We start from the raw sequence: 53,182 nt of genomic DNA, 5'->3' as shown, positions 1-53,182 counted from the left end.
CCAGCCCATGCAGGGAGGGGCGCCTGGTGCCAACCACCGCGATGGCTTGACGGCGGCGCAGCAGGGGCCACAACCAACCTTTGCCGCGCCAGTGAAGACGCAGGGGCGGCCGCTCCAGCGCCAGCAGCTCGGGAGGGAAGGCCGGATCGGCGGGCAGCAGCACCCGCCTCCCGCCCTGGAGCTGTCGAGCCACCTCTGGCAAGGGATCTGGCCCCCAATGGGCCCGATACCGCTCCAATTGCCGGCAGCCCGGCGATCCCATACCCGCCAGGCCAGCAAAGGCCTCGGCAGGAGAGGCCCAGGCCGCCCCCCAGCCACAGAAGTTGTCCCGAATAGCCACCAGGCGGCTGGGGCCCACCCCGGGGCATCCAGACCAAAGCAGCCACCAGAGCCTTTGCTCCAGACTCCAGCCAGCGGCATCGGCGGCCCGCAGCAGGGGACGACGCTGCTTGGCCGGTGAATTGGCTGGTGACTTGGCTGAGGGCGAGGAGGATCGAGGGAGCGCGGCAGCTGGGGCCATGCCATTTCAGTACAGGTGTACTGAAATTAGACCGATCCAGCCACCAGGATTGCCACCGCGGCCTCAAGGTCGGCTGGCAGCTTGCGCATCAGCCGCTGGCGCCCCGGCTCCCCAACCCCATCGACCAACACCAGCTCCACCATGGCCTCGGCTGCCACCACCCCATCCGCGCCTAAAAACAGGCTGCGCCAAGGGATTTTGAGGCCACGCCGGGGCATCACTTCGCTCCAGATCCGAACGGCATCGCCATGCAGCAGGGCCCGGCGGTAATCGATGGCCAGGCTGACCACCGGCAGTTCCAGGCCCCTGGCCGAGAGTTCGCTGTAGGCAACACCGGCCTTTGCCAGGGCTTCAACCCGGGCCTCCTCCAGCCATGCCACATAGGCGCCATGCCACATCACACCGGCATGGTCTGCGTGCTGGGGCAGCACCCTTCGCTCCAGAATCCAACCCCCATCCGTAGGCTGCAGGGAAGACCGTTTCATCGTTTCACTCCCGTGTTTCGCAACGTACTGATCGCCGATTCCGGCAAGGGCCACGTTGAGGAGATGGTGCGCATGCTGCGCGACATCCCCACCGTTCGCCAAGCCCGCTTCAACCTGCTGCACGTAGTGCCCGAGCAGGTTGGCGAAAGCTTCACTGAGCACTCCCAGAAGGCAGCCGGCATCGCCGCTGAAGCGGTGCTGCGCCTGGGCCTAAACCCCGGGGAGGTGAACACAATCATCCGCCAGGGCGATGCCAAGCAGACGGTGCTCAAGGTGGCCGATGAACTCAACAGCGACCTCATCGTGATGGGCTCCCGCGGCATGAACCGCCTCCAGGCCATTCTCAGCAACAGTGCCAGCCAGTACGTTTTCCAGCTCTCCACCAGGCCGATGCTGCTGGTGCGTGAAGACCTCTATATCCGCCGTATCAACCGGGTGATGGTCACCATCGACGGCACAGGCGTGGGGGACAACGCGCTCAAACTGGCCTGCGAACTGGTGCGGGACATCCCCGGGGGCACCCTCACCGGCGTGCATGTGAGCCGTCAGGAAATCACCCCATCAAGGGGAGGGAAATCACCAGCCGAAGAGGTTCTCGGCAAGGCGACCCAACGGGCCCGTGCCTTCGGCGTGGAGCTGACCACCGTTCAGCGCAGCGGCGATGTGGCCCGCATGGTCTGCGCAGCCGCCGAAGAGCTCAAGGCCGACTTGCTGGTGATCGCCTCCCAGGACAGACGCCCGGTAGTGGCGCGGGGGCTGGTGGACATCGACCGCCTACTGGGCAGCTCGGTGAGCGACTACATCCGGGTGCATGCCCCAGCCCCAGTCCTGCTGGTGCGCGAGCCGGAAGGCAGGAGTTAGCCGCCCTGACGGCTGTTGGTTTGGATGTAAAGAATTATCAGGAAGACCGCAGGAACCAAAACGAATAGAAGGCTGGCAACAAAGCCGAGATCGTTGGTTTCCATATCTTGAGAGGGAAGTGCTGGGAGGGTATCACCGCCGAATGGGCGGTTTTCAGGAGGCTTCATCGCTCGTTGCGGTTGGCTCCTCCAGGGCGCACTCCTGCTCGGGGGCAGCGGGCCAGGCCGTGGGGCCGGGCGGCAGGGCGTGGGCCCTGGCTGCGGCTAGCAGGGCCTCCTGATCGGGCAAGCCCACCTGGGGACGGGTGAGCACCAGCACCGACTGCTGAACCAGGGCCTGACAGGCCAGTCGCCAGGTCTGGGGGCGGCGGCGCAGTTTCTGGTCCTCCACGACAGTGCGTTCGCTCAGCGCCTGGCTAGCGCCACCCTCCGGAACGGCCACAAAACAGGTGATGCATTGGCCGCAGCCGCCGCAGTTGCCCAGAGTTCCCTTGAGCCCGTAGAGCTGGATACCTTCCCGCAGGGCCACCTCCCGCAGGTTCTCTCCCGGGAAGCACTCCACCTCTCTGCCCTCGCGCACAAATCGGATCACGGGCATGGGGTAGCTCCTGATGGGGGCTTCATTGTGGGTCCCATTGTGGGTCAGGCCGTTGCGGTCCGTTACCTAGGCCGCGCAGTGGCCAGGGCTCCCCTTACGATCGCGAAACCTACCCAGAACTACCCCCATGGGATTGCCCTGGTATCGGGTGCACACGGTCGTGATTAACGACCCGGGCCGTCTGCTTGCCGTGCACCTCATGCACACCGCCCTAGTTGCCGGCTGGGCCGGCTCTATGGCGCTCTACGAGCTCGCCATCTTCGATCCATCCGACCAGGTGCTCAACCCCATGTGGCGCCAGGGCATGTTCGTCATGCCCTTCATGGCCCGCCTGGGGGTTACGGGCAGCTGGGGCGGTTGGAGCATCACCGGTGAGACCGGCGTTGATCCAGGCTTCTGGAGTTTTGAAGGCGTGGCAGCTGCCCACATCATTTTTAGCGGCCTGCTCTTCCTAGCCGCCATCTGGCACTGGACCTACTGGGATCTGGAGATCTGGCAGGACCCCCGCACCGGTGAACCAGCCCTCGATCTGCCCAAGATCTTCGGCATCCACCTGCTGCTCGCAGGCCTTGGCTGCTTTGGCTTTGGCGCCTTCCACCTCACCGGGGTCTTCGGGCCGGGGATGTGGGTCAGTGACCCCTACGGATTAACAGGTCACCTGGAGGCTGTTCAACCCTCCTGGGGCCCGGAGGGCTTCAACCCCTTCAATCCCGGCGGGATCGTGGCCCACCACATCGCAGCTGGAATCGTCGGCATCATCGCCGGCATCTTCCACATCACCACCCGCCCGCCCGAACGGCTCTACAAGGCCCTGCGGATGGGCAACATCGAAACCGTATTGGCTTCGGCTATCGCGGCGGTGTTTTTTGCGGCCTTCATTGTGGCCGGCACCATGTGGTACGGCGCTGCGGCGACACCAGTTGAGCTGTTTGGCCCCACCCGCTACCAGTGGGATCAGGGCTATTTCAAGGCGGAGATCAACCGCCGGGTGCAGACGGCCCTCGACAACGGCGCCAGCAAGGAACAGGCCTATGCCTCAATTCCAGAGAAGCTGGCCTTCTATGACTACGTCGGTAATAGTCCTGCCAAAGGAGGCCTATTCCGGGTGGGCCCGATGGTCAACGGTGACGGTCTGCCCACCGGCTGGCTGGGCCACATCAGCTTCACAGACAAAGAAGGTAGGGATCTGGAAGTGCGGCGCCTGCCAAACTTCTTCGAAAACTTCCCCGTAATTCTCCAGGACCAGGAAGGCATTGTGCGCGCCGACATCCCATTCCGGCGGGCTGAAGCCAAGTATTCCTTCGAGCAGACCGGCGTAACCGCATCCGTTTACGGCGGCGCCCTCAATGGTCAAGTCTTTACGGATCCGGCAGATGTCAAGCGCCTGGCCCGCAAGGCCCAGCTTGGGGAAGCATTCGAATTCGACCGGGAGACCTATCACTCCGATGGTGTCTTCCGTAGCTCGCCCCGCGGCTGGTTCACCTTTGGCCACGCCACCTTCGCCCTGCTGTTCTTCTTCGGCCACATCTGGCACGGTGCCCGCACCCTCTACCGAGATGTGTTCGCAGGTATTGATCCAGATCTGGGTGAACAGGTGGAATTCGGTCTTTTCCAGAAACTGGGCGACCGCTCCACCCGCCGCCTGCCGGAGGGCTACGTGCCCCCAGCTGGTTCGCCCCTCAGCTGACCGCCAGACCCCTAGAGGAAATTCATGGAAAGCTTCGCGTACATCCTGATCCTGGCTCTGGCCATCTCTACCCTCTTCTTTGCCATCGCTTTCCGCGATCCCCCGAAGATCGGCAAATAACAGGCCAGCCCCCTTGGCCATGCCCCTGCTTAAGCAGGGGCTTTTTTCATGGCAAATGGGTAATCAATGGAGCCCTTTCCAAATGAAAGTGGCGTGTCTAAACTTAAGAACCAAGCCCGGATGTTCGGGGATGCAATGCCCCTCTTGCCAACACACCGACAGCCGGGTGCTCGAATCTCGAGCGGCCGACAGTGGGCGCAGCGTGCGGCGGCGGCGCGAATGCCTCAACTGTGAATTTCGTTTCACCACCTATGAAAGGGTGGAAACGGTGCCCATCACTGTGGTGAAGCGCAACGGCACCCGGGAAACCTTCAACCGCGCGAAACTGCTCCATGGCCTGTTGCGCGCCTGCGAAAAAACCGGCCTAGAACCTGCCCGGCTTGAAGCTGTGGTGGATGAAATCGAACTTGAGCTGCAGCAGCGCAGCGGCCGCGAAGTAACAAGCAGCGAAATCGGTGAACTTGTGCTGCGCCACCTCAGTGAGATGAGTGAGGTGGCCTACGTGCGCTTTGCCTCAGTTTATCGCCAATTCCAGGGCATCAGTGACTTCGTGGCCACCCTCGAGGGCCTCGACAAGCGCAACGGCGGCAGATGGGGCAAGCCAAGCCTGGCCGCAATCGGCTGAAGGCTGCCCAAGGGCCAACGGGAGCAAGGCATGCCGCGTTGGTAGAGTGTTGGATCTGACTGGGTCTGCTGGCGGGCAGATCGGTCACTCCCTTCGCACTGCCCCCGGCAGGCCGCCTTCTCCCATGACAGTGACCCCTTCCGAAGCCACCACTGAGACCGATCTAGACCTTGTAGCCGTCGAAACGGCCGAGGATCTCGACCTGGCCATTCCGGAAGAGGTGCCTACCGCCGATGACCCCAGCAGCCGGGCCAAATCGCGCAATGACGCCGATGGGGTGGGTTTCACCCTCGACGAGTTCGCGTCACTGCTTAGCAAGTACGACTACAACTTCAAGCCCGGTGACGTTGTCAACGGCACCGTATTTGCCCTCGAATCAAAGGGGGCCATGATTGACATTGGCGCCAAAACAGCTGCCTTCATGCCCCTCCAGGAGGTGTCGATCAACCGGGTGGAGGGCCTGAGCGACGTGCTCCAGCCCGGCGAGATCCGGGAATTCTTCATCATGAGTGAGGAGAACGAAGACGGCCAGCTCTCGCTTTCTATCCGCCGCATCGAATACCAGCGGGCCTGGGAGCGGGTGCGTCAGCTGCAAAAAGAAGACGCCACCATCTACAGCGAGGTATTTGCCACCAACCGCGGCGGCGCCCTGGTGCGGGTTGAAGGCCTGCGCGGCTTCATTCCAGGCAGCCACATCAGCACCCGCAAGGCCAAGGAAGAACTGGTGGCCGACTTCCTGCCGCTCAAGTTTCTGGAGGTGGATGAGGAGCGCAACCGCCTGGTGCTAAGCCATCGCCGCGCCCTTGTGGAACGCAAGATGAATCGCCTCGAGGTGGGCGAAGTGGTACTCGGCACCGTTCGCGGTATCAAGCCCTACGGCGCCTTCATCGACATCGGCGGCGTCAGCGGCCTGCTGCACATCTCTGAAATCAGCCACGAGCACATCGAGACACCTCACACGGTGCTCAATGTGAACGACCAAATGAAGGTGATGATCATCGACCTCGACGCCGAGCGGGGCCGGATCTCCCTCTCGACCAAGGCCCTCGAGCCTGAGCCCGGCGACATGCTCACAGATCCCCAGAAGGTGTTCGAGAAGGCCGAGGAGATGGCTGCCCGCTACAAGCAGATGCTGCTCGAGCAGGCCGAAGACAATGAGCCCATGGGGGTCACCCTGGACTGAGGGCAAGCAATCGCCGCAGTTCCCAATGGCACAGCTGCTCCTGCGGGGCCAGACCCTGGCAGACGACAAGGGCATCCCCCACCAGATCGAAGCGGTGCTGTTCGACAAGGACGGCACCCTTTCAATCAGCGAGCCCATGCTCCATGCCCTGGCCTCGGCCAGGATTTCAGTTGCCAGCCAGCTGTTGGCCCAGGGCCATCCCGAGCTTGCCGCCGCCAGAGGGGATGAACTTGTCGAGCTCCTCGGCCGAGCCTATGGATTGGGGGAGCAGGCGATCGATCCGGCGGGAGCCACGGCCGTGGGCTCCCGCCAGCACAACCTGATCTCCACCGCCACGGCCCTGGCCCAGGTGGGGCTGGGCTGGCCCGAAGCCCTGGCGTTGGGCGAAAGCGTGTTCACCGCCACCGATGGCCTGCATGGCCAGGGCAGCCAGCGACGGCCGATCGCCACCCCCGGCCTCCATCAACTGGTGGAGGCCCTTGGCAGAGCAGCGGTGGCCTGTGCCGTGATCAGCAACGACGATGGGGCTGGCATCGCAGCATTTCTGGCCAGCGCAAACCTCACCTGTCAGTTTCAGGCCCACTGGAGCGCCGATCACACCCCCCACAAGCCCGACCCCGCAGCCGTGCACGCCCTTTGCGCCAGCCTGGAGGTACCGCCCGACCGCTGTGCCCTGATCGGAGATGCCAACAGCGATCTGAGGATGGCAAAGCAGGCCGGAGTGCCAGTGGTCATCGGCTTCACCGCCGGCTGGAGCTCGCCCCCTCCCCTCGATCCCTGTTTCCCCTGTCTGAGCCACTGGAGTGAGCTTGAAGTGAGAGTCTGCGGCGCATAAGCTGGGTCGACATTTGGCCAAGGCCGCATGAGCCGCTACGTCTTCACTTCCGAGTCGGTAACCGAAGGTCACCCCGACAAAATCTGTGACCAGGTGAGCGATGCGGTGCTCGATGCCCTGCTGGCCCAGGATCCGGCCTCCCGGGTGGCCTGCGAAACCGTGGTGAATACTGGCCTCTGCCTGATCACCGGCGAAGTCACCACCACGGCCAGGGTCGACTTCAACACCCTGGTGCGGGGAGTGATCAACCAGATCGGCTATGCCGGTGCCCGCGCCGGCGGCTTCGACGCCCACAGCTGTGCCGTGCTGGTGGCCCTGGATCAACAGTCGCCTGACATTGCCCAGGGGGTGAATGAGGCCGACGACCACGAAGGCGACCCCCTGGATCTGATCGGTGCGGGAGATCAGGGGATCATGTTTGGCTACGCCTGCAATGAGACCCCCGAGCTGATGCCCTTGCCGATCAGCCTGGCCCACCGCCTGGCTCGGCGCCTGGCGGAGGTGCGCCACAACGGCAGCCTGGGTTACCTGCTGCCGGACGGCAAGACCCAGGTGAGCGTCGTCTACGAAGACGATCGCCCGGTGGCGATCGACACGATCCTGATCTCCACCCAACACACCGCAGAGATTGATGGAATTTCTGAAGAGAAGGCGATACGCGAGCGCATCGCTACCGACCTATGGACACATGTGGTGGAGCCCGCCACCGCCGATCTGGCCCTCAAGCCCTCCCAGGCAGACACCCGCTTCCTGGTGAACCCCACCGGCAAGTTTGTGGTGGGCGGCCCCCAGGGTGATGCCGGCCTGACGGGCCGCAAGATCATCGTCGACACCTACGGCGGCTACGCCCGCCATGGTGGCGGCGCCTTCTCCGGCAAGGATCCCACCAAGGTGGATCGCTCTGCTGCCTACGCCGCCCGCTATGTGGCCAAGGCCCTAGTGGCCGCAGAGCTGGCCAGCAAAGTGGAAGTGCAACTGAGCTACGCCATCGGCGTGGCCAGGCCCGTGAGCATTCTGGTGGAGAGCTTCGGTACGGGCGCCCTCAGCAACGCCGATCTCACTGCCCTGGTGCATGAGCACTTCGACCTGCGTCCAGGCGCCATCATCGAAACCTTCGGCCTGCGCACCCTCCCCCAGCAGAGGGGGGGCCGCTTCTACCAGGACGTCGCCGCCTACGGCCACTTCGGCCGCAGCGACCTCGACCTGCCCTGGGAGGACGTGACCACCATCGCCGCCACGCTCAAACAGGCCACCTCAGCCCAGGTAGCCGCCTGATTTCCCAGCCCCAGCCCCAGCCCGGCGGGTGAAAACACCACTCGCTCTGGGGGTGGATCTGGGCAGCAGCGGCCTGCGAATTGCCCTGGTGCCTGCCCATGGGCCCCAACTGCTTACGGAAGCCAGCCCGTACCCCAACGGGCTGGAAGATCCCCTTGGCTGGGCCAGCGGATTTGAGGCCCTCTGCGCCAGGCTGCCCGCCGCAAGCCGAATCCGCATCGGCGCCGTCGCCGTAGCCGGCACCTCCGGCACCCTGCTGCTCTGCCGCCCCACAGGGGAGCCGGGCCCCGGCAGCCTGGGGCGGGCCCTTCCCTATCACCGGGCCTGCGGCGATCAGGCCGAGGCTGCTGCCGCCCTGGCAGGATCCGGGCCAGCCACCAGTGCCAGCGGCAGCCTGGCCCGGGCCCTGAACCTTCTCGCCCAGGCCGATCTGGCCGGCGAAGCTGGGCCCTGGTTATGGCGCCATCAGGCCGACTGGCTGATGGGTTGGCTGCTGGGCGACTGGCGCTGGGGGGAAGAGGGCAACAACCTGCGCCTGGGCTGGAACCTCCAACGCCAGGCCTGGAGCGGATCGATTGCTCAGCAGCACTGGGCCAAAGCCCTGCCGGAGATATGCGCCAGTGGCGCGGTGCTCGGCAGCATGGCGCCCAAGCTGGCGGAGCGGCTGGGGCTACCCCGCCACTGCCGGGTGGTGGCAGGCACTACGGATGCCAACGCCGGAGTGCTGGCAGCGGCTCCAGCCGCAGGCGAAGGCATCACCGTGCTGGGCACCACCCTGGTGTTGAAGCAGTTCAGCCCGGGGCCGATCCAGGGGCCTGGCATCAGCTGCCATCGGGTGGGGGGGCGCTGGCTGGTGGGGGGGGCCTCCAATGCCGGAGCTGGCATCCTGCGGCGCTTCTTCAGTGATCAGCAGATTGGCGAACTCAGCCGCCAGATTGACCCCAGCCAGCCCACCGGCCTGCGGCTCCGCCCCCTGCCGGCCCGCGGGGAACGCTTTCCCGTGGACGACCCAGCCCTGGAGCCGCTGCTGGAACCTCGACCGATAAGCGATGCCCATTACCTCCAGGCCCTGTTGGAGGGTCTCACGGCCATCGAACAGGAGGGCTGGCAGCGGCTGCGCCAAGCTGGCGCCCCGCCACTGGAGAGGGTGATCAGCCTGGGAGGTGGGGCCCGGAATCCCCAATGGCGTCGCCTACGCCAGCAGAGCCTGGGGGTTCCGGTGCTGAATCGTCCTGGGCTCTGCGCCGCCCTCGGCATGGCCAGACTGGCAGCATCCGCCCTCAGCAGCGATGAATGAACGCCTGCGCTCCGTGATCGCCATGGGGCTCTTCGTAGTGCTGGCCGGCTACGTGGGCTTCAGCGCCATCCGCCTCGGCCTACTGCTCTGGCAGCGGTTCGGGGCTGGTTGAACCAGAATCCAAACCAACCTCCCCAGCTCCGCGCCATGGCCGCCGACCCCCTCAGCTCCGCCGTCAGTGATCGGATCTGTAGGCACATGAACGACGACCATGCCGAAGCGGTGCTGGCCTTCGCCCGCCACTACGGCGGCATCAGCGCCGCTGAGCAGGCCAGCCTGCTCAGCGTCAGGCCCGAGGCGATGGACCTCCAGGTGGATGGCGCCACCGTCACGGTGCCCTTCGACCACAGCCTCAGCGACAGCGAGGATGCCCACCGCACCCTGGTGGCCATGCTGCGGGCCTTACCAGGCTGAGCGGGCCAGTTGTGGGAAGCCTGAAAGGGCTACCCCATCTGGCCATGGCAATCCTCAAACTGCTGCCCCTGCACTGGATCGCCCAGGCCCCCAGCCTGCAGCCCGCACTGGTGGCCGAGTTGCCCCAGGGGGGGCTCAAGGGCTCGGCCCCCCTGACCTGGTGGGCTGCGGGGCTCTACGGGGGCCTGTTACGTCGCCAGCTGCTGCACCTGCGCACCAGTCCCAAACCCCCGCTAGTCGGCGCCCTGATCCAGGAGCTGGTTGCAGGCCTGCGCCGGGAGCCCTGGACCCAGCCCCCCCTGCTGGTGCCGATTCCCAGCTGGAAGCGCCAGGGCAACCCCCTGCCGGATCTGCTGAGCAGGTGCCTTACCTGGCAACTTGACTGGCGCCAGGAGCCCCTGCTGCTGCGGAGCCGGCCCGTGCTCGGCCAGCACCACCTGGGCCGCGAATTGCGCTGGGCCAACCAGGCCGGAGCATTTCGCTGCTCCTCACAGCTGGCGGGCCAACGGCGCCCGGTGCTGCTGATCGACGACATTCTCACCACCGGTGCCACCGCCTGCGCCGCCGCCGCTGCCCTGGGCGAGCGGGGCTGGCTGGTGGCAGGAATGGTCTGCCTGGGGAAAACCCCCAGGCGAGACCGTGATCTAAGATCCACAAACCGCTGAGGCGGCGGGCCGGGATAGCTCAGTTGGTAGAGCAGGCGACTGAAAATCGCCGTGTCCCCAGTTCAAATCTGGGTCCTGGCATTAGGAACTCAAGAATGCTTCCCTAGGCCTGGAGGCTGCCCCTACCCCATGCCCCATGCGCGAGTCTTCAGAGGCGCCCAACAGGGTGTTCAACAACGCCGACAGCTTTGCCCAGGCCTTCGATGAGGCCTGGATCCAGCACGAGAAGCGAGATCCCCACCATGGCCTGGATTCCGCTGCAAAGGTGGAGCTGATGCTCCAACAGCTCGCTGACCATCCCTTCCTTGCCAACGAACCGGAGCTGGCCCGCCAAGTGGCTGGGTTTCGGCTGCGGCTGTTGGGACTGACGCGGTCGAGCCTGTAGCTTCAACTCCCCAGAACTTGGTCGGGCGGGCGTGATGGAGAGCTCCCTGGAGCGATTGGTACGGATGCTGAGCGGCGGCTTCAGCAACCAGGACCAGGCCTTTGAGAATCCGCCCCTCTACGCCCACATCCTGGTCAAGTTCCGCCCCTTACCCCAGCTGGAGCCCGGTTCCCTGCTGCTCGAGCAGAGTTACGCGATCAACCCGGCTGCGCCCTACCGGATCCGGGTGCTGCGGGCGGAGCGCCAGGCCGGCCAATTGATCATTCACAACCAGGCCCTGATAGACGACCAGCGCTTCTGGGGCGCGGTCGACGATCCCGAACGCCGCAGTCAAATTCAGGCCTCCGACCTGCGGCAGCTGCAGGGCTGCGCCTATCTGGTGCAAGAAGAGGGCGAAGGTTTCATTGGCGAAGTGGAGCCAGGCTGCCGCTGCCTGGTGGAACGCAAAGGCGCCACCTCCTATCTGGTCAGCCGGCTGGAACTCAATCCCACAGGCATGCGCACCATTGACCGAGGCCACGACCCCCAAACCCATGAACATCTCTGGGGGTCCCTGGCGGGTCCATTTGAATTCGCCCGCACCGACGACTACAGCAATGAGCTCCCATCCAGCTGGGCAAACCAACTGGGCCGCTGAAGCTGAGCTCAGTCGCTGAGTTCAGGCACTCAGCTCAGGCGCTCAGTTCAGGCACTCAGCTCATCGAGGAAAGGCTGCTCCTGGAAGTCGTCCTGTAGGAACCCGTCCTCTTGGGACCCAACCTCCAGGAAGCTTTCCTGCTGGATCTCTTCTACAGCCAGCCCGGGCCGTAGCTCGCGAACCGCTCGAAACCGATCTGTGCCCATGGGAGAGCCTCCCGGGAGCGAGCCGCCGCTCAGCAAACCCTCCAATCGGGAAAGGCGATCTTCCGTATCCGCCATCCTGAACTCGGTGTCTTCTGCCATCAGGGGCTCCAGCTTCGATTCCTGGGCCAGGAGCCGCTCCTCCAGCTCGAGCAACCTGACGGTCAGGGTTTCGGTGACCTCGGAGAGGGCCCGCAACTGACCGGCCAGCCGCTGGGTGCAATCTGTGACCGACAGCTCAACAGCCATGCTGATTGGCGGTGGGATGGCCGGATGGTATCGGCGCCACCGCCAGGCGCCAAGGGGGAAGCTCGGGCCCAGCCCCCAGGCCCCATGGTTTGTAACGATTCCGAAAACCTTGGGATCCTGACAAAACAGACCCATAGGATCCCGATTGCAGCTTTGGGTTGAGATTTCCCCCCCCGCTGCCCTAGCCCCCAGCCGGCTGCCCCAGCCCAGCCAGCTGGCAACCAGCTCCGCCTTTCTCCCTCGGCCCCACGCCCGTGACTCTCGCCAACGCTGCTTACCTGTGAGTCAGGCGATAAACCAAATTATCGCAAAAATGAAGGTTTGTTAACCGCCACAGACAAACGATAGATTGTTCCTGAGTAAGGGCGTTTTACGGGCAGACCTGGGCAACCAGTACGTCATGGCAATCCCCTAACCATCCCTCATCTATGAAGCTTTCAGCAGGCACCCGAGGCACCAGCTTCAACAACGGCAGACAGGTCACACTCACCGTCACCTCCCTGGCCAACAATGACTATTCCCGCACGGCGGACATGGTCATGAATGTGCCCTACACCCGCATGAACGAAACCATGCGCATGGTGCAGCGCATGGGCGGCAAGATCACCGGAGTGGCCGTCAATGGTGGCGACCTGGATGCAGCCTCGGCATCTGGCCTACATGCGCGCAAGAAAACAGTTTCCAAAGCGGCAAAGGCTCCCGGCTGAAAAAACGGCCACACTGGACAAACCCGCCACACGAGAAACTCTCCAGCGCCAAGGGCACCGACCCAGCGCTGACCCAGCCCTCGCCTCTGCAGGCGGGGGCTTTTGATGGACGCCTCAGGAGCGACGCTAGCGGTGACTGTTTGTTACGCGGATCGTGGCTGGGCTGGCTTCTTGCCGACAATGGTTGCACCAAGTTGACAACAGCCAGCTAGCTGCGCCCTGCCCACATGGGGCAATGCGTAGCTCCTGTGCCCTGGCCAGCCTGGCAACTTATCCACCCTGCCGACTCTTCGTCGCGACTAGGAGCTTCCCAATGTTCGACGCCTTCACCAAGGTTGTAGCCCAGGCCGACGCCCGTGGCGAATTCATCAACGCCGGTCAGATCGACGCGCTTGCCGCGATGGTTGCCGAGAGCAACAAGCGTATGGATGCTGTGAACCGCATCACCTCAAACGCTTCAAAGATCGTTACCAATGCGGCGCGTGATCTTTTTGAGGCTCAGCCGGCGCTTACAGCTCCTGGAGGGAACGCCTACACCAGCCGCCGCATGGCTGCATGCCTGCGGGACATGGACATCATTCTCCGTTACATCACCTACGCCGTTTTCAACGGAGATGCATCCGTACTGGAGGATCGCTGCCTCAACGGCCTTCGGGAAACCTACCTGGCCCTCGGCGTGCCTGGCGCTTCCGTTGCTGAAGGCGTTCGCAAAATGAAGGCCGCCGCCATTGCAATTGCCAACGACCGCAACGGCATCACCCAAGGGGACTGCTCAGCTTTAATCAGCGAAATCGGCACCTACTTCGACCGCGCTGCAGCAGCCGTCGGCTGATCAGCTCACTAAAAAAGTCAATCCAACCTATCCCCCCTTCCCATGAAGACTCCCCTTACCGAAGCCGTCGCCACCGCTGATTCCCAGGGTCGCTTCCTCTCCAATACTGAGATCAACTCTGCTTTTGGTCGCTTTAACCGCGCCAAAAATTCTCTTGCAGCGGCTAAGGGCCTGACAGCGAACGCAGACAACCTAGTAAACGGAGCCGCCCAAGCCGTTTACAATAAATTCCCTTACACCACCCAGATGCAGGGTGCAAACTATGCCGCTGATGCCCGCGGCAAGGCAAAGTGCTCCCGCGACATCGGTTACTACCTCCGCATGGTCACCTACTGCCTCGTAGCTGGTGGGACCGGCCCCATGGATGAGTACCTGATTGCCGGAATTGATGAAATCAATCGCGCTTTTGAGCTCTCCCCCTCTTGGTACGTGGAAGCTCTTAACTATATCAAGGCAAACCATGGCCTTGCCGGCGAAGCAGCGACAGAAGCAAACAATTATCTCGACTACGCAATCAACGCGCTTGTTTGATTAAGCTTCTTGCCAAATTGCAACAAAAGCCTCCCCATTAGCGGGGGGGCTATTTTTATTGATTAAAAACACAAGCGAACAGCCTTAGCCCAAATCCACATCAGAATGCTAGTTACAAAACATTAAGCGCACCCGAGCGCTCGGCAAGATAAATATACAGCCACGGGGCAACCAACCCCATGCAAAAGAAAACCCATCATGCTGCCCAAAGAAATTTTAAGCATAGAAGATTTAATTAAACAAGCCGGCGAGGAGCAGGAGCTTCAGTACGGAACAGGGGAGGCCCGCTTGCGCATAGACCTCAGAATTGACGACATTGACATTTGGAAATCCCATAGCGCCAAGCATCCTGGCTACAGCAATCTTCTGCTTGCATGCGAAAATAATGGCGGTGAACTGTCGGAAACCAATCTGACCTGGGTAGTTGGAGCGGCAATACGTTCTGCCCAGGTTGAAGGAACGGCCCAAGCAAAATATCTGCTCAAAAGCCTCGGTGTGTCAGAACAACTTGTTAATCTCGCATCGGAACACTGCCCAGGCCTAGGTGGAGCAGCCATCTGGGCGTTCCACTTGGAGAGGCATGGCTGGCTTACTGCTACTCCTGTGGGATCGTGAACCTGACTATAGAAGCTCAGCGACAACTAAGAATAAGCGAACTTGCCAAGGCAGCACAAGTATGCGGCATAACAAAGCGCAACAGCCTCCCCGTTGAAGTGAGAGAGTTGATAGCAAATGCGGACACCTCAAAACAGCCTCTAAAGGTCGATGAATTGAAAAAGGTATGCGTGTGTTGCAATACCTCAGAACATGCCGTAAGCCTACTGATTACTGAGACAAACAATGTAACTGATGCGGCAAGGCGAAAATTACTAGACCAACAACCTAATGTGATACTGCCAGGCGGAGAGCTATACCCGGAGAAAAGAGCAGAGGCCTGCTGGCGAGATTGCCAACAGTTTCTACGAATAGTCATCTACGGAGTGGCATGCGATTGCGCAGAGATAACAGACACGACCGGAATGGCTGCATTGCGGTTATTATACAAAGAAATGAAAGTACCAGTTCCAGCGATGATGTACGCTTTAGCCCAAATGCGTAAACTGACTACACTTATCCTTGAAGCTTCTGGCCATCTTCGCGAGATAGACTGCCTAAACAGGGCCTTCGATAACCTAATCAACGCCCTAAAATCAAGCGATTCACTGATGCCAGAAAGCTGAGCAAACTCAACGCCCCATAGCCGAAGCAAGCTAAAAAAAACAGAGTTGCACTAAATTACCAGTAGATAACATCCTGTCTGAAAAATGAATCATAAGCACCAAGCCTGCTTGTTACCCGAAGACCCCAGCCAATGGAGGGCTCCTGAAGATTGCAAACCTGTTTCATCACAGCATCAACCCATAGACGCGCGAGGGGCCAATTGGGTCAACCTTATTCTCCAGCCACTTGATCTACGGGATGCAAACCTTTGTCGTACGGACATAAGAGGCACAGACCTAACTGCCTGCCAACTAGAAGGATGCAATTTAACACTTGCCCGTTATGATAAAAAGACTCGCGTACCCGTTGGTTTTAATCTGGAAAAGTCAGGAGCAGTGGGTCCAGGAGCAGCCCTTAATGGGGCTTTTTTAAATGGTGCAGATCTCCGGGGAATGGACCTTCGAAACACCAACTTTATGGGTGCCTACCTAAGCGGGTGTGACCTAAGTGGTGCAGTATTGGACGGAGCACGTTTTGTAGGTGCCGACTTAAGGTTTGCGAGGATGCAAGGCTGTCGCTGCGTGGGCACACGCTTTACCGGCAGTCAGTTGCAGCAGGCAGACTTTAGGGCTGCTGATTTAACAGAGGCAATCCTGGAAGGGTCGGAAAGTATTCAGGGCGCTGACTTCAGGCAGGCTACGGGTATGGACAAGTTACAGCTAGCAAATCTACTAACTCGCTCGCACATCGAACTGGATTGCTGGAACCCACTCACTAGGCAAGCGACCCGGGCGACACTGGAATCGCTGCTGGAATCGACAATGCAGCCCGGTTAGCGCGCTGGCACTGGCAGAAAAAGCATAGCCATTGAAACAAAAGATTGAGCTTTGTCAAGCTGCCGGGAAAGGGAAATAAAAGACAGGGATAATTGGGGAGTATTGCAGTTTCAGTCATGCCCTTTGGCCCCGCCTCCATCCTGGGTGTGGAAAGCTTCTCGCAAGAATGCGAGGCACCACGAGAGCTAGTTCCGGGAGACGACGACCAATCAAAAGAGGAAATAGTCCGAGCAGTTTATAGACAGGTGCTTGGGAATGCCTACGTAATGGAAAGCGAAAGACAAGTAGTTGCAGAATCGCAATTCAAGCTTGGCGAGATCAGCGTTAGAGAACTGGTACGACGCATCGCCAAAAGCGATCTATACAGCACCCGCTTTTTTGACTCATGCGCGCGCTACCGCTATATCGAACTAGCATTTCGCCACCTACTCGGCCGTGCCCCAGCAGACTTTGAGGAAATGCGTGGCCATGCCGAACGACTAGATACAAGTGGTTACGAAGCAGACATCGACAGCTTCTTAGATTCTGACGAATATCAGAACACCTTTGGTGAGTGGACAGTTCCATATCAGCGTGGTTGGAAAACGGAATCCTGTACAACGCTCCAAGAGTTCACCTGGTCATTCCAGTTGCTGCGTGGAAACAGCAGCAGCAGCTTAAAAGGCAACCTAGCTGGAATCAGGAGCCGTCTTGGCGGTGCTGCTTATCAGGACCGCCCTCTTCCAGTGGTAGCTCCCTCATCACAAGATTCCCAAGGCTGGAGCTTCCGCCCAGCCGCCAACCTGACAGATCCCGTTACACGGATAGGTGTACTCGCAGGCGAAACAGGCAAAGTCTATCGAGTTGAAGTGACAGGCTATAGAGCCAACAATGTGCGCCCCACATCACGCTATAGAAAATCTAACAGAGTATACTTCGTTCCCTTCAACAAGCTATCAGAGCAGTATCAACTTATTCACCGCGAGGGTGGCAAGATCGCAAGCATCACACCCCTGAGTTGATCCATTGCTCCAACCAGCCCTACTCAACCAGTAAGTTACCAAGCCAGCCAGGATCGAAGAGATTAGGTGCCTGAAAAACATCTAGCAACATACCACTCAACAAAGCAAGTCCACTAATCCCGTCTTCCCATGACAGCAAATCAAAGCAAGTCGCTTGACTTCGGAGCCACTCAGCTTCTTGAAGCCCCAGCAAGATTTTCGCGCCAAAGGACTGATGACCCTGAGACTGCCACAAGTGAAGATCTATTTCGCAACCAGCAACTACTAAATACGCCGTCAGCATTCACCGCGAACGACAATGCTGCTTTTACCATCGCAGTAAGAGCTGCATACCGGCAGGTATTCGGCAATGTTCAGCCGATGGAAAGCGAGCGCCTACTCAGTGCAGAATCTAGATTACGCAATGGCGACATAAACGTACGAGAATTCGTACGAAGGTTGGCCCAATCCAGTTTTTATCGCTCACGCTTCTTTGATTCCGTATCTCCGCATCGAGCAGTTGAGCTTAACTTCAAGCATTTGCTGGGACGCCCCCCCCAGAATCAAGCAGAGGTTGCAAGCCATGTAACACTGATCGCCACAAGTGGTTTCACAGGCGAGATCAATAGCTATCTTGATTCCGATGAGTATCTAAAGTCATTTGGCGAGGAAACTGTTCCATACCCAACAAGCTGGAACTCTCCAGTAGGCCAGCCTCAAGCAGCGTTCAACCGGATCGCAGCACTTGAGCAGAACTTCGCAGGTAGCGACACAGCCGTAGGGAACAAAAGCCAGCTGTTAGGGAATCTAGTTAGCGGCTACAGGCTCTCAATAAAGGTGCCTGCCCAGGTGTACCGATCCAGTTCCCTTGGTCAGATGGGTAGAACAACGACTGGTTCGGCTGGAATGCTAGAACCTGTGAAGCGGAACAGTGCAGACGGAGGCGACTCAACACCGATGCGAGGTGATCTCTACGTTGGCTTTGGGCTTGGTCAGCGCCAGCAGGAGGTGTTCGAGCGCTGCAACGGCGATTCAGCAGATCAGATTGCTGCGCTGATCCGGTCGGTGTACCGCCAAGTGTTGGGCAATCCCCATGTGATGGAAAGCGAACGCAACTTAACCGCAGAAAGCCAGTTTGCCGAAGGAAGGCTTAGTACCCGTGAATTTATAAGAGCTGTTGGACTCTCTGCAGACTATCGCCGGCGCTTCTTCGAAACAAATGCTCCCTACCGTTTTGTTGAGCTGAATTTCAAACATATTCTGGGCCGTGCGCCAGCAACTCAGGCTGAGATGAGTGAACATCTACAAAGACTAGCCATACATGGCTATGACGCAGAAATCAACAGCTACGTTGATAGTGAAGAGTATCAGAATACCTTCGGCGAGAATACTGTTCCCTATCTGCGTGTGGCGACTGAGAATGGCCGCGAACAGGTTTCTTTTAATCGCCATATAGCACTAGTTCAAGGCTATGCAGCCAGTGACACCATTCAATGTGCATCAAGTCTGCTGAATTCAGTAGCAACAAGATCTGCGCCTACAAACTGGACAAATACAACAGTACGGATTAACAGGCTTGCTGCGGCCTCTGGATCAGCTGATCCCACATCCAAGCGGTTCCGTATTGTGGTGAATGCCCAGCCTGCAGGCGGCCGCCAACGCAACCCGAACGCCAGTTACGTAGTAAGCGGCAGTGACATTACCAGCCAACTGGGATACATCCATAGACGCGGAGGCCGGATCCTTTCTGTGACCGAAATCACCTAGAAAACACTGCCTTATCTTTTCAGGCCAAAGATACACTTCTTATCTCCCTCTCACAAGCCAACTTAAAAGCCATGGAAATCAAAACTCTTGCCCGTCCCGATTCGGATTTACGCCAGTCGGAAGCCCAAGCCCAGCTGAAGGCAGCCTACCGCCAGGTATTTGGCAATGCACACCTTTTTGATGATGAACGCTCACTCTCGGCCGAGAGTCTGTTCATCAACGGCGATCTCACAGTGCAGGGGCTGGTCAATGCCCTGGCCCTTTCTGATAGCTATCGGCGTCTCTTTTTTGATGCAAATGGTCCCTATCGTTTTGTTGAGCTCAACTTCAAACATCTCTTAGGCCGCGCCCCACGAAATCAGGCTGAACTGAGCGAGCATGTACAAATCCTGGCCACAAATGGATATGAAGCTGAAATCAACAGCTATATATATGGAGCTGAATATCTAGAAATCTTCGGCTTTGATACAGTGCCCTATAATCGAGGAGCAACAAGCATCAGTGGCAACTCGAACATTACTTACAACAGAACTCTTGCATTAGCCTCTGGATTTGCAGGCTTTGATGGTGATAAGCAATCACAGTTACTCTGTAGCATTGCCACCAATTCAACTCCCAGGGCTGCTCAAAGAACTCCAGGGCCAGGAGACCGCAATGGCCAACGTTATACAATTCGATGGACATCATCTAATCCTGTTGGACTAAACCGGCGAGTGGTGCAGACCAGTACTGCGCCATACAGCTCACTCTCATCAGTTATTCAATCAATCCATCGGCGTGGGGGCAGCATTGCCTCAGTGACAGAATCCTAAATAGAGACAAGCTAAAATAGCAGAAGACTTTGGGCGGATATTGCATTCATGTCTCCGCCCAATTGCCGCAATTGACGAACAGTACTCTTGTTATCAATGATCTCAAAAAACACAAACTATCGGCAAGCACCATTGCTTCCAGCCAATCAAAGCACTGATGAGCCCCAGCCTGCGATCAACATGATGATCGATACATGGGTACACATGGTGCAGGGAGGCCGTCTCCCAAGTGGAAGGACCACCTACAGTAGTAAGGCCTGAGCATATTTAATGCAGCTGGAATCCTTTGTAGCTCGTAGCCTGGGCCGCTGGCGATCAATGCGAAGTGGGCATTCTCTTGCTTTTCAGCAATTTGAGGATGTTCGCAGTTCAGTCTTGATAGAGTCAATTGAACCCCAAGATCCATTGGTTCTTAATCTGCTCAAGGATTGCACAATACGCGATGCAAAACCTATTCATCCATTTAGAATGGAATGGAATGCCGAAAGCGACTGGGAACCAGATGACCCCAGCGCAATAACAGCAGGATCATGCATTCTCGTTCCAATACCAACTGATAATCGAAAGGGAATCTTGCTGCGAAGCGTTGGATACGCAGAAGCCGAGCAGGCAGTCTCTAACTACACATTTTTAGAAGATGACACTTTTATACTAAGTACACAATACGGCCAATCCATTGCAGAGGAAAGGATCTGGTTCGTATCTGAGAATGTACGCTGCCGCTCGTCAGTGCTACGAACTTCAGCAGGTTCAGGGATACTGCAAACCTCCTTCGCATCTGAAATCCGACGATTAGATTCCTTCAGCTAACAGTAATCGCCGTGCCAAACAATGCCCTGAGATTTGCAAAAATACTGGCTGGCCATTACAGCAATTCTGCTCAATCTCAACACGACCCAGTAAATTTTGCACATATTAACATCTATTTCCGCCCTCTGCCATGGGGAGTATTTCAAGGCCCTGGCTTTTACTCTGAGCAGAGTTATGGGCACGACCCTTGGCGACCCTACAGGCAAGGCGTACATCGACTGATCTCAACTGAGAAGGTGCAAATTGTTGAAAATTATGGATTCGACGAACCGATTCGATTAGCTGGAGCAGGCTTCACGCCTGAACTTCTCAAGCTCATTAATATTAAACGCCTTAAACAGCGCTGTGGTTGTGCGATGCATTTCCACGAAACGACACCGGGTTGCTTCAGCGGATTGGTAGAGCCTGGTCAAAAATGCCTAGTACCTCGCGATGGGCGGCCTACCTATCTAGTGAGTGAGGTATTAGTTGATCACGAAAACTGGATTAGTAGAGATCAGGGCTTTGATCCAGCCACAGATGCTTTACAATGGGGCTCCGAACATGGAGCGCTTCGATTTAAACGAATAGCTAGCTATGAAAATGAAGTAGCAGCTGAGTGGAGAAATATAACGAATGATCAGGGGGGTCAACCTACGCATATTGGATAGACAAAAGAGCATGCAAGCTGACAGTCCAGCTATCCAGCAATTCCGTAGCTGGATTCGCTCGCAGCACCTAATTTGCCAGGGCCAAGACTTTATTTTTGAAACCATTGACCATAGCCAGCTTGAGCGTTTTGAAGCCTGCCTAAACATGCTTGATGGGCACATGCGATCCGTAAGAGCAATTGGAAACTGGCCCATGGGGCCTCGCCGGACATTCAAGATCCTGAGAGCTGAAGCAGCTGTACCGAGGCCCAAAGGCCTGGAAATTCAACGCTACTGGGCTGAACGTGGTTCCTTTCAGACACGGTTTTCGGAAATTAGCAATTGACGTCTACGATCTACAAAAGGATCAGGATCCTGAACGGATGAATAGTTCTTTAAGAGCAAAAATATTTCATGATTATTCCCAATATCAATTGAACCAAGGCCCATCAATGCAGCATAACGCAGCTCCCAGCTTGCTGTGAGGTCGGAAGACAAAAACTGCTGCACACTTTTACACCATATATCAGGAAAATGTTTATTCAATGTCAGACAAGCAGCCACTTTTGACTTGCTGAATTGCGGTCGCTTGCTGTTCATGGCTTCCAGCAGAAGCGACTCAATGGTGGCGGTGGCAGCGGAAGGCCAGTGGTCCACACTGCCAAGAAGCTGAATGAAGAAATAGTGTGCACCATAATCATTATAAGCATCCTCCTGCCATCGCTTCCAGAAAGTAGGCCAGAGCTCCTCTGCTGGCCTATGCTTCAATGTGGACAATGCTAGGTAGCAACGGCTAAAGTCAGTACCAAAAAATTCCTCAAATAGAAATATCGTGGTGGGTTCAGTGTCGTAACAGTGCGCCAAGACCAAAACTTCTGGCTGATCCCACATAAGCGAATCCAAACAAGTAAGCAGGTCGAGGCCTGCGTGTGCTTTGTCTTGGCCCGGCCAGAGTGTCCGCAGAGCGCGCAACCTGAACACAGGGGACACGGGCGCCTTGAGGATCGAGGGCAATAGATACGTAGCCCGACAGTCAATTAAATCCTGAATTGCCGACTGCCGATCCATTTGGTTCGGCAGGGTCAGGTGGTCTTCCAACTCTTTAAGGCGACTACTATCGCCACTAAGCTGTGCAACCCCGGCTAAAGCAGCCCCTCGAACCCCTGGATTCGCCTCATCTTGCAGCGATTGAAGCACGGGCAAGGCCGTGTGCACTTCTAACCCGGAAAGAGCCTGAATAAGAACCCTGCGGCTCTGGGCTGGATCATTGAGTAGCAGGCACATCTCCTGATGGAGTTCAACATCCTGGCAATTGAGCTGAAGAAGGGCCCAGGCGGCATTTTCAACGAGATAGTGATCATTGCTCCTTAGGCAACGCCCAATGCTGGGGATGGCCCGTTGAACCCCAAGCCGGCCCAAAACTTCGACCGCTTTGCGGCGCGCAAGATTGACCGCCTGTTCGGACGAAGAAGTCTCGATTAGCCTCAATAAAGCCTCCTCCGTTTTATTACCAGGAAAATTTACGAGATGTGCGACCGCCATGTAGTAATCGCTAGCAGAATCGAGAGAGTCAAGAGATTGCTCAAGAATGGCGAGCGCACCGTGGTGGCTGAGGCCTGGATGAATATTGTCATAACTGTTGCTGGAGCTGGCCAAAATACTGTCCTCAGAGGTCAAGGTAGTCGAAGCTGCGGAGCTCAAGCAAGAGCTGATTCCAACTCTGATAGCCGGCGGGGCAACACCGCTGAAAGTTTAAGAGTTATGTGTCTTGATCCAATCCAGCCAGGAAGCGATCAACATGAAGCTGTTTAAGTTAGAGGCACAATGGGTCCCTATCAATGCGGTGCACTTCTGCTTGTTACTAGCATCAAATCCGAAACACCCCAGAGGGCTGTTCAGAAGCTCCGGGTTCCGCCCCATATGCTGAGCCACACTTTGCAGCAACTCCACCAGAACGGGATCCCTGTTACATCAGTGAGCCTGTTTGAGGCGGCCACCTCGGCTTCCGGAGTGGCGGCAGTGGCCATGGAACATGGCGAGCCACCCAAGCCTGGCCAGCAATCAACACGCCGCCGCCGCAAGTAGCCCAGCTCAGCCATGGAGCTCGAACACACCATCAGGAGCACGCCCCTGCTTGAGCAGTTCCCAGTTGATCGACTGAAGGAAAGCGGCAGCGTTCAGAGTCTCCACCACATCGACCCCCCAGTCACTCCTCTGCAGCAAAGCTCCAGAGGCGGCTTGATCGTCCTTGCGTCCACCCAAGGCCAACAGCTGGCACGCATCATCTGCAGCGCCTGCAGAGCAGCGGAGCTGACGCCAGGCCTGGAGTACGGCATTGGCCAGATCGATGGGTAGCAGCTCCGCTTCCACCTGAACCAACCAGTGGGGGTGGCTCAGTGCCTGAACATGGACATCGGTGGGTAGGTGTGCAACAAGGCCAGCCGCCAGATCGGCGGAGTTCAGGCCTTTCAGGTTTTCGGAAACTACCTGAAGGTTGTGGGAGAGCAAAAAACGTGTCATGTCTTGGTCTTGTTAAGCCCACCATAGGAAAGCCATGGCTATCCCTGATAATTTTGCTTGATAGGAGGGTCCCTTGTCTACCGAGTTGTCCACTGCCCCCGCATCTGGGAACCAGCAACTGAGCGTGGAGGAAGCCAACATTCTGGCTGCAGAGCTTCGTTCCCAACTTCGCCAGGGGCTAGTTCCCGCCTCCGATAGCCCAGCAATTGAGCGCATGGTTGCTGGTCTCGGCGATACCAGAGGCTTAATGCGGCTCACCTTTGCCGAAAGCCTTGGAGCAGTGGGTTCAGCAGCAGTGCCAACACTCTGCCGTGCATTGCGGTCTCACGACAACGTCACCGTTCGCCGCGCTGCAGCGAAAACTCTGACCCTGATTGCGGATCCCTCTGCCTTGCCCGTTTTACTCGAAACCCTGCTCTCAGATTCGGATCCCGTGGTGCAGGGATCAGCTGTCGGAGCGATGGCCGCAGTCGGCGACCAGGCTCTCGAGCCACTCCTCTCAGTGCTGGTTCATCCAGAAGCCTCAGCCATGCAGCAAGGGCTGGCCAGCTGGGGGATCGCTTTTATCGGCGCCAGGGCTCCCGAGGCACTTCGCCAAGCAGCCAGCTCACCTGATGCCAGGGTAAGAGCGGCAGCAATAGCAGCTCTCGGCGAGCAGATCCAGGCTTTGGAGGATGACCAGGCGAGACAGCTGCTTCTAACCGCGCTGGATGACCTGGACTCCGAGGTGAGGGCAGAAGCTGCAACATTGATGGGCAAGCTGCAAGAGCCCGAATGGGCATGCCCGCGCCTGCTCCCGCTGCTCACCGACCCGGAAGAACAGGTCCGCAAAAACGCTGCTCTATCGCTGATGAAGCTAGGGGCCAAGGATGCATTGCCTGCCTTAAAAGCAAGTGTGGAGCAGGAAGAACAACCTGGTGTCAGGTTAGTGCTGGAATTAGCAATCAGTCAGCTGAGCAAGTGAAGTTGGCAATTGTCTCGCGTCACCCCGGCTGAGGTTGGCGGGCTTGCAGGTCCCTAATTCGAGCGAGGGCTGATTCAAGCGTCTCGCGCACATAACTGTCTAGCTGTGGTTGGTTCTGCAGATCTCTAAGAGTCCGTTCAATTGCAGGATCATCAATCTGGGCAAGCGCATTGACAGCTGCTACCGCCTGGGCTGGATTATCTCCGCCCACCACTCTCAGCAACAGCGGCACCGCCTGCCCACCCACCTGCCCAAGGGCCATCACCGTAGCTACAGCCACAACCGGTGAGTCGTCGCCAAGTGCCTCCTCGAGGGCCTGCATCGCAGAATCGGGGAAATGTATCCCAGGCTGGTTTGAAGCCACCTGGGCATAGGCCTTCACGCAGCTCGCGCGGATAGTGCTGTCCGTGCTGGCCAGGAGTAGATCAGCTAAGGGCAGCAAGGCAGCCGAGCCAAAGGCGCCAATGCCCCGAACAGACGCCCTGCGTAAAGTTATGTCCGGCTGGGCCAACAAGCCCAGCAGGCGAGGAAGCGCCTGCTGGGGCCAATCCCTAACCATAGCCATAAAGGCCTGGCTTTGAATATAAGGATTAGGGTGGGCAAGGTCCTCAAACAAGATATCCAACGCTTCCATTTCTATCGAGGGGAGGGGGATGAGAAGGCTCATTTACTTAAAAAAAAGGAGGCCCTAAGGCCTCCCTTGTTTGTCCTCAACAATTAATCAGAAACTGATCAGGAGAGGGCGTTGATTGCGTAATCAAGGTACGACTTCAACTCATTGAGAGCCTGGGGGCTCATGTCACGAGGGGAGCAAGCCCGATCGCGGGTGAAAGTGAGCGCTTCCACGTAAGCAGCGGTAGGGAGACGCAGGGTGCGGTACACCTCACGGGCTCCGGCAATGCCCCACTCATCAAGAGGGCCAGTGCCGCCCACCACCAAGCAGTAGTTGATCAGACGCAGATAGTGAGCGATATCGCGGTAGCACTTGTCCACCTTGACCTGGTTCTCACCAGCTTCGCCGGCCTGCTTGAGGTAGGGGTACTTGCTGAAGCAGGCGTCGCCGGCTTCCTTAGTCACTTTGTCCAGACCGGCAGCCAGCTTTTCAGCAGCTTCTAGACGAGCCGTAGCTCGCTGAATGTTGCCCTGAACAGCTTCTAGGTCGTTCTGGGAGGGGAAGCGACCAGCGGCATCAGCGGCGGTCACAACAGTGGTCACAACAGACTTCATCTTGGAGATCCTCGTTTAATAAAGAAGTAATGGTTGAGAAGAAAGCAATCTCTTCGGATGAATCAGCTGAGGCCGCTGATCACACGGTCAAAGTAGGTAGCAGCTTCAGCCACTAGAGCGGAGCAGTCGCCTTGAACGGTTTCCATTTTGCGGAAACGGGTTTCCACAGGGTTGGTGCCGCTGGTGTTTGTCTCGTTAATGTGAGCTGTGGAAGAAGCCTTCATGATGGCCACGGCGCGGGCGGCAGACTGAAGGGGAACGCCCAGAGCGATGTAGGTCTCCTTGAGGCCGTTCAGGCAGCGGTCGTCCAAAACCGAGGCGTCGCCGGCCAGCAGGGCGTAGCTGATGTAGCGAAGCACAATTTCACCGTCGCGCAGGCAGGCAGCCATGCGGCGGTTGGGATAGCAGTTGCCACCAGCCTGGATAAGGCCAGTGTTTTCGCAGATCATGCCGGTGACCGCATCTGAAACGATGCAGGAGGCGTTGCTGGTGATGGCGTTGACAGCGTCAAGACGCTTATTGCCTTCAGCAACATAGTTACGGAGAGCAGCGAGCTCACCGCCTCCAATCGGGGCAGTCTTCGAATCTGCGCTGACGACAGCGCGTGAAAAGGCGTCGAGCATGGGAAGGGGGCCAGGGGTTCTTGTGCTCAGCCAATTGACAGCCAGTGAAGATCGTTAGATCTGTTTAGGTCTGCATGGCTTAGCTGCCTCTCGGGGAAGGCGTAAGGGGAAACTACGGCTATCTCCAGCCTCAGGGCCCCCATCAACGCAATCATGCAAACTTTCGTCACCCATCGCGGACGCGCTTAAAAAGGGCGCGCTGGCAAAGGGTTTTGGCAAGGGGAAGGACACACTCCCACCCAATCGGGGAGCAAAGCGCCGGGAGATTTATCTTTTCTTCCATTTTCACCATGGATGCAGCACTGAGCGGGTATCACCGCAAATCGGGGCTGCGGTTGCTGCCGGCTGGAGGCGCTATGGCCCCGAGTGATGCAACTCCTGGAGACCCTGTGGGAGGCCAGCGACCATCGCTGCGGCAAACGCCTCGCGGCGGTGTTGCCCACGCTTGTGGAGGCTCTTGAGCGCCATGGTCACCTGGAGATTCGACCGGCTCGCTTTGCCCAGGGCGGTCAGGATCGGCGCCGCTGCTTGCGCATCGTCACCAGAGTGCCCATGGTTGGAGCAAATGTGTCCCGCTCCCCAGCCGCGATGACGAACCGCTCATCCCAGCTGATCGGCTGCTGCGATGGGGGGGATGCATGGGCCGCAAGGGCCGCCAACGCATCGAGAAGCTGCAGCAACAATGCGACCCGGCCGCCCTGCTGGGGGCGATCCGCCACAACCAAGCAGCCCTGGTGAACGGCGCAGCTGTTTTGGTGGATCGCAGCGGTCGACTCCGTATGCTGAGCTTCGCGCTATGCAACCCATGTCCGACGGCACCACCGCTCGCGCCGACACGTCTGCAATCAACGCATCCGATCCCAGCCGCCAGGAGTTGGAGGAGTCGATTGATCAGCTCGCGGCCTACCGCGATCGTCTTGTCAAAGACGTAATCGGAATGGGTCAGAGACTGAAGCTTCCTCAGAAGCAAGTGGAATTCACCCTGGCTCAGCATCCCGAATTGCAAAAGATAGAAGCAATTCTGGCTCAGCTTGAGGCCCAGAAGTCCGAACAGATTTAACTTCCCATCCCCCTCTCAATGCCCGTGGCACCCATGGACCCAGCCCGAACTATGGACCAGTTCTTGGCGGCCAGTCGAGGGGCCTGGCTGACGCGACGGGCCGTACACCACCTCGACCACCAAGATGATGAATTCGGCAATTCCAACCTTGTTATCGAGCCCTTCTCCGCGCAGGATCCAGCCATCGAGCAGATATGCCTTACTCTAAAAATTAACCCTGAGCTAGCAGCAGGGGGGGCCCGTTTCTGGTGGGAAAGCAATCTAAAACCCCTGGCTAGAACAGAAGACCAAGCGGCTGTATTAATAGATATACCTCTGGCAGGAGATCCCTCTCAGGGTTTTCTGGTCCGTGACAAGGGATACGTGGAAAAACAGCCCGTCCTCAGTCAATACACCTTTTCCTCCGATGGCGTCATGACTGTGACCACGCGCTATGACAGCAATGTCGGCACGGAGCGCTGCTGGTTCGTCACGGATCAGGTGCGCATGCGGGTGAGCTCGGTGCAGTGCCTCGATGGTGTGACGATGACCACCTACTGCACGGAGCTTCGTTGCCCCTCCGACGCAACTTTGCAGGCGCTTCGGGAAAGCGCCAATTCCCTGGCCGCCGGTTTCAGTTAACCCACCCTGCACCTGAGCGCTCCGAAATGTTTGACCCTTTTTTGCAAGAGCTCAATAGCAAGCTGGAACTGTCGGGAGCGCAGCCCGTTGCCCCACCCGAGGGGCTAGCTGAGTGTCGCTCCCTGAAGAGGCAGAGCGTGATCCAAAGCTGGCTCTGGAATATGCCGGGTTTCCGGCGCTGGAGGGTGACCAGGCTGGACGCAGGGGACAGCCTGCAGGTGTTGAATTCTGTGGCCTATCCCGAATTCAACAACGATCAGCCCCTGATGGGAATCGATCTCCTTTGGTTCGGCACCCGCGGCAAGCTAGTCGCAGTCCTTGATTTTCAGCCACTACTGCAAGATCAAAATTATCTTGACGCCTATTATCAAGGTCTAAAGGATCTTATTTCTCGCCACCCGGATCTTCACGGTGCTGAAGCCATGCGTTCATTTGATCCAAACCAATATTTTTCTCCCTGGCTGCTGTTCTGCCGTGGGGGAGCTGAGGAGGCGCAGGAATCGTTGCCTAGGGCTTTCACTGCCTTTCTCGACTGCTACTGGCAGCTCAGTGCCGAAGCGGGCCAACGCACCTCCATAGTTACAGCAGAAAGGGTTAGGAGCCTGCAAGAGGCATACGATGTCTACAGCGCCGAAAGAGATCCGGCTCACGGCCTGTTTAGCAGCCATTTCGGTAAGGCCTGGTCGGATCGCTTCCTGCACGAGTTCCTCTTCCCCTCAAGCAAGCAGTAATGACAGCACCGCAAAGATGCAGTCTTGATCAGGTCAGAATCGCCAATTGGCGTTGGCAGCCCTTTCTTGATCATGCAGTCGAATTGCTTCAAGCGTTGGAGCCAGCGGCCTACCCCGTGCCGGAGCAGTTTCTGCAAAAAATCGGATCCACAGGTTCGAAGGCGCAGCCGGTAGTTGTGCAAACTGCAACTTGGGCCTGTCAAACCAACAAGCTTCGCCAGGTGAGGGCCGCCTGCGTGGAAGCGGGGCCAGCAGCGTCCGTGCTGAACCTAGTTATCAATCCCCACTGCCGTTTTGATCTGCCTTTCTTCGGAGCCGATTTGGTCACGCTGCCCTCAGGCCATCTGCTAGCCCTTGACCTGCAGCCAGTCGACCGCAGCGATTCCCTCCATACCCAACCTGTCTGGGATCGCTTGCTCCCAATTTTTAACAGCTGGAAACCTCACTTACCCGATGGCGGGCCTATTCCTGCCGAGGCGGAACCTTACTTTTCGCCTGCATTTCTCTGGACCCGCCTGCCTTTGGGAGCAGCCTCCGATGAGCTGATCGCCACCGTTATATTTCAAGCCTTTGCTGAGTACTTAAAACTTTATTTACAACTCGTGCATGAAGCGGCTCCCGTAGCAGATGATCGCTCAGCGATATTGCTCAATGGCCAACGGCGCTACACCAGCTACCGGGCAGAGAAAGACCCGGCAAGAGGGATGCTCAGCCGCTTTCATGGCGCAGAATGGACCGAAACATATATCCATGAGGTGTTGTTTGATCTGGATAGACACTACCCTGAGTAAAAAGGAAATCACAGCAAGCCGAGGGCATGAAGAGGCCCACTGCCCCTGATCAGCTCCACTAGAAAAGCGGAGAGTCCGAGCATAGCTAAGCGGCCATTCCACACTTCGGAGCTGTTGTTCCAGCCCCAAGACCACTTATCTTGGGGGTATAGCTTGACAGTGCTGGGCAGAGCGGCCGCCTGGTCAAGATTCACTTCGGGCCCTTCCAGGGCATGTTGAACGAGTCGCGCAAGCCCCTGGATGAACGCAGGGTTGGTGTCGAGCGCAGGAACACGGCGAAAATTAGTGATGCCCGACTCGAAAGCCAGCTTGCGGTACTCGATGTCAATCTCTTCGAGGGTCTCGATGTGTTCGCTCACAAAACTGATCGGCACAACTACCAGATCCTTCACACCCTGCCGTCCCAGCTCCTCCAATGCCTCGTCGGTGTAGGGCTTAAGCCACTCCACAGGGCCCACCCTGCTCTGGTACGCGAGGGTGAAAGAGTTGCTGTGGCCCAATGTGGCCTCCAGATTCTCGATGATCAGCCGGGCGCAGGTCTCGATCTCCCCTTGGTATGGATCTCCCGCTTCCTCCACGTAGCTCCTAGGCACGCCGTGGGCACTGAAGAACACGTGCGCGCTGGCAGGGTCTGGGCAGGCCTGGATCTCGCGCGCTATCAGCCCGGCCATGGCGCCGATGTAACCCCGGTTATCATAATAGCTGCGGATGCATCGGATCGGCAAAGCTGCAAAAACAGAATCAGACTGGCGAAGACGCTGAAGCTCCCTGAAGCTGGAGCCGCTGGTGCTAATTGAGAATTGGGGGTAAAGAGGCAGCACCACTACCTCATCCACGGCGTCGGCTTTGATGTCTGCCACCGCCGATTCGGTGAAGGGGTGCCAGTAGCGCATTGCCACGTAGGTGGTGGCCTCGATCCCAAGCAGGCGGAGGCTACTCTGCAACTCCCGCGCCTGCTGCCCAGTGATTCGCCGCAGTGGTGAGCCGCCCCCAATGGAGCGATAAGCATCCTGCGACTTACTCGCCCGCAGGCTACTGATCAGCCAGGCCAGTGGTTTCTGCAGGGCCGGGTTGGGTAGCCGGATGATTTCCGGATCCGAGAACAGGTTGTAGAGAAAAGGGCCGACGTCCTGGATGCGCTCCGGACCCCCGAGGTTCAGCAAGAGCACGCCTACCTTGGCCATTGCTTGGCGATCATGGGGCCAAACAACACCTTAGGTCTACAACTGCTGGCAACTGCACTCGCTCGGTTGAATAAGAAACGTTTAGGGCCCTGCCCTCACATCGAAGTGGATCAAGACCCTCCCCGGCCCCGGGGATCTTTCACCACCACCTCGCTGTGGGGTTGGCTGGAGCTCCGCCAGCACCAGCGGGGCGCTGCCTCCGGGCCACCATTAACTTTTCGCTGGGCCCCCTCTGATCACATGAAGTGAACTTCTTCAGCGTGCGGAGTCGTTCGATGCTGGTGGCTAGCGCTTTACCAGGCAGCAGCCGATGGGCCAATGCCTCTGGAAGCCATCGCAACCACACCAATTCGCTGCCAACGAGTTAAGCCTGACCCCGAATGCAAGGTTTCAGATGCTGGAGGTGGTATTCAAGACTGGTCTCGAGCTGGCATCAGTGGCATCAGTGACAAAACCCGCGTGCTGTGCGGGGGAAACGCATCATCAAATCAGCGGTTACCGTCAATCTGCAGCGAATGATTTGTCAAGAATGAATAGATGGTCTGTTTGCAGATAATTTAATCTGCAGCCTGCCGGAAGCTTGCCGAAGTATTCATTTAAGATCCAATTCGACTGCTTACCAGATTATCAAAACTTTGCGCAGCTGGCAGCATGGTTTGACGCTAATCACAACCCCTTGGGCTGGATAGAGCGCCGCCATCAGCCCAGCATGCAGGGATGAGCAAAGCTGAAGCCAAGCTGTTTCAGCTTCGCATTACTAACCCGCGCATTGAGGATTCGATCGCTGGTGTCTCTGGTCAACCACTTGGCTAGTGGCAAGCCAGCGCGCTCACACAGCCGATCTGTGAGCTCCTGGCCGTTGTACTGGGTGTCGTTGACCAGGTTGTACGTGTCATCCAGACCTTGGTCAAAGGCAAAGTTGATGCCCCGAACGATGTCGTCGCGGTGAATCCAGCACGGCACATTCAGGCCATTGCGCTGCACCAGGCCGCCAGCGGCACTGAGCAACATGCCCGGAATATCGCGGCCAGGCCCGTATATGCCACCGAGGCGCAACACGCAGACCTTAATAGACTCTGAACGAACCGAAGCGACCATCTGCTCTGCCCTCACGAGCACGGAATTCACGGGATGATTCGAATCGGTTGGATCGCCCTCACTTGTGAGCGCTCCCTGCCGATTGCCATACACGCCACAGCTGCTGAGGTGCACAAGCTGCAGGGGCGAGCCGACAGGCCGCCTGCTTAGCGTTTCGATCAGCCGTTGCAGGCCGCCAAGAAAGGTCTGCTCGTATTGGCTCAGCTCAACACTGGAACTCTTCGACGGAGCGAAGGACACCAAAATGCCTTCGAGATCTGCTGCGAAATCCAGGCTGCTGAAGGGATCCGTGGAATCAAAAACCAACGGGTTCTCGACTAAGTCGGCCAGCTCTACCAAGCGTTCACGCCGGGTTGTAGTGCCCCAAAGTGCATGCCCCTGCTGCTTCCAGGATTTGGCAACCGCTTCGCCCACGTAGCCGCAACCCAGGATCGCGCGACGCTCACCCGAGGGCAGGATGGGGCGCTCCTGGAGCGACAGCAGCTGGTAGAGGGAGGCCAGGTCTGGGGTAGAAGTCATTTTGCAAAACCCAACCATGAAGTTTTGCAACCTTAGGGCGGCCAGATGGGGGGTTGCGTTGTTGTGGCTACGGATCGGGGGACCCCGGCTTCCCGTTCGGTTCTTATGGGAGCCTGGAATGTCGCCTTAAGCCCATGCCCGTCTATTGCGTCGAAGTGCCTGGGCTACCGCCCCTGCCCGTCAGTTGCGTCGGCTGCAGCGGGGATGCTTTGCAACTGGCACTGCGGGAGCAGGGACTGGCCAACTTCCGTGTGGAGCGGCGGAGCAAGGACGGTCGCCAGTGGTGGTTTCAGGTCAACTTCAAGCCAGGCAGCATCGACCCAGCTACTACAGAAGAGCTCACCAGGCTGGTGAGCGTTGATCTCATCGAGGACTGATAGTTCCGAACCAGGCGCCGCTGATCTTCAGGCCGCCACCACCTCGGTGCTGCCGGCCCGCTGGCGGCGAGTGAGGAAGCCAAAGAGCACCTTGCCGATGGCGGCGATAAGGCTGCCCTCCAGCTCCTGGAACATCTTCATGTTCAGATGGAAGGCGTGGTTGGCCTCCTCCACAATCCGATCGGCCATGGCCTGGTCGAGCGGCAGGGCATCAAGGGTGGCGCGGTAGTTGATCTTGAAGGCCTTCTCGTCGGGGATAGCGTCGAACTCATAAAAACGCAGGCCATCGTGCTCGCCCAGATTCATCGCCTTCTGGGCGATGTTCTTGAGGATCTGACCGCCGCTCAGATCGCCGATATATCGGGTGTAGTGGTGACCCACCAGCAGCTCGGGGGCCTCCTTGGCCAACTGATGCAAGCGAGCCGCATACTCCTGGGCGGCAGGCGTGGCCTTCACTGCACTGCGCCAGCTTTCACCGAAGTAATAGGCGAGATCCTGCTCGAGGGTTTCGCAGCGGTTCAGCTCCGGGAAGCCCACCGGGCCGACCACCGGATGCCCCTCGGCCCGCAGGCGCCCGATCTCCTCTTCCATGGCGGAGTAGACGAAATAAAGGTCGGCCACCAGGGTGCGGTAGCTGGCCTTATCCACCACCCCCTTGAGGAAGCAGCTCACGAAGCCGGTGTTCTCCGCCATCGTGTGGGCTTTTTTGGTGCCTTCACGCAGTTGGGAGGCGAGAGCAACAGCCATAGGTACCAGTCTCAAGAACATGTATGCCGGCAGCAACTTAGTGGGGGCACCCTGAATTGGTTTGCCCCTTTGCGAAGAGTTCACGACTGGCCTGGTAGGGCCGCCATTCGCATTGGTCCTGCGGCTGAGTCGATGCTTTGTAAGTCCCTTTTATGTGATTGCGGTGCCTGCCTGGCTGACTCCCACTCATTGAGAGCCGGGCTTCAGCGGACCTGCCGGAATAATGCCCAAACTGAAATTTCGAACCAGCCCCGGGGCTGGCAACATCACCAGGACTCCGTGTCTCGCGACAGCACCCATGGTCGACGCCGACGCCAGCCCCCCCCAGGCAGGCGAACCCATCAGTGAACAAGAAGCCCTGCGCAGGCTCCGCCAGAGCGAAGACTCCTCCCAGCAGTACTACGGAGCCTGGTGGCTGGGCCGGATGCGCAGCCAGCACCCGGAGGCGGTGCCCCTGTTGCAACAAGCCCTGCGCCAACGCCGGCCTAGGGATAGCGGAGACGGCGTGGAGGAGAACGCGGTAGCCCGCAATGCCGCCCGCGCCCTCGGCAAACTGGCTCCAGCAGCGCAAACGGCCATCCCCGACCTACTCGACACCCTGCAGGATGCCGACGACGGACTACGGGAAGCGGCAGCCCGAGCCCTGGGTCAACTCGCGGCCAGCGAAGCCATTGAGGCTCTCTGCGAGAAGCTAGCCAGCGGCCCCGCCGGGGCCGGCGCCCAGCAGGCCAACAGCCCCCGCCTGGTGGAACCCTGCGAAGCCCTGCTGGAAGCCCTGGGCGACATCGGCGTCAACGAGCCGCGGGTGCTGGCCGTGGTGAAACCCTTCCTCACCCACGAGCGCCCCCTGATCCGCAGCGCTGCGGCGCGGACCCTGCTGCAATTGAGCGGTGAGGCGCGCTGGGGGGAGCTGCTTGTGGACCTACTTGACCATCCCCAGCTGCAGGTGCGGCGGGCAGCCCTGATGGATCTTGGTGCCGCAGGCTGGCGGCCCGGATTTCAAGCCATTGCCGCCACCCTGGCCGAGAACAGTCTGAAATTGATGGCCCTGCGGGGGCTGGTGGAACAGGGCAACGGCGACCCCGGCGACGAGGCCCTGCTGGCCTGCATGGACGCCTTGCTGTGAGCCAGGTATCTCCGGTGGCCGAGCAGATTACCGCCTTGCAGCAGGCCGACAGCGTCCAAGGCCTGCTGCGTGCAACCCAGGAACTGGCCGCTAGCGGCGATCCCGCAGCAGCGCCGGTGCTGGTGGAAGTGTTGGGCTTCAACAACCCCGGTGCGGCAGTTGCCGCCGTGGAAGGGCTGATCAGCCTGGGGACAGCGGCTGTGGATGCCCTATTGCAGCTGGATCCGGAGAACTACGGGGCCAGGGCCTGGGCCGTCCGCGCCCTGGCCGGCATCGGCGACGTGCGCGGCCTGGAACTGCTGCTGGATGCCCTCGGCAGCGACGTGGCAGCCAGCGTGCGCCGGGCAGCGGCCAAGGGGCTGGGCCAGATGCAGCTGGCCGAGCTCCCCCCTGACCAACAGCAGGTCGTCCAGCGCCAGTGCCTAGGAGCCCTACTGGCCGCCACCAGCGACGGCGAGTGGGTGGTGCGCTACGCGGTGGCTGTGGGGCTGGAGTTGCTGGCAGCTGGCCTGCCCGCGGCAGGCCCTGAGAGGAAACAGGCCCTACAGGGCCTGCTCACACTCCAAGAAGCGGCCGCAGACAACGCTCCGGTGGTGCAACGGCGCGCGCACCTGGCGCTCCTGCGTCTGGAGCAGCAATGAAGCGGGTGCTGTTTGTCTGCCTGGGCAATATCTGCCGCTCCCCCGCCGCCGAAGGGGTGTTTTTGCACCTGCTGGAGCAATCTCAGGCTGGTGAGCGCTTTGTGGTGGATTCGGCTGGCACCGGGGGCTGGCATGTGGGCAAGGCTGCCGATGCCCGCATGCGCGCAGCGGCCAGCCGCCGCGGCATCCACCTAGCGAGCAAGGCGCGCCAGTTGGAGCTGGCCGACCTCACCCGCTTCGACCACATCCTCACCATGGACGCCAGCAACCTGAGCCAGGTGCAGGCCCTAGCCCAGGAGGCTGGCGGCAGCAGCATCGCCCGTATCGAGCCCCTGCTCAGCTATCGCAGCCGGTTTGATCTCAGCGAAGTGCCCGATCCCTACTACGGGGGAGACGAGGGGTTTGAGCATGTGCTCGACCTGCTGGACGACGCCTGCGCCGGCCTGCTGCAGGCCCTAGACGTCTAAGCGACTAAACACCTAAACGACTAGGCGCCGTCAGCGGCCGGCCAGGCCTCCTCCGGAACCCGCTGACGGAACAGGTCCACCAGGGCCTGGATCACCGCCTCGATGGCCATGCCGTCCGTGACGAGCTCCACCGCATCCTCGGCCTGACGCAGCGGCGCCACCTCCCGGCTCGAATCCTGGTGATCGCGGGCAGCTATCTGGGCCTCCAGCTCAGCCAGCGGGGGCACCGCAAAACCCCGCTGCTGCAGGTCTTGGGCGCGGCGGCGGGCCCGCTCACCAACGGTGGCCGTGAGAAACACCTTGAGCTCCGCAGCAGGGAAAACGGCGGTGCCGATGTCGCGGCCCTCGGCCACCAGCCCCCCCTTGCGCCCCATGGCCTGCTGCTGGGCCGTCAGGGCCTGGCGCACCCAGCCATGGGCTGCCACCGCCGACACCTGGGCCGTGACCTCCGGGCTGCGGATCGCCTCGGTCACATCGTGGCCGTTGATGCTCACCAGCTGCTCGCCATCCGCGCCGGCACTGAGCTGCAGATCCAGGCCATCCAAAAGGGGCTCCACTGCCGCCGCATTGGCCGGGTCGGCACCCTGGCGCAGCACCCACCAGGTGAGGGCCCGATACATCGCGCCCGTATCTAGATAGACAAGACCCATGCGCCTGGCGAAGGCCCGGGTGACGGTGCTCTTGCCCGCCCCCGCTGGTCCATCAATGGCAACGATCGGCAGACGGGACATCAGCAAACAATGGTCGATCAGGCGGCTGGGACCGCAGTGCACCGCGGCGGCGAGCAGGGCCAGGCCCTGCACTTGCTGCAGTGGCTCCAGGCTATGGGGCGCCACCAACTCCGCGTACTCCACCTCCAAGCCGGCCGCCTCCAGCTGCTGGATCAGCTGGGCGGTCAGCGCCTGGGCCCGATAGGTTCCAGTGCGCACCTGGGCCGCTGCCGCTGCCAGGGCCAGCGGCAGTGCCGCGGCCTGCTGGCGCTGGGAGGGGGAAAGGCGCCGGTTGCGGGAACTGCAGGCCAGTCCATCGGCCTCCCGCACGGTCGGGCACCCCCGTATCCGCACCGGCAGGCCCAGATCCGCCACCACCTGCCGCAGGATCACCAGTTGCTGCCAATCCTTTTCGCCGAGCAGCAGGCAATCGGGGCGCACCAGGCTCAGCAGGCGGATCACCACGGTGGCCACCCCCTCAAAGTGCTGGGGCCGGTGGCGGCCGCAGAGTCCCTCACTCAGAAACTGGGGGGGCAAGATCCGGGTCAAGCCGGTATCGCCCCGGGGATAGATCTCAGCCACGCTGGGGGCAAACAGCGCGGTGGCACCAGCTGCGGCGGCCAGGGCCGCATCGGCGCTGAGATCGCGGGGATAGACCTGGAAGTCTTCCCCGGGGCCAAATTGAAGGGGATTGACAAAGATGCTGACCAGCACCGCTGGAGCCGCGCCAGCCAGGGGCTGGGCAGCCCGGATGATCAGCTGCCGGTGCCCCGCATGCAGGGCCCCCATGGTGGGAACGAAATGGACCGGGCCAGGCTGCTGGCGCCGCCAGGCGGCCAGGTCTTCGCGGGTTTGGAGCAGAAGCACGGGGAGACGGCGAACCGGCAATAAAAAACCCACCCGCCAGATTGGCGGATGGGCGAGGGGCTCAAGGCCGCTCAGCTCAGCTCACTGGAGTACGTCGAGACGTACCTGGGCGATGCCGCTGGCCGTGACGCCGAGGCTGTGGGCGGCGCCATGGGCCAAGTCGATGACCCGGTTGCCATGGAAGGGACCGCGATCGTTAATGCGCACCACGGTGGTGCGGCCATTCCACAGATTGGTGACCTTCACCTTGGTGCCGAAGGGAAGGGTGCGGTGGGCGGCAGTCATGGTGCCGGGGCGGAACACCTCACCATTGGCGGTGCGGTTTCCGTAAAAACCTGGTCCATACCAGCTGGCTTGGCCACTGGAGCTGTGGAGAACCCGGGGAGCCGGCTTGGGTGCCGGGGCAAGGCGGGTCGGAGGAGCCTGCTGGGTGGTCCCTTGATCGGGCAAAACATCAGTTCCAACCTCTCGGATAGCTACCTCTGGAGTGGGTTCAAGGGCAGCTGAGCTGGGGGCAGCAACGACAGCAGGCTCGTTTTGAGTTGCGGCGAAACTGGAGTCGGCGATGGCGGGAACCAAGGCACTACCCGGGAGAAGTAGGGCAAGGGCCCCGAGAGAAAAGGTGCGTCGCATAACAAACGAAACCCGTTGACTAAGCAGCAATCACCAGCCAGAGGCATTCAGTGATTCGTCAGCGTTGGATTCGCTCCCAAACTGAATGGAGTTGGATTGCGAATTCGCCTTCGGAGTTCCTTAAGAAAATTGAGGACGGAGAAAAGGTAACCCGATTCCGCCGGGGTTTAGCTGAGGAATCCCATCGGCAAAACCGATCAGAATTTGTCATCAAATGCCCCAGCCCAGTCCCTGCCAGGGTTCAGCGGGTTAGGCAAGGCGTGCGGAGATCAGCAGCCCAAATAGCCATGATCAGCACAGCTGATGGGAATGTGTGCCTATCGGCGGGTCGTCCACGGGCTGGGCTGGGGCGGCGTAAGAGGATCAGGCACCAGCGCCCGATGGGCCTCGATCGCATGGATTACCGCACGGCAGGGGTAGACGTGGCCGCAGGCAGGGCATTTGTGGATCGGATTCGAGCCAGCGTGGAGACCACCCGTCGCCCCGAGGTTGTGGGCGGGCTGGGAGGGTTCGGTGGCTTCTGCCGACTGCCGGCCGGCCTGCGGCAGCCCTTGCTGGTGGCAGGCACCGATGGGGTTGGCACCAAACTCGAACTGGCCCAAGCCCATGGGCGGCACCATGACGTGGGCATCGACCTAGTGGCGATGTGCGTCAACGACGTGATCACCAGCGGCGCAGAACCCCTGTTTTTCCTTGATTACATAGCCACTGGCAAGCTCAGCCCCGCAGCCATGGCCGAAGTGGTGGAGGGCATCGCTGCGGCTTGCCAGCAGAGCGGCTGCGCCCTGCTGGGCGGTGAAACCGCTGAAATGCCTGGCTTCTACGGCCCAGGCAGCTACGACCTGGCGGGCTTCTGCCTGGCCGTGGTGGAAGCCGATGCCGTGATCGATGGCAGTGCAGTCAAGGGCGGAGATCGCATCCTCGCTGTCGCCAGCAGCGGGGTTCACAGCAATGGTTTCAGCCTGGTGCGGTCGATCCTCAGGGATCAGAGGGTCGATGGGCACACCCTTCTGCCCGGCAGCGACCTACCCCTGATTGAGGCCCTCCTCACCCCCACCCGCCTCTACGGCGCCCTGGTGAAACACCTCCTGACCAGTGGACTGCCGATCCACGGCATGGCCCACATCACTGGGGGGGGGCTGCCAGAGAACCTGCCCCGCTGCCTTCCCGCCGGAGTGCATGCGGTGATAGACCCCAGCAGCTGGGAGCGGCCACCCCTATTCACCTGGCTGCAGCAAGCAGGCGGGGTGGCCGAGGCCGACCTCTGGAACACCTTTAACCTTGGGGTGGGCTACTGCCTGGTGGTGCCAGCCGCTGCCGCCGCTGCAGCCCTTGCGGTGTGCCAGGAGGCTGGCTACCAGGCGTGGCTGCTGGGAGAAGTCGCCAGCGGCGAAGCAGGCGCCCAGCCCCTTTCAGGCTTGCCGTTTGCCTAGGGTGGTGAGGCTAAGGGGGTATTTGGGGCAGGGCGAAGACACCAGAAGACATCAAAGGGAGATTTACATGACTAACTCAGTAAGTTCAACGCAATCAGCAAGTCCAACTCAATCAGCAAGTTCAACGCAATCAACAGGCTTCAAGCAACCGATACGGTCTAAACAGCAAATAAACTCTAACCAGCAATCTAATTCTAACCGACCGGTAAGTTCAAGCCAACCAGTAGGCCCCAGGCAGCCGCCAGCTTTACTTCAATCTTTAAATTCCCCAAAACGGTTTCTGGGGGCAGGCTCTGCCGTCATCGTCGGATCTGAGCTGGGCACGGGCCAGCGCCTCACCCGACGCCGCAGCTCGGCCGGCCCCACTCCCCCTGTGCGCCCCCTGCGGCCCAGGGAGCCGGTAGCCCCAGCCCAGCGTGGTGGCCTAAGGCCCACCTTTTTGACCCTGCGGGATCACGGCAAGGTTTATGTCGCCGACCTTCCGCGCCTCTCCGATGGCCAGCTGGCCCACGTGACTACGGAGGCCCGCGAGGTGCTGGAGAGCTTGGGTCGCCGGCTGGAAGAGCTTGAAGCCCAGCCCTTTCTCTCCCAGGCAGAGCAGGACACCCGCATCAGGGCCTCCACCAAGCGCGATGTCACCGAGCGGTTCATCCGTTCCGTCGAAGACGAGCTGCAACTTCGTCTCAGTAATCCCTCGCTGCGGGCAGCGGCCGGGGAATCCCTGGCCCGCGCCTTCCTGGAATTGGCCCGTAACCGACTGCCCACTGCCACCTTCGATTCCCTGCTCCAGGAGGCATTGGCTAGCTGTGGCCCGGAAGCTGCCGCAGCCGAAGCCGAAGCCGAAAAAAAACAACCAGACCCCGCTGGCAGCCCCCAACCCCCTGTGCTGCGCTCCCAACCAATGCCCGTGGTGCTCAGCTTCGAGCTCGCTCCACCGGCGGGCTGATGCGATCAGACCAAATGGGCAAGCAAATCGAAGTACCCATGCCAAAAACCACTGGGACCAAGGAGCCCGGCCCTGAGCGGTCCATTTGCTCCGAGCCCCTGCAGGATCCCGTCCTGTGCGTGCACTGCGGGCGCACCGCCAGCAACGGCATCAGCTGCCAAGGCAGCTGCGTGGCCGATTCGGGTTACTGAGGCACGCTTGCAGAAGGCCGATCAAGCTGTCTGCTGATCCTTGGCCCAGATGCGCTCCAGGGTCCGCCTGAATTGTTCGGTATCGGTCGGCGTGCCCAGCAGGTGACGGCGGAAGAGGCTGGTCAGCCGCCAAAATTTGATTCCTGCTGCAACAGCGAAGACAGCCCATGGCAGCATCATCCAGAGGGGGTTGTCCATCTTTGACGCCTATTTCACCATTGTGGCCCCAAGCGAATGGCCTGCGTGGGCTGGGGCGCAACAAACGGGGTGCCTTCGCATGAACACCCCTGGGCGACACGCCCCTATTAGGAATAAATACTCAGTGTAACCGTTCAGGGGTCGAGACTGCTCATTGCGAACATTGTCCCTGCTGAACCCTTGACGGCAGCTTTATTACCGGTTGTATCTCAGGCAGAGACTGCTTGTGATGAGCACACCTCCGGCCGGAATTTCAGAAGCTGACTGGGAGACCTGGCCGGCTGGTGCAAGAGAGCTGATCCTTTCCCAGCATGAGGAGATTGAGCTGCTCCGCAGCCAACTCACCGCCCTGGCGAGCAAGCTGGCCAGCCTGCGGGAGCGGATTGGTCGCAACTCCCGCAACTCCTCCAAACCTCCCTCCAGTGACGGGCTTGGGTTTAATCCGCCAGAGCGGCGCAAGGGCAGTGGCCGCAAGCGCGGTGGCCAGCCGGGCCATCCCGGATCGGGGCCGGAACTGCTGCCGATCGAGCGGGTGGATGAGGTGGTGGAACACCACCCCGATGCCTGCCGCCGCTGTGGCACGTTGTTGCAGGGAGTGGGGGAGGATCCAGATCCCATGCGCCATCAGGTGATTGAGATACCACCGATCACACCGCTGGTGATCGAGCACCGGTTGCATCGCTTGGTGTGCCCCTGCTGCTCCACCAGCACCTGCGCGACGTTGCCGGCTGATGTGGAAGCCAGTCACTACGGCCCAAGGCTCAGTGCCCTGGTGGGCCTGCTGGGCAGTGCCTTCCCCTTGAGTTTCAGCAAGACCCAGGCCCTGCTCCAGCAACTGCTGGGTGTGGAGATTAGCTGTGGGGCAATCGCACGGGTCCGCCAGCGCCTGAGCTCAGCATTGGCGGAACCGATGGCCCAGGCGCTTGCGGCCGCCCGTCAGCAACCGGTGGCTTACGTGGATGAGACCGGCGCCCCCACCGGCAACGCCGTAGACGCCAGGGCCGCCTAAAAGTAATTTCATCCCGTGCTCGCTGCCGCGCCTCCCAGTGCGAGCATTCCCCTGATGTTGTGGCTCAGTTCCTGCTGGCCAGCGTGAACTGAGCGGTAGCCGCCGTTGCGCAGCAGGTTCATGACCACTGTGCGCAGGAACGCAAACAGCGGCGCTCCGTTGCGGTTGGCGTAACGGTGAGCGTCTTCCTGCAGCTGCGTGTCCCGTGGCCAATGCCACTCGTTCTCGATCGACCACCGCTGGCGGATCAGTCGTAGCAGCGCTTCTGGCTTGGTCCGCAGGCTCGTGAGGAAGTAGTGGGCCTGTGGCCGCTGATGGCCTCTGCGGGTCACGGTGGTGCTGATCATCTCGATGATCCAGCTGACGCCAGGCCAGTTCTCTTTGATGTGTTCCGGGGCTTCCTTGGCCCGCATCTCCCATAAAGTGTCACGGCCATGTTTTTTGCTCTGAGCCGTTGCAGTGAAAGGGATCTGACGCTTACCTTGAAACTGGCACTGGATCTGGCGCAGCAGGGTTTTCTGGTTGCCTCACTCCTTCGGAGAAGCCTTCGGCTACACCGTCAAGAGCACGTCGGCCCCCTTGGCGAGGCACCAGCGAAAAACGCTTGCGTGGTGTGCAGAGCATCCGCCTGGATCAAGGTGCCCTCCAGCTCAAGGGTGCTCAGAAGCTCTTTGAGCGCAGCCCTCTCGCAGGATTCGTGGGTGTCGTAGGCCTTCTGGGCCAGGGCGACACCGAGGGCCCGGGCATAGACCGTGACCTGGGCCACAAACCGGTGACCGCCGTCTTCCGTGTCCACCGCTGTGCCTCTGAGCGTCTTTCCATCGCACACCAACTGCTCCAAACCCTCTGTCCCGCCTGGGATCTGGCTGATCATCCAGGCCTGAAAGACATCGCCAAAGGTCTGCAGGTGGGCTTTGTTGAAAAGGTACAGGAATGTGGCGTCCGACGGCCAGCGTTTGAAATCCAGGCCCAGCGCCTGGTTGAACTCCTGCCGATGCCGCTTGGCAAACGCCTCCAGATCACGGGAGCTCCTGCTGCCACTCAGAATCCCGAGCACCGCCACCAACAACAGGAACCACTGTGGGTAGCGCACACCACGGCGAAAGCGTCCGTCGGGGATGGCCTTGAGAAAGCTGATTAGGTCGTTGGAATCAAGCTGATCAGCTGCTGCGCCTGGGATTTGGGGCATGGAGGTGAGCCATTCCCGCCGACCAAAGCCAATGCTGTCAGACTCCGCCAGCACGCCATGGACACACTTTTAGGCGGCCCTGCCGCCGGGTAGCCCCGGGGAACTTCCCCCCGAGGCCCCCACAGATCCGGACGTGACACTCTCGCGTCATCCGGCTCCTGTCATCCAGCCGCAACATCAACACCACGCCAGTGAGCAAAAAGGTCCCGCCTCTCCTGAGCGATCCTCGCCAGAACTTGCCGGCTGCGGCGGTCATGTCGCAACAGCCGGCTGTGTTTCTGACGCAGCCATGCGCTCAGGTGCTCATTGAGATAGCCAAATAGCTTGGCCCTCAGTTCGGTTGGATAAAAACGTCCGTAATACTGAATCCAACCCCCTAGGATCGGATTCAGGAGCCGGGCGATCTCCTCCAAAGGCAAAAACATCCGCCTACGCAGATGCATTTTCCTGATCCTCTCTCGCATGCGCTTAAGCGCCTGCGGACTAACCGCTGGGAGGAAGCTCGTAAAGATCTCCCCATAGCGGTTCTTGGCCATACGTGGTCGGAAGCAAAAGCCGAGAAACGTGAACTGGATCTGATCGAACTGACCACGGCGGCTGCTATCCTTGCAATAGACTACTTTGGTCTTCTCTGGATGCAGCTGTAACCCGCAGGAGGTAAATCGCTCCTGCAGGGCATCCATGAGCCGTTCAGCCTCAGCTCGGCAGTGACAGTGACAGATCACATCGTCTGCATAACGCTCAAACGGGACGCGTGGAAAACTCCGTCGCATCCATTTGTCGAACGTGTAGTGCAGAAACAGATTGGCCAGTAGCGGGCTAATGACACCGCCTTGAGGCGTGCCACTGGTCCGGGGCTGAAGGCGCCCATCCGGCAATTCCACCGGAGCCTCCAACCAGCGCCGCAGATACAGAACAACCCAGCGCTCGGACGTATGGAACTGGATGGCCCGCATCAGGAGGTCATGATCGATCGAATCGAAAAACCCCTTGATATCGAGATCCACAACCCAGTCATACTTCCAGCAGCGCTTACGGCAGCTCTCCACAGCCTGGTGGGCCGACTTGCCCGGTCTGTAGCCGTAGGAGTCCTGATCGAAGATCGGCTCCAACTGGGGCTCCAGCATCTGCTTGACCACCATCTGCGCGATGCGATCAGCCACCGTCGGAATGCCCAGAGGGCGAACTCCGCCGTTGGATTTGGGAATCTCAACACGCCGAACCGGCGGCGGGAAGTAACTCCCGGATGCCATCCGATTCCATAGCCTATAGAGATTGTTCTCCAGATCCTTGGCGAAGTCATCCAGGCTCTGACCATCCACGCCGGCCGCATTCCCATTCCGTTTCACCTGCTGATAGGCCTTCCAGACCATCGCCTTGGTGATCGGTAGCGGCCTGTCCGGGCTCATCTCCTACCTCCTGCCAATGGCAGTTGTTGAGTTGATCCGGACGGGATAACACAGCCCCTTTGCTCCAGAGCCATTACAGCTCCTTCATCACTACTACGGGCTGATCCGCCCCTGTCATGGGTCTTGGTATTCGCCCTCGTGGTTGTGGCCACTTGTGGCTTTTCCTTTACACCCCATGCCAGGTTCCCACGTTCCACATCGAGGCCTGTGATGGGCTCATGCCGCCTGAACACCGGCTGCCGCGTGGACCGTAAGCAGGTAACGTCCACACTGATCCGGGTGCCGCCTACCTGCACCCGTTTTGACAGCATCTGGAAGACTTTTCGATGCGTCAGCGGCGATTCGCTGTTGCTCATCTTCCCATCACTCACCTGACAGCTCGAGGCCGCCTTTTCCCCATCGCTCACTACCGCAGCTCTTAACCGCAGCAGCATGGGGTGGTTTGGAGCCTGCCCCTGCAGGCCGGCTCCGGGAGGCCACACTCCCATCCTCGATGTAGTTGTGTCAGTGCTCATAAAGAACATTTGACTCGTGGCACAAGTAGACGCAGTCTTCCGCGAAGCGGTGGGCAACAATCCCACTGGAAAGCGGGGCTGGCAGTGGGTCATGGTCACCGCCGTGGTGACGGTATTCATCCAAGGCCTGAGTCGATCGACGGCCGCCGCCATCGAGCTGCTGGGGAACGCCTTTGGCGGGATTGTCGTGAGCGATCGCTTCTCGTCTTACAACCACCTGCCCACCCAGCAGCGCCAGCTGTGCTGGGCGCACCTGATCCGCGATTTAACGGCCATCGCCGAACGCCCGGGCGCCAGTGCTGAATTTGGAGCGGAGCTGCTGGGTCTGCAGCAGCAGCTATTTGGCCACTGGCACCGCTACAAAGACGGAAGGATTGACTGGCCCGCCTTGCAGCAAAGCTGCCTGCCGATTCGCCAGGCATTCGAGACCACGCTGCAGCGGGTAGTGGAGCTGGGCTACCAGCGCGGCGAGCGAACGCCGTGGGCCAGCACGGTGCGCACCTGCCAGCAGCTCCAGAAGGTGACAGATGGGTTGTGGACTTTCCTGGAGACCCGTGGCATCGAGCCCACCAACAACGCCGCAGAGCGTGCCCTGCGCCAGTCGGTGATTCAGCGCAAGATCAGTCAAGGAGTCCAATCCCGCCAAGGTGCGATCTGCCGGAGCCGCCTGCTGACGGTCACCACTACCCTCAGGCAACAGGGGCGGGATGTCTGGGAGTTCCTCGAGCAGGCCTGGATCGCCCATCACCGCGGTGGGGTGATGCCGTCACTGCTGAGCGACCCCTGAGGGAAGAAGAACGAGCAAGGAAGAGTTTCTGATCGCTCAGCGGTGAGTGATCAGGCTTGCATTCGTGCGGCCGGGCGTCCCGACCCCTGAACGCATACTACTCAGTAACGTTTAGGGGTCGTCATGAGCGACGGTAAGTGATGTCCTTGGCCGAGTCGAACACGCCAGGGATTTTTTTGGCCCAACCCTGCCCAAACCGGAGCCTCAGACCCCACGAAGAGAGGAAGAGAGGACCTGGGGGCAGCTGTCAAAAAGAGGCGGCACCCAGATTCGAACTGGGGGTAAAGGATTTGCAATCCTCTGCCTTACCACTTGGCCATGCCGCCGCACTGGGAGCAAACTCCCTGCAGCGGATCGTATCAGCCATGGCATGCCCCCCCCGCCGTTAAACCGTCTACTGGTTCTGAGCAACGGCCACGGGGAGGATCTGATCGCCCAGCGCATCCTGCAGGCCCTGGGCAGCCGCCGCCCGGATGTGGAGATTCGGGTGCTGCCCTTGGTGGGTTTAGGCGAGGCGTTCGCCGCGGCAGAAGCCGCTGGCCAGCTGCAGAGGATCGGGCCCCAGCTGCGGCTGCCCAGCGGCGGCTTTAGCAATCAGAGCCTGCGGGGTCTGGTCCGCGACCTGGCCGCCGGCCTGCCCCTGCTGAGTTGGCGCCAATGGCAACTGGTGCGGCGGTGGGCGCGCCAAGGCGATCCGCTGCTGGCCGTCGGCGACCTACTGCCCCTGCTGCTGGCCTGGAGCGGCGGCGGCCGTTTCGGCTTCATCGGCACGCCCAAAAGTGATTACACCTGGGCCTCAGCGGGGCCGCCGAACTGGGGCGCCACGCCGCTGGCGGATAGCTACCACCGCTGCAAGGGCAGTGAATGGGATCGGTGGGAGTGGGCCCTGATGGGCAGCCGGCGCTGCCGGCTGGTGGCCGTGCGCGACCGGCTCACCGCCAGGGGATTGCGGCGCCATGGGGTGGCGGCCCTGGCTCCTGGCAACCCAATGCTGGATGGCTTCCCCCAGGCCCCTCTGCCGGCCTGGCTGGCGAGCCAAAGGCGCCTGATCCTGCTGGCCGGCAGCCGCCTGCCCGAGGCCCTCGGCAACGCCCGCCGGCTCCTGGAATGCCTGGCTCTCTGGCAACCAAACCAGCCGGCCACAGCGCTGCTGGCCTCAGGGTCAACGCCTACGGCCCAGGCCTGGCAAGATCTGCTCGCCCAGGCGGGATTCACGCCGGAGGCCCCGGCCGCGGAGGTCGCCACCACCGGCGCCACAGCCAGTTGGCGGCTGGGACGGTTAACCGTGCTGCTGGGCCAGCACAGCTTCACTCGCTGGGCTGGCTGGGCCGAGCTGGGGCTGGCCACCGCCGGCACCGCCACCGAACAGCTGGTGGGGTTGGGGGTGCCGGCCCTCTCCCTGCCGGGGCGGGGGCCCCAGTTCAAGGCCGGCTTTGCCCGCCGCCAGAGCCGCCTGCTCGGCGGCGCTGTGCAGCCCTGCTCCAGCCCCCAGCAGCTGGTCGATCGGCTGCGGCAGCTGCTCGCCGACCCCTCCGAGCGGGCCCGACTCGCCGCCATCGGCCGGCGCCGAATGGGCCCCAGCGGCGGCAGCGCCCAGCTGGCGGCCCTGGTGGAGCAGCGTCTACTGGGATGATGCGGCGATCCCTTGCTTGCGTCGCCATGGCCGGCATCCCCGATCGGGCCTACAACGCCGCCTGCGGCCTGCTGGCCAGCCAGCTGGGTATCAGCCTGGCGGCCGCCCGTCGCAAAGTTGACGTCAAGGCCTCCCAGCAGGGCTTCCGGGACACCCCAGCCAAACTGGCCCTGGCCGGGCAGATGCTGACGGAAGCCCAATCCAGCGGCACCAACAACCAGGAATTGCTCACCTCCCTACTTGAGGCGGTGGGCAACGATGAGAACTTCATGGTCGAGGATTGAGCCCTGCTCGAAGACTGAATTCCAGGCTTGACGAGCCCTGCTTAGCGGTTGCCCCCGCTGGAGTGCTCGAACAACAGGTGATAGCGCTGGCGGTCGAGGTCGGCGAACACCGGAATGCAGCCAAAACAGCGCTGGGCCAGCTCCCAGCGCTCTTCGCGCTGGAGCATGGTTTCCAACCGATCTCGGGCCGGCAACAGGTAGCGCACGTCCCCTGCCGCATAGGCCAGCTGGACATCGGAGAGATCTTCAACCCGACCCCAGTCCGAGCTCTGGGCCTGCTTGTCGAGCTCCACCCCCACCAGCTCCTGCACCACCTCCTTGAGCCCATGGCGGGGGCTGTAGGTGCGCCCCAGGCGGCTGGCCACCTTGGTACAGAAAATCGGATTCACAGTGATGCCAAGGTTTTCAGCCAGGGCCGCCACATCAAAGCGGGCAAAGTGAAATACCTTCTCAACCGCCGGGTTTTCCATCAGCGCCTGCAGCCGGGGGGCGGCGGACTGGCCGCGCGTTAGGCGGATACAGCAGACGTTGTCGTGGTCGTCGCAGACCTGCACCAGGCAGAGCCGGTCGCGGCCGTGGATCAGGCCCATCGCCTCGGTGTCCACCGCCAGGGCCCTCGCGCCGGCATAGAGGGCTGCCCACTCCCCATCGAGGTCGCCGTCAAACACAGCGAACCGGGCTGGTGCCGGCAGGTTGCTGGGGGTGGAGGAGGCGGCCATAGAAATGGGACAGGAGCCCGCCCATGCTGCCAAGCCACATCGCGGCCCGCCGGCGGCAGAATGGCCGCCATGGCCAACCTCGGATCCACCCTCGTACTGACCTTGCTGCTGGCCATCGGCCTGGTTTTCTTTTTGCGGGCCGCCAGCAAAGACCGCACTACCGTGGTGGAGGTGCGCTCGTCACGGCCGCCCCTGGAGGTGCTGGGCCGGCTCAGCGAGTGGCTCCTGCAACGGGGCTGGCAGGCCGAATCCAGCGATCCCGAGCGACGCCACCTCTGCTTTCGCGCCCAGGTGGCCGCCAGCCCCTGGTTGGCCGTTCTGCTCTCGCTGCTAGGAGCAGTGGGCGCAGCCTGCCTCGCTCTGGTGCTGCGTCAGCTCCTGCCTCCCCTGGGCTGGTGGCCCCTGCTGCTGGCCCTGCTCGGGCCTGCGGCGGGAATTATCTATCGCAACAGGGCAAGGCGAGCCGAAACCCTCGAGCTGAGACTGATCAGCCACGACAGCGCTACCGGCAGTGCCCTGCGCCTGCGCGCCCACCGCGATGAACTGATTGCCCTGGAGCTCGAACTCGGGCCCCAGCTCGGCCTATTCAGCGACGGCAACCTGCTCAGTTCCCCCATCTGACCCCAAAGCCATGGATCGTCATCGCTGGGTGGGGGCCGCCCTGATCGGGGTTCTCTGCCTAGGCACCGCCGCCACCGCCCAAGCTCCCGTTATCGCCAACGTCGATCCGCTGACGGGGCCCCGCAGCCGCCTGAGCAAAGACTGGCTGGGCACGGTCCCCATGGCCAGCCAACCGGAGATTCTGGTGCTCGCTGGCCATGCCGATTCCCAGGGGATCGGTGGCGCCGGCACGGCGGGGGCGGCTGTGGACCTGGGCGGGGCCAAACCGATGCGGGCCACCATGCGCGACGAGCTCCACTGGAACCTGCTCACCGCCCAGGCGGTAGTTTCCCTGGGACAGCGGCGGGGCCTGGCGATCCGCTTCTACGATCCGCCCCTGCGCACGATTGTCAACGGCGATGATCCCCGCACCAACTGGAGCGTTGGCAAAGCCCACGCCGCAGCTGGTGGCTACGCCCTCGAGATCCACTACGACGCCTACGGACCCGACGGCGTGGGGTCGGGGCTGATCCCGCCGCTGCATCGCCCCCCCAGCCTTCTCGATGAAAGCCTGGCGGCGGCCTTTGGTCCCTATCCCCTCCACTATCGCGATGGCCTGGGGGCGCCGCGGCGCGGCATCGCCATTCTCGAGATCGGCAAGCTCGAAGGCCCCCTCGAAGCCGCCCTGCGCGATCCCAGCCGCAGCGTGGTCACCATCAATGCCATTGCCCTACGGGTGGTGGAGGCGATCGAAAGGGGCCTGGGCCGCGAACCCGCCCAGGCCCTTACCCAGCCCCTGACCCAGCCCCAGCCCCTAGCTGTCAGCTCACCGCCTGGTGGGGAGCGCAACGCGCCTCAAGCGAGCCGTCCTCCAGCCAGTTCTGGGGCCGAGTGAACAGGTCGGTGAGCAGGGCTTCCCGGCTGCCCGGCTCGCTCTGGTAGCCATATTCCCAGCGCACCAGCGGGGGCAGCGACATCAAAATTGATTCAGTGCGGCCATTGGTCTGCAGGCCGAAGATCGTGCCGCGATCAAACACCAGGTTGAACTCCACGTAGCGGCCGCGGCGGTAGAGCTGGAAATCCCTCTCCCGCTCGCCGTAAGCCGTGGGCTGGCGCTGCTCGGCGATCGGCAGGTAGCTGGGCAGGAAGGCATTGCCGCAGGCGCTCGCCAGGGCGAACAGCTGCTCCCAGTTTTGGTCGATTGCCCCGAGGCGGTTGCTTCCCGCGGCCGCGGGGCCCTCGGGATCCTGGCCCTTGTAGAGCACCCCTAGGGGGTCCTGGTAGTCGTAGAAAATCCCGCCGACGCCGCGGGTCTCGCCGCGATGGCGGAGGAAGAAGTATTCATCGCACCAGGGCTTGAACACCTGGTAGTAGGCAGGGTTGACGCTGTCGCAGGCGTTTTTGAGGCTGCGGTGGAAATTCTGGGCATCGCTGAGGAAGGGGTAGTAGGGGGTGAGGTCGGCACCGCCGCCAAACCACCACACCGGCCCCGCCTCGAAGTAGCGGTAGTTGAGGTGAACGGTGGGGATGTAAGGGTTGCGCGGGTGCAACACCATCGAAGTGCCGGTGGCAAACCAGCGGTGGCCCTTGGCCTCCGGACGCTGGCTGAGGATCGAGGGAGGCAATTCGCTGCCCTCCACCTCGGAGAAGTTCACCCCGCCCTGTTCGAAGACGCGCCCGCCCTTCATCACCCGCGAGCGGCCGCCGCCCCCCTCCGGCCGCACCCAGCTCTCCTCGGCAAAATCGCCCTCCCCGTCAAATTCAGCCAGGCCTGAGCAGATGGAATCCTGAAGGCCCATCAACAGCGCTTTTGCCCTGGTGCGGGAGTCGGCTGGCGGCGCTTCTAAGACCTTGGCCATGGGCAGTGCGCCGAAGCGGCGCCGGAAAGGTCCACCATTTCAGCCCAGCCCCTCCCCCCAGGAGCCAGGGGGCGGCGCTCACCCTGCCAGCGCCGGCCGGATCCAGGCGGATGGCCCCTAGGATCCCAGTTCCTTATTGCAGTCTCGATGGCCTCAGTCGAGCAGGCCCATGCCGCCCTTACGGCCGTCACCGATGCCGGCAGCGGCCGCAGCCTGATCGATCTTGGCTGGATCCAGGAACCCCGCCTGGTCGGCGAGCGCGCCGTGTTCCGGCTCGCTCTGCCCGGGTTTGCCCAGGCCCAGCGGGATCGGATCGTCACTGAGGCTCGGGCCGCCCTGCTGGCCATTGATGGCGTGAACGAGGTGCAGATCGAGCTGGCCCAGCCCACAGGCGCCGCCCCCATCGGTGCCGCGGGCCATGGGGCGCCTGGCCCTGGGGCAGGTCAGCTCCCCCAGCGCCAGGCCATTGCAGGCGTCAGGCAGGTGATCGCGGTGAGCAGTGGCAAAGGTGGCGTCGGTAAGAGCACGGTGGCCGTAAACCTGGCCTGCGCCCTTGCCGCCACCGGGCTCAAAGTGGGCCTACTCGATGCTGATATCTACGGACCCAATGCGCCCACCATGCTCGGGGTCGCCGATCGCACCCCAGAGGTGCGCGGCGAGGGCGCCAGCCAGGTGCTCAGCCCGGTCGAATGCTGCGGCATCGCCATGGTGTCTATGGGGCTGCTGATTCAGGAAAACCAACCCGTTGTCTGGCGCGGACCGATGCTCAACGGCATCATCCGTCAGTTTTTGTATCAGGTGGAGTGGGGCGAGCGGGATGTGCTGATTGTGGATCTGCCCCCTGGCACGGGCGACGCCCAGCTCACCATCGCCCAGGCCGTGCCGATGGCCGGAGCGATCATCGTCACCACCCCCCAGCTGGTATCGCTTGCCGATGCCCGCCGCGGCCTGGCGATGTTTGTGCAGATGGGCGTCAGCGTGCTGGGCGTGGTCGAGAACATGAGTGTGTTCATCCCTCCCGACGCACCGGAGAAGCGCTACGCCCTTTTCGGCAGTGGGGGCGGTGCCCGCCTCGCTGAGGAGGCTGGGGTGCCGCTGCTGGCCGAACTACCCCTGGAAATGCCGGTACGGGAGGGGGGGGATGCCGGTCGGCCGGTGGTGCTCTCCCATCCCGAATCCGCCAGCGCCCAGGCCCTGATGGCCCTGGCCCGGCGCATTGGCGCGGCCCACCTGGTGCCGGCCTGAGAGCCATGCTGAGCCAGTCAGGGCGGCGCAATAAGGGGGTCTTCGGCGCCGGCCGTGGCCGCCGCAGTCCCCTGGCCAGGGTCGACCTAGTGCTCTGGGGCGTTCCTTTGGCCATGGCAGCGCTGGCCGGCATCCTGATCGCCAGCACCCAGCGACAGGCCAATTACGCCAACTGGTACCAGCACTGGGTGACGGCGGCGGTGGGCATGGTGGTGGCCCTGCTGCTGGCCCGGCTGCCCCTGGAGCGGCTGCTTCCTTTCAAGTGGCCGATCTACATTGCGATGGTGGCCAGCCTGATCGCGGTGCGCCTGGTGGGCACAAGCGCCCTGGGGGCCCAGAGCTGGATCAACATCGGCGGCTTTTACGTCCAGCCCTCGGAATTTGCCAAGCTGGGGGCGATCCTGCTGCTCGCCGAGGTACTGGCCCGGCACCCGGTTGATCGCCCCGTAGATCTGGTGCGGCCTGTGGGCCTGATCTCCCTGCCCTGGCTGCTTGTGTTCGTGCAGCCCGACCTGGGCAGTTCCCTGGTCTTCGCAGCCGTGCTGCTGGTTATGCTGTTCTGGGCGGGGATGCCCGGAGCCTGGGTGCTGTTGTTGCTATCGCCCCTGGTGACAGCCATCACGGCCGGCGCCCTGCCGGTGCTGCTTCTGGGCTGGATTCCTCTGGTGGGCTGGATGGCCTGGAAAAGCCTTCCCTGGAAAAGGGTGGCCCTGGCGATCAGCCTGGCGGTGCAAGGGCTGTTTGCCGTGGCAACACCCTGGTTATGGCAGCACGGCCTGCGGCCCCACCAGCGGGACAGACTGACCCTCTTCCTCGATCCTGGCCAGGACCCCCTCGGTGGGGGCTACCACCTGCTGCAGAGCACGGTGGGTATCGGCTCCGGACAGATCTGGGGAACAGGGTTGATGCAGGGATCCCTCACCAAGCTGCGTTTCATCCCGGAGCAGCACACCGATTTCATCTTCAGCGCCCTGGGGGAGGAAACGGGTTTCCTGGGCTCGGTGCTGGTCGTGGCGGGCTTCGCCCTGCTGATGGCCAGGCTGCTGCAGATCGCGGGCCGGGCCCGCAGCGACTACGAAGCCCTGGTGGTGGTAGGAATCGGCGCGATGCTGATGTT

The 53,182-nt window shown here is 60.8% G+C and carries 63 protein-coding genes, 2 tRNA genes and 1 pseudogene (2 of these 66 only partly in view); 43 read left to right on the top strand and 23 right to left on the bottom strand.

All coding sequences use genetic code 11. The annotated features are described in order from the left end of the window. Window positions 1-520: the 5' portion of a DNA-processing protein DprA gene (locus H8F27_RS10655; protein WP_197148083.1), read on the bottom strand. It extends 698 nt beyond the left edge of the window; 520 of the gene's 1,218 nt are visible here — the first part of the coding sequence; its start codon is at window positions 518-520; the stop codon falls past the left edge of the window. 26 nt (window positions 521-546) lie between these two features. Further along, window positions 547-1,005, bottom strand: coding sequence for an acyl-CoA thioesterase (locus H8F27_RS10650; RefSeq protein WP_197148082.1), 459 nt, complete (start codon window positions 1,003-1,005; stop codon window positions 547-549). Between the two features lie 12 nt (window positions 1,006-1,017). On the opposite strand from H8F27_RS10650, the gene H8F27_RS10645 reads away from it, so the two are divergent. Continuing rightward, complete coding sequence (locus tag H8F27_RS10645) at window positions 1,018-1,866, top strand: universal stress protein (RefSeq protein ID WP_197148081.1); 849 nt, start codon at window positions 1,018-1,020, stop codon at window positions 1,864-1,866. Here H8F27_RS10645 and psbM read toward each other — a convergent pair. Both psbM and H8F27_RS10635 read right to left on the bottom strand, forming a co-directional pair. Then, a complete protein-coding gene (gene psbM / locus H8F27_RS10640) occupies window positions 1,863-1,970 on the bottom strand; it encodes a photosystem II reaction center protein PsbM (RefSeq protein ID WP_015109223.1) in 108 nt (35 codons plus the stop codon). The two genes, H8F27_RS10645 and psbM, sit on opposite strands and share 4 nt — an antisense overlap. 49 nt (window positions 1,971-2,019) lie before the next feature. After that, on the bottom strand, window positions 2,020-2,463 hold the full coding sequence (locus H8F27_RS10635; RefSeq protein WP_197148080.1) for a 2Fe-2S iron-sulfur cluster-binding protein: 444 nt from the start codon (window positions 2,461-2,463) through the stop codon (window positions 2,020-2,022). 127 nt (window positions 2,464-2,590) lie between these two features. On the opposite strand from H8F27_RS10635, the gene psbB reads away from it, so the two are divergent. The 12 genes from psbB (at window position 2,591) to H8F27_RS10575 (ending at window position 11,586) form a co-directional block, all read left to right on the top strand. Beyond that, the gene (gene psbB, locus H8F27_RS10630) at window positions 2,591-4,150 is read left to right on the top strand and encodes a photosystem II chlorophyll-binding protein CP47 (protein ID WP_197148079.1); all 1,560 of its coding nucleotides are present in this window, start codon (window positions 2,591-2,593) and stop codon (window positions 4,148-4,150) included. A gap of 24 nt (window positions 4,151-4,174) precedes the next feature. Then, window positions 4,175-4,270 (top strand): photosystem II reaction center protein T, encoded by a 96-nt coding sequence (locus H8F27_RS10625; RefSeq protein WP_010314684.1) that lies wholly within the window; start codon window positions 4,175-4,177, stop codon window positions 4,268-4,270. 130 nt (window positions 4,271-4,400) lie between these two features. Then, entirely contained in the window at window positions 4,401-4,895 is a 495-nt protein-coding gene (gene nrdR, locus H8F27_RS10620; protein WP_197148078.1) for a transcriptional regulator NrdR, read from the top strand. Window positions 4,896-5,019: 124 nt separating this feature from the next. Next, window positions 5,020-6,078 (top strand): 30S ribosomal protein S1, encoded by a 1,059-nt coding sequence (locus H8F27_RS10615; protein ID WP_197148077.1) that lies wholly within the window; start codon window positions 5,020-5,022, stop codon window positions 6,076-6,078. 25 nt (window positions 6,079-6,103) lie between these two features. Beyond that, on the top strand, window positions 6,104-6,913 hold the full coding sequence (locus H8F27_RS10610; protein ID WP_197148076.1) for an HAD family hydrolase: 810 nt from the start codon (window positions 6,104-6,106) through the stop codon (window positions 6,911-6,913). Between the two features lie 27 nt (window positions 6,914-6,940). Beyond that, entirely contained in the window at window positions 6,941-8,188 is a 1,248-nt protein-coding gene (gene metK, locus H8F27_RS10605; protein WP_197148075.1) for a methionine adenosyltransferase, read from the top strand. A gap of 28 nt (window positions 8,189-8,216) precedes the next feature. Beyond that, window positions 8,217-9,485, top strand: a complete 1,269-nt coding sequence (locus H8F27_RS10600) for an FGGY-family carbohydrate kinase (RefSeq protein ID WP_197148074.1) — start codon at window positions 8,217-8,219, stop codon at window positions 9,483-9,485. A gap of 147 nt (window positions 9,486-9,632) precedes the next feature. Further along, complete coding sequence (locus H8F27_RS10595; RefSeq protein ID WP_197148073.1) at window positions 9,633-9,899, top strand: DUF2470 domain-containing protein; 267 nt, start codon at window positions 9,633-9,635, stop codon at window positions 9,897-9,899. A 44-nt stretch (window positions 9,900-9,943) separates the two neighbouring features. Beyond that, the gene (locus tag H8F27_RS10590) at window positions 9,944-10,564 is read left to right on the top strand and encodes a ComF family protein (RefSeq protein ID WP_197148072.1); all 621 of its coding nucleotides are present in this window, start codon (window positions 9,944-9,946) and stop codon (window positions 10,562-10,564) included. An 8-nt stretch (window positions 10,565-10,572) separates the two neighbouring features. Next, window positions 10,573-10,645, top strand: a tRNA-Phe gene (locus H8F27_RS10585). 55 nt (window positions 10,646-10,700) lie between these two features. Then, window positions 10,701-10,949, top strand: a complete 249-nt coding sequence (locus H8F27_RS10580) for a hypothetical protein (RefSeq protein WP_197148071.1) — start codon at window positions 10,701-10,703, stop codon at window positions 10,947-10,949. A gap of 34 nt (window positions 10,950-10,983) precedes the next feature. Next, window positions 10,984-11,586: a chromophore lyase CpcT/CpeT gene (locus H8F27_RS10575; RefSeq protein ID WP_197148070.1), complete on the top strand. Its 603-nt coding sequence runs from the start codon at window positions 10,984-10,986 to the stop codon at window positions 11,584-11,586. A gap of 47 nt (window positions 11,587-11,633) precedes the next feature. Here the strand turns inward: H8F27_RS10575 and H8F27_RS10570 are convergent, their stop codons facing one another. Continuing rightward, the gene (locus H8F27_RS10570) at window positions 11,634-12,038 is read right to left on the bottom strand and encodes a hypothetical protein (protein ID WP_197148069.1); all 405 of its coding nucleotides are present in this window, start codon (window positions 12,036-12,038) and stop codon (window positions 11,634-11,636) included. A gap of 428 nt (window positions 12,039-12,466) precedes the next feature. Between H8F27_RS10570 and H8F27_RS10565 the strand changes: the two genes are divergently transcribed. The 11 genes from H8F27_RS10565 (at window position 12,467) to H8F27_RS10515 (ending at window position 21,163) form a co-directional block, all read left to right on the top strand. After that, window positions 12,467-12,745, top strand: a complete 279-nt coding sequence (locus H8F27_RS10565) for a phycobilisome linker polypeptide (RefSeq protein WP_197148068.1) — start codon at window positions 12,467-12,469, stop codon at window positions 12,743-12,745. A 313-nt stretch (window positions 12,746-13,058) separates the two neighbouring features. Further along, the gene (locus tag H8F27_RS10560) at window positions 13,059-13,577 is read left to right on the top strand and encodes a phycocyanin subunit beta (protein WP_197148067.1); all 519 of its coding nucleotides are present in this window, start codon (window positions 13,059-13,061) and stop codon (window positions 13,575-13,577) included. 42 nt (window positions 13,578-13,619) lie between these two features. Continuing rightward, window positions 13,620-14,108 (top strand): phycocyanin subunit alpha, encoded by a 489-nt coding sequence (cpcA, locus tag H8F27_RS10555; protein WP_197148066.1) that lies wholly within the window; start codon window positions 13,620-13,622, stop codon window positions 14,106-14,108. Between the two features lie 198 nt (window positions 14,109-14,306). Continuing rightward, window positions 14,307-14,723, top strand: coding sequence for a hypothetical protein (locus H8F27_RS10550; protein WP_197148065.1), 417 nt, complete (start codon window positions 14,307-14,309; stop codon window positions 14,721-14,723). Beyond that, on the top strand, window positions 14,720-15,328 hold the full coding sequence (locus H8F27_RS10545; RefSeq protein ID WP_197148064.1) for a hypothetical protein: 609 nt from the start codon (window positions 14,720-14,722) through the stop codon (window positions 15,326-15,328). The genes H8F27_RS10550 and H8F27_RS10545 overlap by 4 nt, the downstream gene beginning before the upstream one ends. A gap of 84 nt (window positions 15,329-15,412) precedes the next feature. Continuing rightward, window positions 15,413-16,144, top strand: a complete 732-nt coding sequence (locus H8F27_RS10540) for a pentapeptide repeat-containing protein (RefSeq protein WP_197148063.1) — start codon at window positions 15,413-15,415, stop codon at window positions 16,142-16,144. A 116-nt stretch (window positions 16,145-16,260) separates the two neighbouring features. Further along, window positions 16,261-17,145 carry a phycobilisome linker polypeptide gene (locus H8F27_RS10535; protein WP_197153508.1) on the top strand — a complete coding sequence of 295 codons (885 nt, stop codon included), beginning with the start codon at window positions 16,261-16,263 and terminating at the stop codon, window positions 17,143-17,145. Window positions 17,146-17,274: 129 nt separating this feature from the next. Then, window positions 17,275-18,891 (top strand): phycobilisome rod-core linker polypeptide, encoded by a 1,617-nt coding sequence (locus H8F27_RS10530; RefSeq protein WP_197148062.1) that lies wholly within the window; start codon window positions 17,275-17,277, stop codon window positions 18,889-18,891. A 71-nt stretch (window positions 18,892-18,962) separates the two neighbouring features. After that, window positions 18,963-19,703: a phycobilisome rod-core linker polypeptide gene (locus H8F27_RS10525; protein WP_197148061.1), complete on the top strand. Its 741-nt coding sequence runs from the start codon at window positions 18,963-18,965 to the stop codon at window positions 19,701-19,703. Between the two features lie 270 nt (window positions 19,704-19,973). After that, the gene (locus H8F27_RS10520; protein WP_197148060.1) at window positions 19,974-20,513 is read left to right on the top strand and encodes a phycobiliprotein lyase; all 540 of its coding nucleotides are present in this window, start codon (window positions 19,974-19,976) and stop codon (window positions 20,511-20,513) included. Between the two features lie 11 nt (window positions 20,514-20,524). Continuing rightward, window positions 20,525-21,163, top strand: coding sequence for a chromophore lyase CpcT/CpeT (locus H8F27_RS10515; RefSeq protein ID WP_197148059.1), 639 nt, complete (start codon window positions 20,525-20,527; stop codon window positions 21,161-21,163). Between the two features lie 294 nt (window positions 21,164-21,457). Here H8F27_RS10515 and H8F27_RS10510 read toward each other — a convergent pair whose 3' ends face one another. Together H8F27_RS10510 and H8F27_RS10505 are read right to left on the bottom strand one after the other, a co-directional pair. Beyond that, window positions 21,458-22,819 carry a HEAT repeat domain-containing protein gene (locus tag H8F27_RS10510; RefSeq protein WP_231596196.1) on the bottom strand — a complete coding sequence of 454 codons (1,362 nt, stop codon included), beginning with the start codon at window positions 22,817-22,819 and terminating at the stop codon, window positions 21,458-21,460. A 414-nt stretch (window positions 22,820-23,233) separates the two neighbouring features. Next, window positions 23,234-23,662, bottom strand: coding sequence for a DUF2656 family protein (locus tag H8F27_RS10505; RefSeq protein WP_197148058.1), 429 nt, complete (start codon window positions 23,660-23,662; stop codon window positions 23,234-23,236). Between the two features lie 124 nt (window positions 23,663-23,786). On the opposite strand from H8F27_RS10505, the gene H8F27_RS10500 reads away from it, so the two are divergent. Beyond that, a complete protein-coding gene (locus H8F27_RS10500) occupies window positions 23,787-24,626 on the top strand; it encodes a HEAT repeat domain-containing protein (protein WP_231596195.1) in 840 nt (279 codons plus the stop codon). 19 nt (window positions 24,627-24,645) lie between these two features. Here H8F27_RS10500 and H8F27_RS10495 read toward each other — a convergent pair whose 3' ends face one another. From H8F27_RS10495 to H8F27_RS10480, 4 genes are all read right to left on the bottom strand, one after another. After that, window positions 24,646-25,293 (bottom strand): HEAT repeat domain-containing protein, encoded by a 648-nt coding sequence (locus H8F27_RS10495; RefSeq protein ID WP_197148056.1) that lies wholly within the window; start codon window positions 25,291-25,293, stop codon window positions 24,646-24,648. Window positions 25,294-25,358: 65 nt separating this feature from the next. Further along, window positions 25,359-25,853 carry a class 1 C-phycoerythrin subunit alpha gene (gene cpeA / locus H8F27_RS10490; protein WP_106632843.1) on the bottom strand — a complete coding sequence of 165 codons (495 nt, stop codon included), beginning with the start codon at window positions 25,851-25,853 and terminating at the stop codon, window positions 25,359-25,361. A 62-nt stretch (window positions 25,854-25,915) separates the two neighbouring features. Beyond that, window positions 25,916-26,476 carry a class 1 C-phycoerythrin subunit beta gene (cpeB, locus tag H8F27_RS10485; protein WP_197148055.1) on the bottom strand — a complete coding sequence of 187 codons (561 nt, stop codon included), beginning with the start codon at window positions 26,474-26,476 and terminating at the stop codon, window positions 25,916-25,918. 509 nt (window positions 26,477-26,985) lie between these two features. Beyond that, window positions 26,986-27,195 carry a hypothetical protein gene (locus H8F27_RS10480; RefSeq protein WP_197148054.1) on the bottom strand — a complete coding sequence of 70 codons (210 nt, stop codon included), beginning with the start codon at window positions 27,193-27,195 and terminating at the stop codon, window positions 26,986-26,988. An 86-nt stretch (window positions 27,196-27,281) separates the two neighbouring features. Between H8F27_RS10480 and H8F27_RS10475 the strand changes: the two genes are divergently transcribed. From H8F27_RS10475 to H8F27_RS10460, 4 genes are read left to right on the top strand one after another with little or no spacing between them, the layout of a single operon-like run. Then, entirely contained in the window at window positions 27,282-27,536 is a 255-nt protein-coding gene (locus H8F27_RS10475; RefSeq protein WP_197148053.1) for a hypothetical protein, read from the top strand. 51 nt (window positions 27,537-27,587) lie between these two features. Next, the gene (locus tag H8F27_RS10470) at window positions 27,588-28,157 is read left to right on the top strand and encodes a phycobiliprotein lyase (protein WP_197148052.1); all 570 of its coding nucleotides are present in this window, start codon (window positions 27,588-27,590) and stop codon (window positions 28,155-28,157) included. A 26-nt stretch (window positions 28,158-28,183) separates the two neighbouring features. Beyond that, a complete protein-coding gene (locus H8F27_RS10465; RefSeq protein ID WP_197148051.1) occupies window positions 28,184-28,888 on the top strand; it encodes a 15,16-dihydrobiliverdin:ferredoxin oxidoreductase in 705 nt (234 codons plus the stop codon). Then, window positions 28,888-29,679 carry a phycoerythrobilin:ferredoxin oxidoreductase gene (locus H8F27_RS10460; protein WP_197148050.1) on the top strand — a complete coding sequence of 264 codons (792 nt, stop codon included), beginning with the start codon at window positions 28,888-28,890 and terminating at the stop codon, window positions 29,677-29,679. Before H8F27_RS10465 ends, H8F27_RS10460 begins: the two co-directional genes overlap by 1 nt. Before the next feature lie 8 nt (window positions 29,680-29,687). Here the strand turns inward: H8F27_RS10460 and hemH are convergent, their stop codons facing one another. Together hemH and H8F27_RS10450 are read right to left on the bottom strand one after the other, a co-directional pair. Further along, the gene (hemH, locus tag H8F27_RS10455; protein ID WP_197148049.1) at window positions 29,688-30,863 is read right to left on the bottom strand and encodes a ferrochelatase; all 1,176 of its coding nucleotides are present in this window, start codon (window positions 30,861-30,863) and stop codon (window positions 29,688-29,690) included. Window positions 30,864-31,562: 699 nt separating this feature from the next. Beyond that, entirely contained in the window at window positions 31,563-32,480 is a 918-nt protein-coding gene (locus H8F27_RS10450) for an NAD-dependent epimerase/dehydratase family protein (RefSeq protein WP_197148048.1), read from the bottom strand. A 134-nt stretch (window positions 32,481-32,614) separates the two neighbouring features. Here H8F27_RS10450 and H8F27_RS10445 point away from each other — a divergent pair, with 134 nt between their 5' ends. Then, window positions 32,615-32,857 (top strand): hypothetical protein, encoded by a 243-nt coding sequence (locus tag H8F27_RS10445; RefSeq protein ID WP_197148047.1) that lies wholly within the window; start codon window positions 32,615-32,617, stop codon window positions 32,855-32,857. 27 nt (window positions 32,858-32,884) lie between these two features. Here H8F27_RS10445 and H8F27_RS10440 read toward each other — a convergent pair whose 3' ends face one another. Then, window positions 32,885-33,604 (bottom strand): heme oxygenase (biliverdin-producing), encoded by a 720-nt coding sequence (locus H8F27_RS10440; RefSeq protein WP_197148046.1) that lies wholly within the window; start codon window positions 33,602-33,604, stop codon window positions 32,885-32,887. Window positions 33,605-33,902: 298 nt separating this feature from the next. Here H8F27_RS10440 and H8F27_RS10435 point away from each other — a divergent pair, with 298 nt between their 5' ends. From H8F27_RS10435 to H8F27_RS10425, 3 genes are read left to right on the top strand one after another with little or no spacing between them, the layout of a single operon-like run. After that, window positions 33,903-34,730, top strand: a complete 828-nt coding sequence (locus H8F27_RS10435; RefSeq protein ID WP_197148045.1) for a HEAT repeat domain-containing protein — start codon at window positions 33,903-33,905, stop codon at window positions 34,728-34,730. Between the two features lie 14 nt (window positions 34,731-34,744). Continuing rightward, a complete protein-coding gene (locus tag H8F27_RS10430; protein ID WP_231596194.1) occupies window positions 34,745-35,371 on the top strand; it encodes a HEAT repeat domain-containing protein in 627 nt (208 codons plus the stop codon). Then, complete coding sequence (locus H8F27_RS10425; protein WP_197148044.1) at window positions 35,368-35,838, top strand: low molecular weight protein-tyrosine-phosphatase; 471 nt, start codon at window positions 35,368-35,370, stop codon at window positions 35,836-35,838. Before H8F27_RS10430 ends, H8F27_RS10425 begins: the two co-directional genes overlap by 4 nt. Window positions 35,839-35,858: 20 nt before the next feature. Here the strand turns inward: H8F27_RS10425 and H8F27_RS10420 are convergent, their stop codons facing one another. Both H8F27_RS10420 and H8F27_RS10415 read right to left on the bottom strand, forming a co-directional pair. Next, the gene (locus H8F27_RS10420; protein WP_197148043.1) at window positions 35,859-37,415 is read right to left on the bottom strand and encodes a bifunctional pantoate--beta-alanine ligase/(d)CMP kinase; all 1,557 of its coding nucleotides are present in this window, start codon (window positions 37,413-37,415) and stop codon (window positions 35,859-35,861) included. A gap of 81 nt (window positions 37,416-37,496) precedes the next feature. Further along, window positions 37,497-38,048 (bottom strand): septal ring lytic transglycosylase RlpA family protein, encoded by a 552-nt coding sequence (locus H8F27_RS10415; RefSeq protein WP_197148042.1) that lies wholly within the window; start codon window positions 38,046-38,048, stop codon window positions 37,497-37,499. Window positions 38,049-38,443: 395 nt separating this feature from the next. Between H8F27_RS10415 and purM the strand changes: the two genes are divergently transcribed. Both purM and H8F27_RS10405 read left to right on the top strand, forming a co-directional pair. Next, window positions 38,444-39,481: a phosphoribosylformylglycinamidine cyclo-ligase gene (gene purM / locus H8F27_RS10410; protein ID WP_197153505.1), complete on the top strand. Its 1,038-nt coding sequence runs from the start codon at window positions 38,444-38,446 to the stop codon at window positions 39,479-39,481. A 316-nt stretch (window positions 39,482-39,797) separates the two neighbouring features. After that, the gene (locus H8F27_RS10405) at window positions 39,798-40,427 is read left to right on the top strand and encodes a DUF2267 domain-containing protein (protein WP_231596665.1); all 630 of its coding nucleotides are present in this window, start codon (window positions 39,798-39,800) and stop codon (window positions 40,425-40,427) included. A gap of 212 nt (window positions 40,428-40,639) precedes the next feature. Here the strand turns inward: H8F27_RS10405 and H8F27_RS10400 are convergent, their stop codons facing one another. Beyond that, on the bottom strand, window positions 40,640-40,816 hold the full coding sequence (locus H8F27_RS10400; protein ID WP_197148041.1) for a hypothetical protein: 177 nt from the start codon (window positions 40,814-40,816) through the stop codon (window positions 40,640-40,642). A gap of 229 nt (window positions 40,817-41,045) precedes the next feature. Here H8F27_RS10400 and H8F27_RS10395 point away from each other — a divergent pair, with 229 nt between their 5' ends. Further along, window positions 41,046-41,825 (top strand): DUF6444 domain-containing protein, encoded by a 780-nt coding sequence (locus H8F27_RS10395; RefSeq protein WP_197148040.1) that lies wholly within the window; start codon window positions 41,046-41,048, stop codon window positions 41,823-41,825. Between the two features lie 8 nt (window positions 41,826-41,833). On the opposite strand, the pseudogene H8F27_RS18035 reads toward H8F27_RS10395, so the two are convergent. The 3 genes and pseudogenes from H8F27_RS18035 to ltrA all read right to left on the bottom strand — a co-directional run. Next, a pseudogene (locus tag H8F27_RS18035) lies at window positions 41,834-42,340 on the bottom strand (ISAs1 family transposase); the annotation flags it as partial. A 44-nt stretch (window positions 42,341-42,384) separates the two neighbouring features. Then, window positions 42,385-43,014 (bottom strand): ISAs1 family transposase, encoded by a 630-nt coding sequence (locus H8F27_RS18030; protein ID WP_197148039.1) that lies wholly within the window; start codon window positions 43,012-43,014, stop codon window positions 42,385-42,387. Between the two features lie 161 nt (window positions 43,015-43,175). Next, window positions 43,176-44,423, bottom strand: coding sequence for a group II intron reverse transcriptase/maturase (gene ltrA / locus H8F27_RS10380; RefSeq protein WP_197147969.1), 1,248 nt, complete (start codon window positions 44,421-44,423; stop codon window positions 43,176-43,178). A 531-nt stretch (window positions 44,424-44,954) separates the two neighbouring features. Here ltrA and H8F27_RS10375 point away from each other — a divergent pair. Beyond that, window positions 44,955-45,725, top strand: coding sequence for a transposase (locus H8F27_RS10375; RefSeq protein WP_197148038.1), 771 nt, complete (start codon window positions 44,955-44,957; stop codon window positions 45,723-45,725). A gap of 255 nt (window positions 45,726-45,980) precedes the next feature. Here the strand turns inward: H8F27_RS10375 and H8F27_RS10370 are convergent. Continuing rightward, window positions 45,981-46,051 (bottom strand) — tRNA-Cys (locus tag H8F27_RS10370). A gap of 44 nt (window positions 46,052-46,095) precedes the next feature. Between H8F27_RS10370 and H8F27_RS10365 the strand changes: the two genes are divergently transcribed. Together H8F27_RS10365 and H8F27_RS10360 are read left to right on the top strand one after the other, a co-directional pair. Next, on the top strand, window positions 46,096-47,358 hold the full coding sequence (locus H8F27_RS10365; protein ID WP_197148037.1) for a lipid-A-disaccharide synthase-related protein: 1,263 nt from the start codon (window positions 46,096-46,098) through the stop codon (window positions 47,356-47,358). Then, window positions 47,358-47,642, top strand: a complete 285-nt coding sequence (locus H8F27_RS10360; protein ID WP_231596193.1) for a hypothetical protein — start codon at window positions 47,358-47,360, stop codon at window positions 47,640-47,642. The genes H8F27_RS10365 and H8F27_RS10360 overlap by 1 nt, the downstream gene beginning before the upstream one ends. Before the next feature lie 41 nt (window positions 47,643-47,683). Here the strand turns inward: H8F27_RS10360 and H8F27_RS10355 are convergent, their stop codons facing one another. Further along, the gene (locus tag H8F27_RS10355) at window positions 47,684-48,361 is read right to left on the bottom strand and encodes a ribonuclease D (protein WP_197148036.1); all 678 of its coding nucleotides are present in this window, start codon (window positions 48,359-48,361) and stop codon (window positions 47,684-47,686) included. Between the two features lie 69 nt (window positions 48,362-48,430). Between H8F27_RS10355 and H8F27_RS10350 the strand changes: the two genes are divergently transcribed. Beyond that, window positions 48,431-48,982: a cofactor assembly of complex C subunit B gene (locus tag H8F27_RS10350; RefSeq protein ID WP_197148035.1), complete on the top strand. Its 552-nt coding sequence runs from the start codon at window positions 48,431-48,433 to the stop codon at window positions 48,980-48,982. 10 nt (window positions 48,983-48,992) lie between these two features. Further along, window positions 48,993-49,856: a dehydrogenase gene (locus tag H8F27_RS10345; RefSeq protein ID WP_231596192.1), complete on the top strand. Its 864-nt coding sequence runs from the start codon at window positions 48,993-48,995 to the stop codon at window positions 49,854-49,856. On the opposite strand, the gene hemF is transcribed toward H8F27_RS10345, so the two are convergent. Beyond that, entirely contained in the window at window positions 49,783-50,820 is a 1,038-nt protein-coding gene (gene hemF, locus H8F27_RS10340; protein ID WP_197148034.1) for an oxygen-dependent coproporphyrinogen oxidase, read from the bottom strand. The two genes, H8F27_RS10345 and hemF, sit on opposite strands and share 74 nt — an antisense overlap. A gap of 147 nt (window positions 50,821-50,967) precedes the next feature. On the opposite strand from hemF, the gene H8F27_RS10335 reads away from it, so the two are divergent. Together H8F27_RS10335 and rodA are read left to right on the top strand one after the other, a co-directional pair. Then, window positions 50,968-52,065 (top strand): Mrp/NBP35 family ATP-binding protein, encoded by a 1,098-nt coding sequence (locus H8F27_RS10335; RefSeq protein WP_197148033.1) that lies wholly within the window; start codon window positions 50,968-50,970, stop codon window positions 52,063-52,065. A 5-nt stretch (window positions 52,066-52,070) separates the two neighbouring features. Beyond that, window positions 52,071-53,182 carry the 5' portion of a rod shape-determining protein RodA gene (gene rodA / locus H8F27_RS10330; RefSeq protein ID WP_197148032.1) on the top strand. 166 nt of this gene lie beyond the right edge of the window, so only the first 1,112 of its 1,278 coding nucleotides appear in the window; the start codon lies at window positions 52,071-52,073; its stop codon lies beyond the right edge, outside the window.

Source organism: Synechococcus sp. CBW1108, assembly GCF_015840335.1.
Classification (GTDB): Bacteria; Cyanobacteriota; Cyanobacteriia; order PCC-6307; family Cyanobiaceae; genus Cyanobium_A.
Note: the sequence above shows the minus strand (reverse complement) of the source record. Positions and strands in the feature narration are given on the sequence as shown.

Bases quoted from the DNA above. Each gene is read 5' to 3' on its own strand.
- H8F27_RS10650 (WP_197148082.1), bottom strand. From the start codon at position 1,005: ATGAAACGGTCTTCCCTGCAGCCTACGGATGGGGGTTGGATTCTGGAG.
- psbM (WP_015109223.1), bottom strand. From the start codon at position 1,970: ATGGAAACCAACGATCTCGGCTTTGTTGCCAGCCTTCTATTCGTTTTG.
- H8F27_RS10635 (WP_197148080.1), bottom strand. From the start codon at position 2,463: ATGCCCGTGATCCGATTTGTGCGCGAGGGCAGAGAGGTGGAGTGCTTC.
- psbB (WP_197148079.1), top strand. From the start codon at position 2,591: ATGGGATTGCCCTGGTATCGGGTGCACACGGTCGTGATTAACGACCCG.
- H8F27_RS10625 (WP_010314684.1), top strand. From the start codon at position 4,175: ATGGAAAGCTTCGCGTACATCCTGATCCTGGCTCTGGCCATCTCTACC.
- nrdR (WP_197148078.1), top strand. From the start codon at position 4,401: ATGCAATGCCCCTCTTGCCAACACACCGACAGCCGGGTGCTCGAATCT.
- H8F27_RS10615 (WP_197148077.1), top strand. From the start codon at position 5,020: ATGACAGTGACCCCTTCCGAAGCCACCACTGAGACCGATCTAGACCTT.
- H8F27_RS10610 (WP_197148076.1), top strand. From the start codon at position 6,104: ATGGCACAGCTGCTCCTGCGGGGCCAGACCCTGGCAGACGACAAGGGC.
- metK (WP_197148075.1), top strand. From the start codon at position 6,941: ATGAGCCGCTACGTCTTCACTTCCGAGTCGGTAACCGAAGGTCACCCC.
- H8F27_RS10595 (WP_197148073.1), top strand. From the start codon at position 9,633: ATGGCCGCCGACCCCCTCAGCTCCGCCGTCAGTGATCGGATCTGTAGG.
- H8F27_RS10590 (WP_197148072.1), top strand. From the start codon at position 9,944: ATGGCAATCCTCAAACTGCTGCCCCTGCACTGGATCGCCCAGGCCCCC.
- H8F27_RS10580 (WP_197148071.1), top strand. From the start codon at position 10,701: ATGCGCGAGTCTTCAGAGGCGCCCAACAGGGTGTTCAACAACGCCGAC.
- H8F27_RS10575 (WP_197148070.1), top strand. From the start codon at position 10,984: ATGGAGAGCTCCCTGGAGCGATTGGTACGGATGCTGAGCGGCGGCTTC.
- H8F27_RS10570 (WP_197148069.1), bottom strand. From the start codon at position 12,038: ATGGCTGTTGAGCTGTCGGTCACAGATTGCACCCAGCGGCTGGCCGGT.
- H8F27_RS10565 (WP_197148068.1), top strand. From the start codon at position 12,467: ATGAAGCTTTCAGCAGGCACCCGAGGCACCAGCTTCAACAACGGCAGA.
- H8F27_RS10560 (WP_197148067.1), top strand. From the start codon at position 13,059: ATGTTCGACGCCTTCACCAAGGTTGTAGCCCAGGCCGACGCCCGTGGC.
- cpcA (WP_197148066.1), top strand. From the start codon at position 13,620: ATGAAGACTCCCCTTACCGAAGCCGTCGCCACCGCTGATTCCCAGGGT.
- H8F27_RS10550 (WP_197148065.1), top strand. From the start codon at position 14,307: ATGCTGCCCAAAGAAATTTTAAGCATAGAAGATTTAATTAAACAAGCC.
- H8F27_RS10540 (WP_197148063.1), top strand. From the start codon at position 15,413: ATGAATCATAAGCACCAAGCCTGCTTGTTACCCGAAGACCCCAGCCAA.
- H8F27_RS10535 (WP_197153508.1), top strand. From the start codon at position 16,261: ATGCCCTTTGGCCCCGCCTCCATCCTGGGTGTGGAAAGCTTCTCGCAA.
- H8F27_RS10530 (WP_197148062.1), top strand. From the start codon at position 17,275: ATGACAGCAAATCAAAGCAAGTCGCTTGACTTCGGAGCCACTCAGCTT.
- H8F27_RS10525 (WP_197148061.1), top strand. From the start codon at position 18,963: ATGGAAATCAAAACTCTTGCCCGTCCCGATTCGGATTTACGCCAGTCG.
- H8F27_RS10520 (WP_197148060.1), top strand. From the start codon at position 19,974: ATGCAGCTGGAATCCTTTGTAGCTCGTAGCCTGGGCCGCTGGCGATCA.
- H8F27_RS10505 (WP_197148058.1), bottom strand. From the start codon at position 23,662: ATGACACGTTTTTTGCTCTCCCACAACCTTCAGGTAGTTTCCGAAAAC.
- H8F27_RS10495 (WP_197148056.1), bottom strand. From the start codon at position 25,293: ATGAGCCTTCTCATCCCCCTCCCCTCGATAGAAATGGAAGCGTTGGAT.
- cpeA (WP_106632843.1), bottom strand. From the start codon at position 25,853: ATGAAGTCTGTTGTGACCACTGTTGTGACCGCCGCTGATGCCGCTGGT.
- cpeB (WP_197148055.1), bottom strand. From the start codon at position 26,476: ATGCTCGACGCCTTTTCACGCGCTGTCGTCAGCGCAGATTCGAAGACT.
- H8F27_RS10475 (WP_197148053.1), top strand. From the start codon at position 27,282: ATGTCCGACGGCACCACCGCTCGCGCCGACACGTCTGCAATCAACGCA.
- H8F27_RS10470 (WP_197148052.1), top strand. From the start codon at position 27,588: ATGGACCAGTTCTTGGCGGCCAGTCGAGGGGCCTGGCTGACGCGACGG.
- H8F27_RS10465 (WP_197148051.1), top strand. From the start codon at position 28,184: ATGTTTGACCCTTTTTTGCAAGAGCTCAATAGCAAGCTGGAACTGTCG.
- H8F27_RS10460 (WP_197148050.1), top strand. From the start codon at position 28,888: ATGACAGCACCGCAAAGATGCAGTCTTGATCAGGTCAGAATCGCCAAT.
- hemH (WP_197148049.1), bottom strand. From the start codon at position 30,863: ATGGCCAAGGTAGGCGTGCTCTTGCTGAACCTCGGGGGTCCGGAGCGC.
- H8F27_RS10450 (WP_197148048.1), bottom strand. From the start codon at position 32,480: ATGACTTCTACCCCAGACCTGGCCTCCCTCTACCAGCTGCTGTCGCTC.
- H8F27_RS10445 (WP_197148047.1), top strand. From the start codon at position 32,615: ATGCCCGTCTATTGCGTCGAAGTGCCTGGGCTACCGCCCCTGCCCGTC.
- H8F27_RS10440 (WP_197148046.1), bottom strand. From the start codon at position 33,604: ATGGCTGTTGCTCTCGCCTCCCAACTGCGTGAAGGCACCAAAAAAGCC.
- H8F27_RS10435 (WP_197148045.1), top strand. From the start codon at position 33,903: ATGGTCGACGCCGACGCCAGCCCCCCCCAGGCAGGCGAACCCATCAGT.
- H8F27_RS10425 (WP_197148044.1), top strand. From the start codon at position 35,368: ATGAAGCGGGTGCTGTTTGTCTGCCTGGGCAATATCTGCCGCTCCCCC.
- H8F27_RS10415 (WP_197148042.1), bottom strand. From the start codon at position 38,048: ATGCGACGCACCTTTTCTCTCGGGGCCCTTGCCCTACTTCTCCCGGGT.
- purM (WP_197153505.1), top strand. From the start codon at position 38,444: ATGGATTACCGCACGGCAGGGGTAGACGTGGCCGCAGGCAGGGCATTT.
- H8F27_RS10400 (WP_197148041.1), bottom strand. From the start codon at position 40,816: ATGGACAACCCCCTCTGGATGATGCTGCCATGGGCTGTCTTCGCTGTT.
- H8F27_RS10395 (WP_197148040.1), top strand. From the start codon at position 41,046: ATGAGCACACCTCCGGCCGGAATTTCAGAAGCTGACTGGGAGACCTGG.
- H8F27_RS18030 (WP_197148039.1), bottom strand. From the start codon at position 43,014: ATGCCCCAAATCCCAGGCGCAGCAGCTGATCAGCTTGATTCCAACGAC.
- ltrA (WP_197147969.1), bottom strand. From the start codon at position 44,423: ATGAGCCCGGACAGGCCGCTACCGATCACCAAGGCGATGGTCTGGAAG.
- H8F27_RS10365 (WP_197148037.1), top strand. From the start codon at position 46,096: ATGCCCCCCCCGCCGTTAAACCGTCTACTGGTTCTGAGCAACGGCCAC.
- H8F27_RS10360 (WP_231596193.1), top strand. From the start codon at position 47,358: ATGCGGCGATCCCTTGCTTGCGTCGCCATGGCCGGCATCCCCGATCGG.
- H8F27_RS10355 (WP_197148036.1), bottom strand. From the start codon at position 48,361: ATGGCCGCCTCCTCCACCCCCAGCAACCTGCCGGCACCAGCCCGGTTC.
- H8F27_RS10350 (WP_197148035.1), top strand. From the start codon at position 48,431: ATGGCCAACCTCGGATCCACCCTCGTACTGACCTTGCTGCTGGCCATC.
- H8F27_RS10345 (WP_231596192.1), top strand. From the start codon at position 48,993: ATGGATCGTCATCGCTGGGTGGGGGCCGCCCTGATCGGGGTTCTCTGC.
- hemF (WP_197148034.1), bottom strand. From the start codon at position 50,820: ATGGCCAAGGTCTTAGAAGCGCCGCCAGCCGACTCCCGCACCAGGGCA.
- H8F27_RS10335 (WP_197148033.1), top strand. From the start codon at position 50,968: ATGGCCTCAGTCGAGCAGGCCCATGCCGCCCTTACGGCCGTCACCGAT.